Annotated in this window: 60 protein-coding genes, 2 tRNA genes and 1 pseudogene (2 of these 63 only partly in view); 27 read left to right on the top strand and 36 right to left on the bottom strand. The window is 53.8% G+C overall.

Annotated elements, in window-relative coordinates; all coding sequences use genetic code 11:
* From ABVM99_RS07025 to ABVM99_RS07055, 7 genes and pseudogenes are all read left to right on the top strand, one after another.
* A protein-coding gene (locus tag ABVM99_RS07025) for a tagatose bisphosphate family class II aldolase (protein ID WP_023195675.1) crosses the window boundary here: on the top strand, nt 1–178 show its end. The gene continues 677 nt to the left of window position 1, outside the view; 178 of the gene's 855 nt are visible here — the last part of the coding sequence; its start codon lies off the left edge, out of view; its stop codon occupies nt 176–178.
* A gap of 119 nt (nt 179–297) precedes the next feature.
* Nucleotides 298–1,569, top strand: a complete 1,272-nt coding sequence (gatZ, locus tag ABVM99_RS07030; RefSeq protein ID WP_000658737.1) for a tagatose-bisphosphate aldolase subunit GatZ — start codon at nt 298–300, stop codon at nt 1,567–1,569.
* 14 nt (nt 1,570–1,583) lie between these two features.
* Nucleotides 1,584–2,048, top strand: a complete 465-nt coding sequence (gene gatA, locus ABVM99_RS07035) for a PTS galactitol transporter subunit IIA (RefSeq protein ID WP_000080445.1) — start codon at nt 1,584–1,586, stop codon at nt 2,046–2,048.
* A gap of 30 nt (nt 2,049–2,078) precedes the next feature.
* Nucleotides 2,079–2,363, top strand: a complete 285-nt coding sequence (gene gatB / locus ABVM99_RS07040) for a PTS galactitol transporter subunit IIB (RefSeq protein WP_000824293.1) — start codon at nt 2,079–2,081, stop codon at nt 2,361–2,363.
* A 3-nt stretch (nt 2,364–2,366) separates the two neighbouring features.
* Nucleotides 2,367–3,740 (top strand): annotated as a pseudogene (locus ABVM99_RS07045) (galactitol-specific PTS transporter subunit IIC).
* Nucleotides 3,741–3,783: 43 nt separating this feature from the next.
* The gene (gene gatD / locus ABVM99_RS07050; RefSeq protein ID WP_000844174.1) at nt 3,784–4,827 is read left to right on the top strand and encodes a galactitol-1-phosphate 5-dehydrogenase; all 1,044 of its coding nucleotides are present in this window, start codon (nt 3,784–3,786) and stop codon (nt 4,825–4,827) included.
* Nucleotides 4,828–4,937: 110 nt separating this feature from the next.
* A complete protein-coding gene (locus tag ABVM99_RS07055; protein ID WP_001083899.1) occupies nt 4,938–5,711 on the top strand; it encodes a DeoR/GlpR family DNA-binding transcription regulator in 774 nt (257 codons plus the stop codon).
* A gap of 157 nt (nt 5,712–5,868) precedes the next feature.
* Here ABVM99_RS07055 and rsmI read toward each other — a convergent pair whose 3' ends face one another.
* Nucleotides 5,869–6,732, bottom strand: coding sequence for a 16S rRNA (cytidine(1402)-2'-O)-methyltransferase (gene rsmI, locus ABVM99_RS07060; RefSeq protein WP_000812285.1), 864 nt, complete (start codon nt 6,730–6,732; stop codon nt 5,869–5,871).
* Nucleotides 6,733–6,794: 62 nt separating this feature from the next.
* Here rsmI and ABVM99_RS07065 point away from each other — a divergent pair, with 62 nt between their 5' ends.
* From ABVM99_RS07065 to dolP, 4 genes are read left to right on the top strand one after another with little or no spacing between them, the layout of a single operon-like run.
* Complete coding sequence (locus ABVM99_RS07065) at nt 6,795–8,837, top strand: penicillin-binding protein activator (protein ID WP_023195673.1); 2,043 nt, start codon at nt 6,795–6,797, stop codon at nt 8,835–8,837.
* Nucleotides 8,795–9,190, top strand: coding sequence for a YraN family protein (locus ABVM99_RS07070; protein ID WP_000057285.1), 396 nt, complete (start codon nt 8,795–8,797; stop codon nt 9,188–9,190). Before ABVM99_RS07065 ends, ABVM99_RS07070 begins: the two co-directional genes overlap by 43 nt.
* Before the next feature lie 21 nt (nt 9,191–9,211).
* Nucleotides 9,212–9,802: a DnaA initiator-associating protein DiaA gene (gene diaA, locus ABVM99_RS07075; RefSeq protein WP_000893481.1), complete on the top strand. Its 591-nt coding sequence runs from the start codon at nt 9,212–9,214 to the stop codon at nt 9,800–9,802.
* A 9-nt stretch (nt 9,803–9,811) separates the two neighbouring features.
* Nucleotides 9,812–10,387 (top strand): division/outer membrane stress-associated lipid-binding lipoprotein, encoded by a 576-nt coding sequence (gene dolP / locus ABVM99_RS07080; RefSeq protein ID WP_000643280.1) that lies wholly within the window; start codon nt 9,812–9,814, stop codon nt 10,385–10,387.
* Nucleotides 10,388–10,453: 66 nt separating this feature from the next.
* Here the strand turns inward: dolP and ABVM99_RS07085 are convergent, their stop codons facing one another.
* Nucleotides 10,454–11,089: an NAD(P)H-binding protein gene (locus ABVM99_RS07085; RefSeq protein ID WP_001517952.1), complete on the bottom strand. Its 636-nt coding sequence runs from the start codon at nt 11,087–11,089 to the stop codon at nt 10,454–10,456.
* Nucleotides 11,090–11,219: 130 nt separating this feature from the next.
* Between ABVM99_RS07085 and yhbO the strand changes: the two genes are divergently transcribed.
* The gene (yhbO, locus tag ABVM99_RS07090) at nt 11,220–11,738 is read left to right on the top strand and encodes a protein/nucleic acid deglycase (RefSeq protein WP_000037599.1); all 519 of its coding nucleotides are present in this window, start codon (nt 11,220–11,222) and stop codon (nt 11,736–11,738) included.
* Here the strand turns inward: yhbO and ABVM99_RS07095 are convergent.
* Nucleotides 11,718–12,161, bottom strand: coding sequence for a YhbP family protein (locus tag ABVM99_RS07095; protein ID WP_001608176.1), 444 nt, complete (start codon nt 12,159–12,161; stop codon nt 11,718–11,720). The genes yhbO and ABVM99_RS07095 overlap by 21 nt on opposite strands.
* 37 nt (nt 12,162–12,198) lie before the next feature.
* On the opposite strand from ABVM99_RS07095, the gene ABVM99_RS07100 reads away from it, so the two are divergent.
* A complete protein-coding gene (locus tag ABVM99_RS07100) occupies nt 12,199–12,516 on the top strand; it encodes a GIY-YIG nuclease family protein (RefSeq protein ID WP_000928379.1) in 318 nt (105 codons plus the stop codon).
* Here the strand turns inward: ABVM99_RS07100 and ABVM99_RS07105 are convergent.
* On the bottom strand, nt 12,503–13,006 hold the full coding sequence (locus tag ABVM99_RS07105) for a GNAT family N-acetyltransferase (RefSeq protein WP_000908562.1): 504 nt from the start codon (nt 13,004–13,006) through the stop codon (nt 12,503–12,505). The two genes, ABVM99_RS07100 and ABVM99_RS07105, sit on opposite strands and share 14 nt — an antisense overlap.
* Entirely contained in the window at nt 13,000–13,524 is a 525-nt protein-coding gene (locus ABVM99_RS07110; RefSeq protein ID WP_000884721.1) for an SCP2 domain-containing protein, read from the bottom strand. The genes ABVM99_RS07105 and ABVM99_RS07110 overlap by 7 nt, the downstream gene beginning before the upstream one ends.
* A 216-nt stretch (nt 13,525–13,740) precedes the next feature.
* Here ABVM99_RS07110 and ABVM99_RS07115 point away from each other — a divergent pair, with 216 nt between their 5' ends.
* The 3 genes from ABVM99_RS07115 to ABVM99_RS07125 all read left to right on the top strand — a co-directional run bounded on the left by ABVM99_RS07115 (nt 13,741) and on the right by ABVM99_RS07125 (nt 16,808).
* Complete coding sequence (locus tag ABVM99_RS07115) at nt 13,741–14,736, top strand: peptidase U32 family protein (protein WP_000421309.1); 996 nt, start codon at nt 13,741–13,743, stop codon at nt 14,734–14,736.
* A complete protein-coding gene (locus tag ABVM99_RS07120; protein ID WP_077684029.1) occupies nt 14,727–15,623 on the top strand; it encodes a U32 family peptidase in 897 nt (298 codons plus the stop codon). The genes ABVM99_RS07115 and ABVM99_RS07120 overlap by 10 nt, the downstream gene beginning before the upstream one ends.
* A 177-nt stretch (nt 15,624–15,800) precedes the next feature.
* Nucleotides 15,801–16,808, top strand: a complete 1,008-nt coding sequence (locus tag ABVM99_RS07125; protein WP_023195671.1) for an LLM class flavin-dependent oxidoreductase — start codon at nt 15,801–15,803, stop codon at nt 16,806–16,808.
* A 90-nt stretch (nt 16,809–16,898) separates the two neighbouring features.
* On the opposite strand, the gene mtr is transcribed toward ABVM99_RS07125, so the two are convergent.
* The 12 genes from mtr to ABVM99_RS07185 form a co-directional block, all read right to left on the bottom strand.
* Nucleotides 16,899–18,143, bottom strand: a complete 1,245-nt coding sequence (gene mtr / locus ABVM99_RS07130) for a tryptophan permease (protein ID WP_000224373.1) — start codon at nt 18,141–18,143, stop codon at nt 16,899–16,901.
* 153 nt (nt 18,144–18,296) lie between these two features.
* The gene (gene deaD / locus ABVM99_RS07135) at nt 18,297–20,186 is read right to left on the bottom strand and encodes an ATP-dependent RNA helicase DeaD (protein WP_000807248.1); all 1,890 of its coding nucleotides are present in this window, start codon (nt 20,184–20,186) and stop codon (nt 18,297–18,299) included.
* Nucleotides 20,179–20,259 carry a protein YrbN gene (yrbN, locus tag ABVM99_RS07140; protein ID WP_010723222.1) on the bottom strand — a complete coding sequence of 27 codons (81 nt, stop codon included), beginning with the start codon at nt 20,257–20,259 and terminating at the stop codon, nt 20,179–20,181. The genes deaD and yrbN overlap by 8 nt, the downstream gene beginning before the upstream one ends.
* A 105-nt stretch (nt 20,260–20,364) precedes the next feature.
* On the bottom strand, nt 20,365–21,249 hold the full coding sequence (gene nlpI / locus ABVM99_RS07145) for a lipoprotein NlpI (RefSeq protein ID WP_000802069.1): 885 nt from the start codon (nt 21,247–21,249) through the stop codon (nt 20,365–20,367).
* 109 nt (nt 21,250–21,358) lie between these two features.
* On the bottom strand, nt 21,359–23,494 hold the full coding sequence (gene pnp, locus ABVM99_RS07150; protein WP_023195670.1) for a polyribonucleotide nucleotidyltransferase: 2,136 nt from the start codon (nt 23,492–23,494) through the stop codon (nt 21,359–21,361).
* A 241-nt stretch (nt 23,495–23,735) separates the two neighbouring features.
* The gene (gene rpsO, locus ABVM99_RS07155; RefSeq protein WP_000059465.1) at nt 23,736–24,005 is read right to left on the bottom strand and encodes a 30S ribosomal protein S15; all 270 of its coding nucleotides are present in this window, start codon (nt 24,003–24,005) and stop codon (nt 23,736–23,738) included.
* A 150-nt stretch (nt 24,006–24,155) separates the two neighbouring features.
* Nucleotides 24,156–25,100: a tRNA pseudouridine(55) synthase TruB gene (gene truB, locus ABVM99_RS07160; RefSeq protein ID WP_023195669.1), complete on the bottom strand. Its 945-nt coding sequence runs from the start codon at nt 25,098–25,100 to the stop codon at nt 24,156–24,158.
* Nucleotides 25,100–25,501 (bottom strand): 30S ribosome-binding factor RbfA, encoded by a 402-nt coding sequence (rbfA, locus tag ABVM99_RS07165; RefSeq protein WP_001040208.1) that lies wholly within the window; start codon nt 25,499–25,501, stop codon nt 25,100–25,102. Before rbfA ends, truB begins: the two co-directional genes overlap by 1 nt.
* A 220-nt stretch (nt 25,502–25,721) precedes the next feature.
* A complete protein-coding gene (gene infB / locus ABVM99_RS07170; protein WP_000133064.1) occupies nt 25,722–28,400 on the bottom strand; it encodes a translation initiation factor IF-2 in 2,679 nt (892 codons plus the stop codon).
* 24 nt (nt 28,401–28,424) lie between these two features.
* The gene (gene nusA / locus ABVM99_RS07175) at nt 28,425–29,927 is read right to left on the bottom strand and encodes a transcription termination factor NusA (RefSeq protein WP_023195692.1); all 1,503 of its coding nucleotides are present in this window, start codon (nt 29,925–29,927) and stop codon (nt 28,425–28,427) included.
* 27 nt (nt 29,928–29,954) lie between these two features.
* A complete protein-coding gene (rimP, locus tag ABVM99_RS07180) occupies nt 29,955–30,407 on the bottom strand; it encodes a ribosome maturation factor RimP (protein ID WP_000105461.1) in 453 nt (150 codons plus the stop codon).
* Between the two features lie 207 nt (nt 30,408–30,614).
* Nucleotides 30,615–30,691 (bottom strand) — tRNA-Met (locus ABVM99_RS07185).
* 343 nt (nt 30,692–31,034) lie between these two features.
* On the opposite strand from ABVM99_RS07185, the gene argG reads away from it, so the two are divergent.
* Nucleotides 31,035–32,378: an argininosuccinate synthase gene (gene argG / locus ABVM99_RS07190; protein ID WP_000207648.1), complete on the top strand. Its 1,344-nt coding sequence runs from the start codon at nt 31,035–31,037 to the stop codon at nt 32,376–32,378.
* An 86-nt stretch (nt 32,379–32,464) separates the two neighbouring features.
* On the opposite strand, the gene ABVM99_RS07195 is transcribed toward argG, so the two are convergent.
* The 7 genes from ABVM99_RS07195 to rlmE all read right to left on the bottom strand — a co-directional run bounded on the left by ABVM99_RS07195 (nt 32,465) and on the right by rlmE (nt 39,467).
* The gene (locus tag ABVM99_RS07195; protein ID WP_023195693.1) at nt 32,465–33,529 is read right to left on the bottom strand and encodes a YwqG family protein; all 1,065 of its coding nucleotides are present in this window, start codon (nt 33,527–33,529) and stop codon (nt 32,465–32,467) included.
* 335 nt (nt 33,530–33,864) lie between these two features.
* Nucleotides 33,865–33,951 (bottom strand) — tRNA-Leu (locus ABVM99_RS07200).
* 13 nt (nt 33,952–33,964) lie between these two features.
* Nucleotides 33,965–34,297, bottom strand: a complete 333-nt coding sequence (gene secG / locus ABVM99_RS07205) for a preprotein translocase subunit SecG (protein WP_000272680.1) — start codon at nt 34,295–34,297, stop codon at nt 33,965–33,967.
* 222 nt (nt 34,298–34,519) lie between these two features.
* Nucleotides 34,520–35,857, bottom strand: a complete 1,338-nt coding sequence (glmM, locus tag ABVM99_RS07210) for a phosphoglucosamine mutase (RefSeq protein ID WP_000071169.1) — start codon at nt 35,855–35,857, stop codon at nt 34,520–34,522.
* Nucleotides 35,850–36,698, bottom strand: coding sequence for a dihydropteroate synthase (gene folP, locus ABVM99_RS07215; RefSeq protein ID WP_000764711.1), 849 nt, complete (start codon nt 36,696–36,698; stop codon nt 35,850–35,852). Before folP ends, glmM begins: the two co-directional genes overlap by 8 nt.
* 104 nt (nt 36,699–36,802) lie before the next feature.
* Nucleotides 36,803–38,737 (bottom strand): ATP-dependent zinc metalloprotease FtsH, encoded by a 1,935-nt coding sequence (gene ftsH, locus ABVM99_RS07220; protein ID WP_001608208.1) that lies wholly within the window; start codon nt 38,735–38,737, stop codon nt 36,803–36,805.
* Nucleotides 38,738–38,840: 103 nt separating this feature from the next.
* A complete protein-coding gene (rlmE, locus tag ABVM99_RS07225; RefSeq protein WP_000145974.1) occupies nt 38,841–39,467 on the bottom strand; it encodes a 23S rRNA (uridine(2552)-2'-O)-methyltransferase RlmE in 627 nt (208 codons plus the stop codon).
* A gap of 126 nt (nt 39,468–39,593) precedes the next feature.
* Between rlmE and yhbY the strand changes: the two genes are divergently transcribed.
* Entirely contained in the window at nt 39,594–39,887 is a 294-nt protein-coding gene (yhbY, locus tag ABVM99_RS07230; protein ID WP_001592995.1) for a ribosome assembly RNA-binding protein YhbY, read from the top strand.
* A 155-nt stretch (nt 39,888–40,042) separates the two neighbouring features.
* On the opposite strand, the gene greA is transcribed toward yhbY, so the two are convergent.
* Complete coding sequence (gene greA, locus ABVM99_RS07235; RefSeq protein ID WP_001148008.1) at nt 40,043–40,519, bottom strand: transcription elongation factor GreA; 477 nt, start codon at nt 40,517–40,519, stop codon at nt 40,043–40,045.
* 247 nt (nt 40,520–40,766) lie between these two features.
* Between greA and dacB the strand changes: the two genes are divergently transcribed.
* Complete coding sequence (dacB, locus tag ABVM99_RS07240; RefSeq protein WP_023195695.1) at nt 40,767–42,200, top strand: serine-type D-Ala-D-Ala carboxypeptidase; 1,434 nt, start codon at nt 40,767–40,769, stop codon at nt 42,198–42,200.
* 130 nt (nt 42,201–42,330) lie between these two features.
* Here dacB and cgtA read toward each other — a convergent pair whose 3' ends face one another.
* The 4 genes from cgtA to rplU all read right to left on the bottom strand — a co-directional run bounded on the left by cgtA (nt 42,331) and on the right by rplU (nt 45,202).
* Nucleotides 42,331–43,503: an Obg family GTPase CgtA gene (gene cgtA, locus ABVM99_RS07245; protein ID WP_000673556.1), complete on the bottom strand. Its 1,173-nt coding sequence runs from the start codon at nt 43,501–43,503 to the stop codon at nt 42,331–42,333.
* A gap of 15 nt (nt 43,504–43,518) precedes the next feature.
* Nucleotides 43,519–44,484 carry a DMT family transporter gene (locus tag ABVM99_RS07250; RefSeq protein WP_000813052.1) on the bottom strand — a complete coding sequence of 322 codons (966 nt, stop codon included), beginning with the start codon at nt 44,482–44,484 and terminating at the stop codon, nt 43,519–43,521.
* Nucleotides 44,485–44,613: 129 nt separating this feature from the next.
* A complete protein-coding gene (gene rpmA, locus ABVM99_RS07255; protein ID WP_000940593.1) occupies nt 44,614–44,871 on the bottom strand; it encodes a 50S ribosomal protein L27 in 258 nt (85 codons plus the stop codon).
* A 19-nt stretch (nt 44,872–44,890) separates the two neighbouring features.
* Nucleotides 44,891–45,202, bottom strand: coding sequence for a 50S ribosomal protein L21 (gene rplU / locus ABVM99_RS07260; RefSeq protein WP_000271396.1), 312 nt, complete (start codon nt 45,200–45,202; stop codon nt 44,891–44,893).
* 257 nt (nt 45,203–45,459) lie between these two features.
* On the opposite strand from rplU, the gene ispB reads away from it, so the two are divergent.
* A complete protein-coding gene (gene ispB / locus ABVM99_RS07265; RefSeq protein WP_001047354.1) occupies nt 45,460–46,431 on the top strand; it encodes an octaprenyl diphosphate synthase in 972 nt (323 codons plus the stop codon).
* Nucleotides 46,432–46,662: 231 nt separating this feature from the next.
* Entirely contained in the window at nt 46,663–46,950 is a 288-nt protein-coding gene (gene sfsB, locus ABVM99_RS07270) for a DNA-binding transcriptional regulator SfsB (protein ID WP_000444167.1), read from the top strand.
* Between the two features lie 58 nt (nt 46,951–47,008).
* Here the strand turns inward: sfsB and murA are convergent, their stop codons facing one another.
* From murA to mlaF, 7 genes are all read right to left on the bottom strand, one after another.
* Nucleotides 47,009–48,268 (bottom strand): UDP-N-acetylglucosamine 1-carboxyvinyltransferase, encoded by a 1,260-nt coding sequence (gene murA, locus ABVM99_RS07275; protein WP_000357288.1) that lies wholly within the window; start codon nt 48,266–48,268, stop codon nt 47,009–47,011.
* A gap of 53 nt (nt 48,269–48,321) precedes the next feature.
* The gene (gene ibaG / locus ABVM99_RS07280) at nt 48,322–48,576 is read right to left on the bottom strand and encodes a BolA family iron metabolism protein IbaG (RefSeq protein WP_001518349.1); all 255 of its coding nucleotides are present in this window, start codon (nt 48,574–48,576) and stop codon (nt 48,322–48,324) included.
* A 187-nt stretch (nt 48,577–48,763) separates the two neighbouring features.
* Nucleotides 48,764–49,060 carry a lipid asymmetry maintenance protein MlaB gene (gene mlaB / locus ABVM99_RS07285; protein WP_000188844.1) on the bottom strand — a complete coding sequence of 99 codons (297 nt, stop codon included), beginning with the start codon at nt 49,058–49,060 and terminating at the stop codon, nt 48,764–48,766.
* Complete coding sequence (gene mlaC, locus ABVM99_RS07290; protein WP_000476475.1) at nt 49,060–49,695, bottom strand: phospholipid-binding protein MlaC; 636 nt, start codon at nt 49,693–49,695, stop codon at nt 49,060–49,062. The genes mlaB and mlaC overlap by 1 nt, the downstream gene beginning before the upstream one ends.
* An 18-nt stretch (nt 49,696–49,713) precedes the next feature.
* Nucleotides 49,714–50,265, bottom strand: coding sequence for an outer membrane lipid asymmetry maintenance protein MlaD (gene mlaD, locus ABVM99_RS07295; RefSeq protein ID WP_001193591.1), 552 nt, complete (start codon nt 50,263–50,265; stop codon nt 49,714–49,716).
* 4 nt (nt 50,266–50,269) lie between these two features.
* Nucleotides 50,270–51,052, bottom strand: coding sequence for a lipid asymmetry maintenance ABC transporter permease subunit MlaE (gene mlaE, locus ABVM99_RS07300; RefSeq protein WP_000925786.1), 783 nt, complete (start codon nt 51,050–51,052; stop codon nt 50,270–50,272).
* A gap of 7 nt (nt 51,053–51,059) precedes the next feature.
* The gene (mlaF, locus tag ABVM99_RS07305) at nt 51,060–51,872 is read right to left on the bottom strand and encodes a phospholipid ABC transporter ATP-binding protein MlaF (RefSeq protein WP_000531566.1); all 813 of its coding nucleotides are present in this window, start codon (nt 51,870–51,872) and stop codon (nt 51,060–51,062) included.
* Nucleotides 51,873–52,084: 212 nt separating this feature from the next.
* Here mlaF and ABVM99_RS07310 point away from each other — a divergent pair, with 212 nt between their 5' ends.
* The 6 genes in view from ABVM99_RS07310 to lptB are tightly spaced (at most 20 nt apart) and all read left to right on the top strand, a layout consistent with a single transcriptional unit that may run on beyond the window.
* Nucleotides 52,085–53,062 (top strand): calcium/sodium antiporter, encoded by a 978-nt coding sequence (locus tag ABVM99_RS07310; protein WP_000922736.1) that lies wholly within the window; start codon nt 52,085–52,087, stop codon nt 53,060–53,062.
* A 13-nt stretch (nt 53,063–53,075) separates the two neighbouring features.
* Nucleotides 53,076–54,062: an arabinose-5-phosphate isomerase KdsD gene (gene kdsD / locus ABVM99_RS07315; RefSeq protein ID WP_000018617.1), complete on the top strand. Its 987-nt coding sequence runs from the start codon at nt 53,076–53,078 to the stop codon at nt 54,060–54,062.
* A 20-nt stretch (nt 54,063–54,082) separates the two neighbouring features.
* Nucleotides 54,083–54,649, top strand: coding sequence for a 3-deoxy-manno-octulosonate-8-phosphatase KdsC (gene kdsC / locus ABVM99_RS07320; RefSeq protein ID WP_000030029.1), 567 nt, complete (start codon nt 54,083–54,085; stop codon nt 54,647–54,649).
* Nucleotides 54,646–55,221: an LPS export ABC transporter periplasmic protein LptC gene (gene lptC, locus ABVM99_RS07325; RefSeq protein ID WP_000047845.1), complete on the top strand. Its 576-nt coding sequence runs from the start codon at nt 54,646–54,648 to the stop codon at nt 55,219–55,221. The genes kdsC and lptC overlap by 4 nt, the downstream gene beginning before the upstream one ends.
* The gene (gene lptA, locus ABVM99_RS07330) at nt 55,190–55,744 is read left to right on the top strand and encodes a lipopolysaccharide ABC transporter substrate-binding protein LptA (protein WP_000669770.1); all 555 of its coding nucleotides are present in this window, start codon (nt 55,190–55,192) and stop codon (nt 55,742–55,744) included. Before lptC ends, lptA begins: the two co-directional genes overlap by 32 nt.
* Nucleotides 55,745–55,750: 6 nt before the next feature.
* Nucleotides 55,751–56,039: the beginning of an LPS export ABC transporter ATP-binding protein gene (gene lptB / locus ABVM99_RS07335; protein ID WP_000224104.1), read on the top strand. Its footprint extends 437 nt past the window's final position; only the first 289 of its 726 coding nucleotides appear in the window; its start codon is at nt 55,751–55,753; its stop codon lies off the right edge, out of view.

Below are 56,039 nucleotides of genomic sequence, written 5' to 3' on the forward strand. Positions count from 1 at the left end.
CTGCAAAGTTAACGTCGCCACCGAGCTAAAAATCGCCTTTTCCGGCGCGCTTAAAAACTATTTAACGCAACACGCAGAGGCCAGCGATCCCCGCCATTACATGATCCCGGCGAAAGCGGCCATGAAAGAGGTTGTACGTAAAGTGATTGCCGACTGCGGTTGTGAAGGGAAGCTCTAAAGCCCCCGGATTTAGCACGGCAAAGGGCGTTTTCATAGCTGGATCACGAAAGCCATTATTATCCTTTGCCTTCAAACCAAAAATATTATGAAGATAAACAAAAGATATCGGAGCCAGAAGTGAAAGAAATAATTTCTCGTCACAAAGCAGGGGAACAGATAGGGATCTGTTCCGTATGTTCAGCACACCCGCTGGTGATTGAATCCGCATTACGTTTTGATTTGAACAGCGGGAACAAAGTTCTGATTGAAGCGACCTCTAACCAGGTTAATCAGTTTGGCGGTTATACCGGCATGAAACCGGCTGACTTTCGTGATTTTGTCTATGGCATCGCCCAGGAAGTGGGTTTTCCACGTGAGCGGTTGATTCTTGGTGGCGATCATTTAGGGCCTAACTGCTGGCAGAACGAACCGGCAGCGGCGGCAATGGAAAAGTCGGTTGAGTTAATAAAAGCGTATGTCGCCGCTGGTTTTAGCAAAATTCACCTGGACGCGTCGATGTCCTGCGCAGATGACCCGACACCGTTGGATCCGATGGTCGTTGCACGCCGTGCCGCCGTGCTTTGTAAAGCAGCAGAAGAGACCGCAAACGAAGAACAAAAATACCATCTGACTTATGTCATCGGCACGGAAGTGCCCGTTCCTGGCGGTGAAGCCAGTACCATCGGCAGCGTTCATGTCACCCGCGAAGTCGATGCTGCCCGTACGCTGGAAACTCACCAAATCGCGTTTCGTGAATCAGGTCTGGAAGAAGCACTGTCACGCGTGATCGCCATTGTGGTGCAACCGGGCGTTGAATTTGATCATACCCAGATTATTCATTATCAGCCGCAGGCGGCACAGGCGCTCTCCGCATGGATAAAAGAAACGCCGATGGTCTATGAAGCGCATTCGACTGATTATCAGACGCGACAGGCCTACCGCGCCCTCGTTCGCGATCATTACGCCATTCTGAAGGTCGGCCCGGCGCTCACTTTCGCGCTGCGCGAAGCCATTTTCGCACTTGCGCAAATGGAAAATGAGCTGGTATCCCCAGAACAACGTAGCCGCGTGATGGAAGTTATCGATGAAGTGATGCTAAACGAGCCAGGCTACTGGAAAAAATACTACCGTCCAACCTGGAGCCAGGCGATGGTCGACATCCACTTTAGTTTGTCTGACCGTATTCGCTATTACTGGCCGCACCCGCGTATTCGTCAAAGCGTAGAGAAGTTAATCGCCAATCTGAACAACGTCACATTGCCGCTGGGATTAATTAGCCAGTTTATGCCCGTACAGTTTGAACGCCTGTCTGAGGGCGTGCTCACCCCTACGCCGCATAACCTGATTATTGACAAAATTCAGGATGTTCTGCGCGCTTATCGCTTCGGTTGCACGCCGGATGTTGCCTGAATAATGGAGAATTTATGAGCCAACTATTTGTCCGAACCGGAATCACATTCGACTCGAGCCAACAGGCGCTGGCGCACATTGGCAAAGAGATGCTGGCGAAAGGCGTGGTACATGATAGTTATCCGCAGGCGCTGGTGGAACGTGAAGCGTCTTTTCCTACCGGCATTGCGCTGGAGCGTCACGCCGTCGCTATCCCTCATTGCGAGGCGGTTCATGCGAAATCACCCGCTATCTATCTGATTCGTCCAGATAAGCCGGTCATGTTTCAACAGGCGGATGATGACGAAGAGATTGCCGTTTCGTTAATCATCGCCTTAATCGTTGAAAACCCGGCGGCACAGCTAAAACTTCTGCGCCGCCTGTTTAGTGAGCTACAGAACCCGAGCACCCTCGATGCCCTGTTAAGCGCGCCGGATGCCGAACTCGCGATACGCTTTCAGGAAACCATCCTTGAGCCTGAGCAGTGCGTCCAGGTTTGATAATAAATTGATAATAATGAGGAATACCCTATGAAACGTAAAGTAATTGTGGCCTGTGGCGGTGCGGTTGCAACCTCAACGATGGCTGCGGAAGAAATTAAAGAGCTATGTGATGCCAACCATATTGAGCTCGACTTAGTGCAATGCCGGGTCACCGAAATCGAAACCTATATGGACGGCGCCGATCTTATCTGTACCACTGCCAGGGTCGATCGCGCCTTTGGCGATATTCCCGTCGTTCACGGTATGCCTTTTGTTTCCGGCGTGGGTATTGAAGCATTACAGCAAAAAATTCTGTCCATTCTCATGGGGTAACGTATGTTTAGCGAAATAATGCGTTATATCCTCGACTTAGGCCCAACGGTGATGTTGCCTCTGGTGATCATCGTGTTCTCTAAACTGCTGGGAATGAAGCTTGGGGATTGTTTTAAATCGGGTTTGCATATTGGTATCGGCTTCGTGGGTATTGGTCTGGTCATCGGCCTGATGCTGGATTCTATCGGCCCCGCGGCGAAAGCCATGGCGGAACATTTCCAAATCAATCTCCACGTTATTGACGTCGGCTGGCCAGGTTCATCGCCCATGACCTGGGCGTCACAAATCGCGCTGGTCGCGATCCCTGTCGCCATCGGGGTTAACGTCCTGATGCTGGTGACCCGCATGACCCGCGTGGTGAATGTTGATATCTGGAATATCTGGCACATGACCTTCACGGGCGCCATGCTGCATCTGGCGACCGGTTCATACTGGCTGGGGATTCTGGGCGTTGTGGTTCATGCCGCCTTTGTCTACAAACTGGGGGACTGGTTTGCCAAAGATACCCGCGACTATTTTGGCCTCGAGGGGATTGCTATCCCACACGGTTCATCCGCGTACCTGGGCCCCGTGGCGGTACTCGTTGATACCATTATCGAGAAAATTCCGGGTCTCAATCGTATTCACTTTAGCGCAGACGATGTCCAGAAACGCTTCGGACCGTTTGGCGAGCCGGTGACTGTCGGCTTCGTGATGGGGCTGGTGATTGGTGTACTGGCAGGCTACGACGCCAAAGCCGTTCTGCAACTGGCGGTCAAAACCGCAGCGGTGATGCTGCTTATGCCACGCGTCATTAAACCTATTATGGATGGCCTAACGCCTATCGCGAAACATGCGCGTAAACGTCTACAGGCTAAATTTGGCGGGCAGGAGTTCCTGATAGGCCTTGATCCAGCGCTACTGCTCGGTCATACCTCTGTTGTCTCCGCGAGCCTGATATTCATTCCGCTGACCATCCTGATTGCCGTCTTAGTACCGGGGAACCAGGTGCTGCCGTTCGGCGACCTCGCCACCATCGGTTTCTTTATTGCGATGGCGGTCGCGGTACACCAGGGCAACCTGTTCCGCACGCTAATTTCAGGTGTCATTATCATGGGTATCACCCTGTGGATAGCCACGCAGACGATTGGCCTGCATACCCAACTGGCTGCCAATGCCGGAGCGCTAAAAGCTGGCGGACAAGTCGCCTCGCTGGATCAGGGCGGTTCCCCCATCACCTGGCTGCTGATTCAACTTTTTACCTAGCAGAATATCGTCGGCTTCGCCGTCATTGCCATTATCTATCTGGCCGGCGTACTGCTGACCTGGCGTCGCGCCCGACAGTTTGTCGCGGCTGAGAAAGCCACGGCGCTACAGCAAAGTCAAATCGCCTCTTAATTTTAGGGGAGCAATCGCTCCCCTCACCTTCCTGGAGAATGTTATGAAATCAGTGGTTATTCACGCTGAGGGAGACGTGCGCGTTGAAGAACGCCCCTTACCACAACTGCAAGCCGAGGACGATGTGTTGGTCAAGGTCGTTAGCTCAGGGCTTTGCGGATCGGATATCCCGCGCATTTTCGCGCAGGGCGCCCATTATTATCCTATTACGTTAGGCCATGAATTCAGCGGCTACGTTGAATCCTACGGCACAGGCGTAACGGATATGCAGCCTGGCGATGCCGTCGCTTGTGTCCCGCTTCTTCCCTGCTTTCACTGTCCGCAATGCGAACGCGGTTACTTTTCTTTATGCAAACAGTATCAGTTTGTAGGATCGCGCAGCGAAGGCGGTAATGCGGAATATGTGGTGGTCAAACGGGCCAATCTTTTCCGCTTGCCGTCTGATATGCCGATTGAAGATGGCGCGTTTATCGAACCGATTACCGTGGGCTTACACGCCTTTCATCTGGCGCAGGGCTGCGAGGGGAAAAACGTAATTATCGTTGGTGCCGGGACAATTGGCCTGCTGGCCTTACAGTGCGCGCGGGAACTGGGCGCGCGAAGCGTAACGGCGATTGATATCAATCCGCAGAAACTGGAACTTGCGAAAGCGCTCGGCGCAACGCATACCTGTAATAGCCGGGAAATGACCGCCGACGACATCCAGACCGCGTTGTCCGACATTCAGTTTGATCAACTGGTTCTCGAAACGGCAGGAACTCCCCAGACCGTCTCGCTGGCTATCGATATCGCCGGGCCGCGCGCGCAACTGGCGCTGGTGGGGACGTTACATCACGATCTCACCCTGACAACGCGTACATTCGGGCTAATTTTGCGTAAAGAACTCACGCTCCTCGGCAGTTGGATGAACTACTCCGCGCCATGGCCAGGAGAAGAATGGGAAACCGCAGCGCGCCTGTTGGCTGAAAAACGTCTTCAACTGACCCCTCTCATTGCCCATCGCGGCGATGCGGAAAGCTTTGCAGAAGCAGTCAAAGCGCTTAATGGCGCGCCCATGCAGGGCAAAATCCTACTTCAACTTTCCTGATGGTACGAGCCAGCAACCTGCGCTGGCTCACATTTCCTTTCGAAATTTAGCGTTCACCTTTCGCAATCCTTCGATTAAACTAGTTACAGTTAATTATCAGGCAAATCAATATGAACTCATTTGAGCGAAGAAATAAAATTGTCGACCTGATTAATACGCAAGGCAGCGTGCTGGTGATGGACCTTTCAAATACCTTTGGTATTTCTGAAGTGACTATCCGTGCTGACCTGCGTCTGCTGGAAGAGAAAGGCCTTGTCACCCGTTTTCATGGCGGCGCGGCAAAACCGGGAAGTCATCTGGCGGAAGGCGACAATCAGGAAGTCATTCTGGAAGATCGGTATCAACTCGCCAGCGATCCGAAAAAGCGGATTGCCCAGGCGGCTGCGGCAATGGTTGAAGAAGGAATGACCATCATTCTGGATAGCGGGAGCACAACATTACTGATTGCGGAAGCGCTCGCGCGAAAAAGCAATATTACGGTGATAACTAACAGCTTGCCTGCCGCTTTTACGCTATCAGAAAATAAAGATCTCACGCTGGTGGTTTGCGGCGGTACGGTACGGCATAAAACCCACTCAATGCACGGCACGATTGCGGAACGATCGCTACACGGCATCAGCGCCGATGTCATGTTTGTCGGGGCGGATGGCATTGATGCGACAAACGGTATTACCACGTTTAACGAAGGTTATTCCATTAGCGGCGTCATGGCGGCGGCGGCACACAAAGTTATCGCGGTACTAGACGCGACCAAATTTAACCGTCGCGGCTTTAACCAGGTATTGCCGATGGACAAGATCGACTGTGTGATAACCGATGACACTATCAGCAAACAGGATAAAGCGGCATTAGCGAAAACAGGCGTGGAACTAATGATCGTCTAAAAAGGAGTCGGTTATGCGTTGCTGATCGCGAGAGTAAGCCCGAAGGAAAGGCCCGGCCCGCTATCACCGCCCAATGCCCCCATCAATTTACCCACATCAATCACCTGATTGAGTATTAACGCGATGGCGATAAAAGGCGGTTCCCGGGCGCTCGCTTTTACTCTTCCTGCTGCCCCAGCGCATATTTATACAGCGCATTTTTCTTCACGCTGTGAATTTCTGCTGCCAGCGCCGCCGCTTTTTTCAGCGGCAGTTCTGCCTGTAGCAGCGCCAGCGTGCGCAGCGCGTCGGCGGGCAGGTCGTCTTCTTGCGCTTTATGCCCTTCGACAATCAGCACCATTTCGCCTTTGCGACGGTTTTCATCTTCTTTGACCCACGCCAGCAGCTCGCCGACCGGCGCGCCGTGAATGGTTTCCCAGGTTTTGGTCAGCTCACGCGCCAGCACCACATAGCGGGATTCTCCCAATACCGCGACGATATCTTCCAGGCTATCTAACAGGCGGTGGGTTGACTCATAAAAAATCAGCGTTCGCGGCTCCGCTTCAATGGCTTTTAGCGCATCACGGCGGCCTTTGGATTTCGCCGGTAAAAAGCCTTCATAGCAGAAACGGTCGGATGGCAGGCCAGCGGCGCTCAGGGCGGCAATCGCCGCACACGGCCCCGGTAGCGGCACCACGCGAATCCCCGCTTCACGGCAGGTACGTACCAGGTGATAGCCGGGGTCATTAATTAGCGGCGTACCGGCGTCGGAAACCAGCGCAATGTTCTGCCCTTCTTTTAGCTTCGCGACCAGCGTTTCCGCTTTTTGTTGTTCGTTATGGTCGTGCAGCGCAAACAACCGGGCATTAATCCCAAAATGTTGCAGCAATAAACCGGTATGACGAGTGTCTTCAGCGGCAATTAAATCAACGGCTTGTAAAACTTCCAGCGCGCGTTGAGTAATATCAGCCAAATTCCCGATAGGAGTAGGTACAATAAAGAGTTGGCCCTGAGAATTATCCGCCGATTCGTTTTGTTTCATTGTGTCGTCCGTATTGCCGATTTAATATTGAGCATTGCGTAAAAAATATCACTGGATACAGTATGGTACCCTCAACATTTTCTCGTTTGAACGCCGCACGCGCGCTGCCTGTCGTCCTGGCTGCGCTACTTTTCGCCGGGTGCGGCACCCAGGCGCCAGATCAAAGCGCAGCCTATATGCAGGGTTCAGCGCAAGCTGACTCCGCCTTTTACCTGCATCAGATGCAGCAAAGCGCAGATGATAGCAAGACCAACTGGCAATTACTCGCCATTCATGCACTGCTGAAAGAAGGAAAAAGCCAGCAGGCCGTCGACCTGTTCAACCAACTCCCGCAAAATCTGAACGATACCCAGCGTCGCGAACAGTCTTTATTAGCGGTAGAAATCAAACTGGCGCAAAAAGATGTCGCAGGCGCGCAGGCCTTGCTGGATAAACTAAAACCCGCCGACTTTGCGCCAAATCAGCAAGCGCGTTACTGGCAGGCGCAGATCGTTGCCAGCCAGGGACGCCCGTCGCTTACCCTGTTGCGGGCGTTAATCGCCCAGGAACCGCTACTGGCGGCGAAAGATAAACAAAAAAATATCGACGCCACCTGGCAGGCGCTCTCCGCCATGACGCCGGATCAGGCCAGGACGTTAGTTATCAACGCTGATGAAAATGTGCTTCAGGGCTGGCTGGATCTGCAACGCGTCTGGTTTGACAACCGCAACGATCCAGACATGCTGAAAGCCGGGATCGCCGACTGGCAAAAACGCTACCCGCAAAATCCGGGGGCGAAAATGCTGCCGACGCAGCTCGTCAATGTACAACGTTTTAAACCAGCTTCCACCAGCAAAATCGCTCTGCTGCTGCCGCTGAACGGTCAGGCTGCCGTGTTTGGCCGTACCATCCAGCAAGGTTTCGAAGCCGCGAAAAACCTCGGCACCCAGGCGGTAGAGATGCAGCCTGCCGCCGCGCCTGACGCGCCAGTAGAACCTGGCGTGGAGGAGACGCAGCCACAAATGACCAACGGCGTCGCCAGTCCGTCGCAGGCCTCGGTGAGCGATCTGACTGATGACGCTCCATCCCAGTCCGCTACGCCAGTCAGCGCGCCACAAACTCCCCCTGCTACAGCAAGCGCGCCGGCGAATCCCTCCGCTGAATTAAAAATCTACGATACCTCTTCCCAGCCGTTGGATCAGGTGCTTGCTCAGGTTCAGCAAGACGGCGCCAGTATCGTGGTCGGGCCGCTGTTGAAAAACAATGTGGAAGCGCTGATGAAAAGCAACACGCCGCTCAACGTGCTGGCACTCAACCAGCCGGAAACGGTACGTAGCTTCCCTAATATCTGCTATTTCGCGCTCTCTCCAGAAGATGAAGCCCGTGATGCGGCGCATCATATTTATGACCAGGGCAAGCAGTCGCCGCTGCTGTTGATCCCACGCAGCACGCTTGGCGATCGCGTGGCGAACGCCTTCACCCAGGAGTGGCAAAAACTGGGCGGCGGCATCGTGTTACAGCAAAAATTCGGCTCCGTAGCCGAGCTGAAAATGGGCGTGAACGGCGGCGCGGGTATCGCGTTGACGGGCAGTCCGGTCGCCGCCAGCGTGCCTGCGCAGCCTGGCGTCACCATTGGCGGACTGACCATCCCTGCGCCGCCGACCGACGCGCAAATCACCGGCGGCGGACGCGTAGACGCGGTCTATATTCTGGCTACGCCGGAAGAGATTGGCTTTATCAAACCGATGATCGCCATGCGTAACGGCACTCAGAGCGGCGCGACGCTGTATGCCAGCTCCCGCAGCGCGCAAGGCACCTCCGGCCCCGACTTCCGTCTGGAAATGGAGGGTTTACAATACAGTGAAATTCCTATGCTGGCAGGCGGCAATATGCCGTTGATGCAGCAGGCGCTGAGCGCTGTACATAACGACTATTCTCTGGCGCGGATGTACGCCATGGGCGTGGATGCCTGGACGCTGGCGAACCACTTTTCGCAGATGCGTCAGGTGCAGGGGTTTGAGATCAATGGTAATACCGGCGCATTAACCGCCAGCCCGGATTGTGTGATTAACAGGAAGTTATCATGGCTCAAATACCAGCAAGGGGAGATTGTTCCCGCCAGCTAACGCGTAAACAGGCTGGCGACGCGTGGGAAGCTGCCGCGCGTCGCTGGCTGGAAAGCAAAGGACTGCGGTTTATCGCCGCCAACGTGCGCGAGCGCGGCGGCGAAATCGATCTGATCATGCGCGACGGAAAAACGACGGTTTTTGTTGAGGTCCGCTATCGGCGCTCCGGGCTTTATGGCGGCGCGGCGGCTAGTGTGACCCGCAGCAAGCAACACAAATTATTACATACTGCCCGCTTGTGGCTCGCCCGCCAGAATGGGAGTTTTGATACTGTGGATTGTCGGTTCGATGTGTTAGCCTTCACCGGAAATGAGATTGAGTGGTTTCGGGATGCGTTTAACGACCACTCATAATTGAAGATTTTAAGGATTAGCGTGCTCGAAAGAATCAAAGTTTGCTTTACAGAAAGCATTCAAACTCAAATTGCTGCGGCGGAAGCGCTTCCGGATGCCATTTCCCGCGCCGCCATGACGCTGGTTCATTCCCTGCTTAACGGCAACAAAATCCTCTGTTGTGGAAACGGGACGTCCGCGGCCAACGCACAGCATTTTGCTGCCAGCATGATTAACCGCTTTGAAACGGAGCGACCCAGTTTACCCGCCATTGCACTAAATACCGATAATGTGGTCTTAACTGCGATCGCTAACGATCGCCTGCACGATGAAGTTTATGCAAAACAAGTCCGGGCGCTGGGACATGCAGGCGATGTTTTATTGGCGATCTCTACGCGTGGTAATAGTCGCGATATCGTAAAAGCCGTTGAAGCAGCCGTCACACGTGACATGACCATTGTGGCGCTAACCGGGTATGACGGGGGTGAGCTGGCCGGACTATTAGGGCCGCAGGATGTCGAAATTCGTATCCCTTCACACCACAGCGCGCGCATTCAGGAAATGCATATGCTGACGGTAAACTGCCTGTGCGATTTGATCGATAACACGCTTTTTCCTCACCAGGATGATTAAGGAGTACACATGAAGGCATTTTCGCCGCTCGCAGTCCTTATTTCTGCGTTGCTATTGCAAGGTTGCGTCGCCGCCGCGGTAGTGGGTACGGCAGCCGTCGGCACCAAAGCCGCAACCGACCCGCGTAGCGTGGGCACCCAGGTGGATGACGGAACGCTGGAACTGCGTGTCAGCAGCGCGCTGTCGAAAGATGAGCAAATCAAAAAAGAGACGCGCATCAATGTCACGGCTTATCAGGGCAAAGTTTTGTTAGTGGGCCAGTCGCCAAACAGCGAACTCTCCGCACGCGCGAAACAGATAGCTATGGGCGTTGAAGGCACCACCGAGGTCTATAACGAGATTCGCCAGGGTCAGCCTATCGGCCTGGGGACCGCCTCTAACGATACCTGGATCACCACGAAAGTTCGCTCACAGCTACTGACCAGCGATCAGGTAAAATCGTCAAATGTGAAAGTCACCACCGAAAATGGCGAAGTGTTCCTGCTGGGCCTGGTGACTGAACGTGAAGGTAAAGCGGCAGCGGACATCGCCAGCCGGGTGAGCGGCGTGAAACGCGTGACCACCGCCTTTACGTATATTAAGTAACCGGTGTGCCGGGTGGCGATAAGAATGTGTAAACCGCGTCGCCATCCGGTAAATCATCCGGCTTCGCTACCCCGCTTTTTCCCGCAGTTGCGATGAGGTCAGAATCGTCACGCCTTCTTGTGCTGGCGCCAGCGCTTCCGCCAGCATGGCCCGCGCCACATCCCGCGCATCAATCGATTTCCAGTTTCCTGGCAACAGCCGAAATAGCGGAGCGAAAAGCGTTTCATTCACCCGCCGCGTTGTTCTGTCGCCGAGCAGCATAGAAGGCCGGGCAATCGTCAAACGAGGCCAATTTTGCGCGATTAACGCCTCCTCCATTTCTCCTTTCACCCGATTGTAGAAAAACGGAGAGTGCGCGTTTGCTCCCATTGCGCTGACCACCAACATGTGCTGCGCGCCCAGTCGACGCCCGGTCAGCGCGGTATCAACCACCAGCGTATAATCCGCATGAATAAACGCCGCTTTACTTCCCGCTTCACGCCGGGTCGTGCCCAGGCAGCAAAAAACAATATCCACCGGGTCGGTCACCTGAGCTAACGCGTCGGTAAGCTGCGGATCGTGAGGGTTATAAACGCCGACAATATCCGTCAGCGGGCGACGCGTCGGCGCGGCGATAGCGCTCACCTGCGGCGTGTTGATTAACATTCTCAGCAGATGTCCGCCGACCAGTCCGGTCGCGCCGGTAATCAGTACCTGACTCATCCTCGCTCCTTTACAGATTTGTCCACCTTGCACTCTCGGCCCTATCGACCAGGCTTAATAGTCTACGAGGTAAGTATCCATCATTGTGGAAAATTTGCCTTACCCGACGCCACCACTGCGGAGGAAACGCATGAGTAAGAAAATTGCCGTTTTGATTACCGATGAATTTGAAGATTCAGAATTTACCTCGCCGGCAGCAGAATTCCGTCAGGCCGGCCATGAGGTCATCACCATCGAAAAAGAGGCGGGTAAAACGGTGAAAGGAAAAAAAGGCGAGGCCAGCGTCACCATTGATAAGGCTATTGATGACGTTCGTCCCGACGAGTTCGACGCCTTGCTATTGCCGGGAGGTCATTCGCCGGACTACCTGCGCGGCGACAGCCGTTTCGTGGATTTTACCCGCGATTTCGTTAACAGCGGTAAACCGGTTTTTGCCATTTGCCACGGCCCACAGTTGTTGATCAGCGCCGATGTCATTCGTGGCCGCAAACTCACGGCGGTGAAACCGATTATTATCGATGTGAAGAATGCGGGCGCGGAATTTTACGATCAGGAAGTCGTCGTCGATAAAGATCAGCTGGTGACCAGCCGCACGCCTGACGACCTGCCGGCATTTAACCGCGAGGCGCTACGCCTGCTGGGCGCGTGAGTCGCGTAACCAGTGCAGTTTTTTACCAAACCCCAGCGTGTTGTCGGTGAATTTAATTTCATCCAGCCGGATTTCCCATACCGGCGCTGGCAGCACCCTGGCGACCGGGAAGCGACGAAGGTAAGCTTTACGCGCGGCGTCGCTTTCCTCCCCCTCCAGACGGCGAATTTCCCCTTTAAACTGCACGCCGCGAATGCGCGCCACCGTTTTCGGCTGACCATTGACCGTTCCCGCAACTGGCGCGCACGCGCCGGACATTTGCGCATGGCGGGTTTTATCATCCGTTAACAGATATAGCGCGACGTTTTGCGCATCGAACAAATAAAACGCATTGGCGCACCACAGCTCTCCCTCATGGTGTACGCACCAGGTCACCACGTGTTGTTTCGCCAGCCAACGGCCAATAGCGGTAAGTGTGTCCATCTTTATTCTCGCTTATACTGGGAACCTGAAAATTATCATGCTGATGGCGACAATGACACCCTGGTATCTGTATCTGATTCGTACTGCAGACAATGCGCTTTACACCGGAATAACTACCGATGTGGCGCGTCGTTACAGGCAGCATCAAACGGGAAAAGGCGCAAAAGCATTACGGGGAAAAGGCGAGTTAACGCTGGCGTTTGCGGCGCAGGTTGGCGATCGCTCGCTGGCCCTGCGCATAGAGTATCGCATCAAACAGCTCACAAAGCGCCAGAAAGAGCGCCTTGTGACGGAACGCGAAGCGTTTGAGGCGCTGCTGTCCAGCCTGCAAACGCCGGTGCTTAAAAACGATTGAAGTGGTCGTGATACTCCACCAGCCCCGTCACGCCCTCCAGCGCATCCTCAGCCAAACGGTGTACCTGGAAAGCGCTTTCCGTACCGGGCCAACGGCAGTGAAGATCGTAATGTGCGGCCAGTTCAAAACCGAAGCGGCTATATAACGCCGGATCGCCCAGCGTCACGACCGCCGCGTAGCCGAACTCATTGAGCGAATCCAGCCCTTCATACACTAACTGGCGCGCCAGTCCTTGCCCGCGATACTTTTCATCGACCGCCAGCGGCGCCATGCCGACCCACTGTAAATCTTCGCCCTGCACATCAACCGGACTAAAGGCGACATAGCCCACCACCTGGCCTTCATCATCCGTGGCCACCAGTCCGAGCGTCAGAAAACCATCTTCACGCAAATCGTGAACCAGCTTCGCTTCCGCATCGCTTTCGAATGAACGGCGTAACAGCGCATCAATACCAGGCGCATCAATGGGAATTTCTACTCGAATTAGCATGGTTCACCTACCGAGGTCTGTTTGGTTTCCGGCGAGTTTTTCATACCCGCCTCAACAAAATCCGCCAGTTGCAGCAGCATAACGCGTAACGCTTTCGGCATCTGCTCCAGTTCGATGGCGTCCATCAGATTCTTCACATACAACCCTAACTCAGTATCGCCTTCAATGACCAGTCGACGCTGGAAAAAGAGCGTATCCGGGTCCTGTTTACGGGCGGCAATCATTAGCAGATCGCTGGCGTCGGCGCTAAAACTGACGTCAGCATCCGCCTGCTGGCTAACGATCAGCTTTTCATTTTCAACCGTGGTATACCATTTTAAGTCGATGTCACGAACATGAATGCTTAACCAACGACCTTCGAGGAATTCCAGCTCTCCATCGGCCAGCGCCTGACGAAACTGCCAGCTCAGAACCTGTTCCAGAACCTGGCGCTTTAGCGCAAAGGGCGTCAGTTTAACCGGTACACTCATCAGAGACGGGCCAGCATGGACTAAGCGTGAACGCAGTTTATCTAACACGAGCTTTACTCCCTGTTTCAATAGTCCTGTTATTTTGCCATATCCAATAAATCACATGGCGGCGTAAATCAACAATTGGGTCTGATTTTCTACCCCATTATTGGTGTTACCAATACGCCTTTAACTGCCTTAAATCAAAAATTGTCGCAGCAAGGTTAACTAAAATCCCTGTTCGTTAACAATTTTGCGTCTCAGACGTAACCCTCAGGATAAATTATGGAGCTGCTCTGCCCTGCCGGAAATCTCCCGGCGCTGAAGGCGGCCATCGAAAACGGCGCTGACGCCGTTTATATCGGGTTAAAAGACGATACCAATGCCCGTCATTTTGCCGGCCTTAACTTTACCGAAAAAAAATTGCAGGAAGCGGTGAGTTTTGTTCACCAGCATCGCCGCAAATTACACATCGCCATTAATACTTTTGCGCATCCGGACGGCTATGCCCGCTGGCAGCGCGCCGTGGATATGGCGGCGCAGCTTGGCGCCGACGCGTTGATTCTCGCCGACCTCGCTATGCTGGAATATGCCGCAGAGCGTTACCCGCATATTGAGCGCCATGTTTCCGTTCAGGCCTCGGCAACCAACGAAGAGGCGATTCGCTTTTATCACCGCAACTTTGATGTCCACCGTGTAGTACTGCCGCGTGTACTGTCGATTCATCAGGTAAAACAACTGGCCCGCGTCACGCCGGTGCCGCTGGAGGTATTCGCGTTTGGCAGCCTGTGCATTATGGCGGAAGGTCGCTGCTATCTTTCTTCCTACCTGACGGGGGAGTCGCCCAATACCGTCGGCGCCTGCTCTCCCGCCCGCTTTGTCCGTTGGCAGCAAACGCCGCAGGGGCTGGAATCGCGCCTGAATGATGTCCTGATTGACCGTTACCAGGATGGCGAAAACGCAGGCTACCCAACGCTGTGTAAAGGCCGCTATTTAGTGGACGGCGAGCGCTATCACGCGCTGGAGGAGCCAACCAGCCTGAACACGCTGGAACTGCTGCCGGAGCTCATGGCGGCGAACATCGCTTCGGTGAAGATCGAAGGCCGCCAGCGCAGCCCGGCCTACGTCAGCCAGGTGGCGAAAGTGTGGCGCCAGGCGATCGATCGCTGCAAAGCCGCCCCGCAAAACTTCGTTCCACAGCGCGACTGGATGGAGACGCTCGGCGCGATGTCCGAAGGCACCCAAACCACGCTTGGCGCATATCACCGTAAATGGCAGTGAGAGGAGCTATGAAATATTCCTTAGGACCGGTGCTTTATTACTGGCCGAAAGAGACGCTGGAAGATTTTTATCAGCAGGCCGCAAAAAGCAGCGCTGATGTCATTTATCTGGGCGAAGCGGTGTGCAGCAAGCGTCGCGCGACCAAAGTCGGCGACTGGCTGGAAATGGCGAAATCCCTCGCCGCCAGCGGTAAGCAGGTGGCGCTCTCCACCCTGGCGCTGGTACAGGCGTCATCTGAATTAAGCGAGCTGAAACGCTATGTGGACAACGGCGATTTTCTGCTGGAAGCCAGCGATCTTGGCGTGGTGAATCTGTGCGCCGAGCGCAAACTGCCGTTTGTCGCCGGCCATGCGCTGAATTGCTACAACGCGGTCACGCTGCGCCGGTTGCTGAAAGAAGGCATGGTACGCTGGTGTATGCCGGTGGAGCTGTCCCGCGACTGGCTGGTGAATTTGCTTAATCAGTGCGACGAACTGGGCATTCGCAATCAGTTTGAAGTGGAAGTGTTGAGCTACGGCCATCTGCCGCTGGCCTACTCCGCTCGCTGCTTTACCGCCCGTTCGGAAGACCGCCCGAAAGATGAGTGCGAAACCTGCTGTATCAAGTATCCAAACGGTCGTGACGTGTTCTCGCAAGAGAATCAGCAGGTGTTTGTGCTTAACGGTATTCAGACCATGAGCGGCTATGTCTATAGCCTTGGCAACGAACTGACGTCGATGCAGGGATTGGTCGATATCGTGCGGCTGTCGCCGTTGGGGACGGAGACATTTGCCATGCTTGATGCCTTTCGCGCTAACGAAAACGGCGGCGCACCATTACCGCTTGCCGCGCATAGCGACTGTAACGGCTACTGGAAGCGGCTGGCCGGGCTGGAGCTACAGGCCTAGCCGGATGGCGGCATAAAGATCTTATCTGGCCTACAAATAGCGATCCCGTAGGCCTGATAAGCGCAGCGCCATCGGGTATTGTTTTTGCCGTCAGTCTCATAAAGCTCACTTTGTTAACAACATTCGCTAATCTTTAATGCAGTATTAAAAGATTAACCGGTAACAAAGTGAGCCGTTATGACTGACAAAACTATTCCGTTCTCGGTGCTGGATCTGGCGCCGATCCCTGAAGGATCTTCGGCAAAAGAAGCCTTCACGCACTCGCTGGCTCTCGCACGGCTGGCTGAAAAGCGCGGTTATCACCGCTACTGGCTGGCGGAACATCACAACATGACCGGTATCGCCAGCGCGGCGACCTCGGTATTGATTGGTTATCTGGCGGCCAATACCACAACATTACATCTTGGCTCCGGCGGCGTGATGCTGCCTAACCATTCACCGCTGGTGATTGCCGAGCAGTTCGGCACGCTGAATACGCTCTACCCGGGACGTATCGACTTAGGGTTGGGACGCGCGCCGGGTAGCGATCAGCCGACGATGCGCGCACTACGTCGCCATATGAGCGGCGATATTGATAACTTTCCACGCGATGTCGCAGAGCTGGTGGACTGGTTCGACGCTCGCGATCCTAATCCGCATGTGCGCCCGGTGCCCGGCTACGGCGAGCAGATCCCGGTCTGGCTGTTGGGCTCCAGCCTGTATAGTGCGCAACTGGCGGCCCAGCTTGGTCTGCCGTTCGCCTTTGCTTCGCATTTCGCGCCGGATATGTTGTTCCAGGCGCTGCATCTGTACCGTACCCAGTTCAAACCTTCAGCGCGGCTGGAAAAACCGTACGCGATGGTGTGTATCAATATTATCGCCGCCGACAGCAACCGCGACGCCGAATTCCTGTTTACCTCCATGCAGCAGGCTTTCGTGAAGCTACGCCGTGGGGAAACCGGCCAACTGCCGCCGCCGATTGAGAATATGGAGACCTTCTGGTCGCCATCCGAGCAGTATGGCGTGCAGCAGGCGCTGAGTATGTCGCTGGTCGGTGATAAAGCGAAAGTCCGTCACGGGCTGGAATCCATCCTGCGGGAAACCCAGGCGGATGAAATTATGGTAAACGGGCAGATTTTCGATCATCAGGCGCGCCTGCATTCGTTTGATTTAGCGATGGATGTGAAGCAGGAATTGTTGGGGTAGTGCGTTGTTTTGCCCGGTGGCGCTTCGCTTACCGGGCCTACAGCATCAAGTAGGCCGGATAAGGTGCAACCGCCATCCGGCACAATAACGTTACTGGTACACCGGCAGCAAATTAAAGCTCGACAGAATATGGATAACCGCGTTGCCGACACCGAAGACCAGAATCAGGGCAATCATCGGTTTACCGCCCCAGACGCGAAATTTTGGGCTGCCGAAACGTTCGCGAGATTTACGCGCCAACAGCGCAGGCACAATGGCCGCCCAGATAGTTGCAGCTAAACCTGCATAACCAATGGCATACAGAAAACCGTTCGGCCACAGCAGGCCACCGACAATTGGCGGCACAAACGTCAGCAGCGCCGTTTTAAAACGCCCCATTGCCGAGTCATCAAAGCCAAACAGATCCGCCAGATAGTCAAACAGCCCCAGCGTCACGCCAAGGAAGGAACTGGCGACCGCAAAGTTAGAGAACACCACCAGCAGCAGATCCAGGCTGCGGCTGTTCAGCACGCCGCTTAACGCCTGTACCAGCACATCAATATTGCCGCCTTTCTGTGCAATGCCGATAAATTCTGGACGCGGGATGTTGCCCATCGTCCCCAGCAGCCAGACGGAATAGAGCGCCAGCGCCAGTAACGTTCCATAAATCAGGCATTTCACGATGGTGCGCGGATCTTTGCCGTAATATTTCATCAGGCTCGGTACGTTACCGTGATAACCAAAAGAGGCCAGACAAAATGGCAGCGTCATCAGCAGGTACGGCGTATATGACGCGTGGCTTTCAGCCACGTTAAACAACGTGGCAGGCTGAACGTGTCCTAACAGGCTGCCGAAGGTCAGGAAGAAAGTAATCACTTTCGCGCCCAACACAATCGCCGTCATCCGACTGACCGCCTTCGTACTCAGCCACACGACAAACGCCACCAGCAGCGCAAAGGCAAAACCTGCCGCTCGCGCCGGAACGTTCAGCGACATCTCAGCAAAGGTATGATGCAGAATCGAGCCGCTCGCCGAGATATAGGCATAAGTCAGGATGTAGAGCACAAAGGCAATAGAAATGCCGTTGACAATGTTCCAGCCTTTCCCCAACAGATCTTTGGTGATGGTGTCGAAACTCGAACCAATGCGGTAGTTAAGGTTGGCTTCGAGGATCATCAGCCCGGAGTGCAGCATACAAAACCAGGTAAAGACCAGCGCCGCCATCGACCAGAAGAACCACGCCCCGGACATGACCACCGGCAGGGAGAACATCCCCGCGCCAATGATGGTGCCGCCGATAATCACCACGCCGCCAAGCAGCGAAGGTGACGTTTGGGTGGTGGTAAGTGTTGCCATTCAGCTCTCTCTCCAGTCATTTATAATGTGACTATCTCTCAATACGTTGCACTGTACCAGTACACGAGTACAAAAGAAATAAAAAAAGCCCCGATTGTGACGATCGGGGCTGTATATTTTACTTTACGCTGTGAATGCGCAGGTCAGCGCGAGTTACGCATCACCGCCGAAACGACGGCGACCGGTAGAGTCATCACGACGCGGACCACGGCTTTCACGACGTTCGCCGCTGAAGCGACGACCATCACCACGACCACCTTCACGACGTTCGCCGCTGAAATTACGACCGCCTTCACGACGTTCGCCACTGAAGCTACGACCACCGCCGCGACGTTCGCCGCCCGCGTGCGGAACCGCATCACCCAACAGCTGCATATTCATCGGCTTGTTCAGAATGCGGGTACGCGTGAAGTGCTGCAACACTTCGCCCGGCATACCTTTCGGCAGCTCGATGGTGGAGTGAGACGCGAACAGCTTAATGTTACCAATGTAACGGCTGCTGATGTCGCCTTCGTTAGCGATAGCGCCCACGATATGACGAACTTCAACGCCGTCATCACGGCCCACTTCAATGCGGTATAACTGCATATCGCCAACGTCACGACGTTCACGACGCGGACGTTCTTCACGGTCGCCACGCGGGCCACGGTCATTACGATCGCGCGGACCACGGTCGTCACGGTCACGGAATTCACGCTTAGGACGCATCGGCGCATCCGGCGGCAGGATCAGCGGACGCTCGCCCTGCGCCATTTTCAGCAGTGCGGCGGCCAGCGTTTCGAGATCCAGCTCTTCGCCTTCAGCAGACGGCTGGATTTTCGCCAGCAGCGCACGGTACTGATCCAGATCGCTGCTTTCCAGTTGCTGCTGAACTTTCGCGGCGAATTTTTCCAGACGGCGTTTACCCAGCAGTTCTGCGTTCGGCAGTTCCACTTCCGGAATGGTCAGCTTCATGGTGCGTTCGATGTTGCGCAGCAGACGACGCTCGCGGTTCTCAACGAACAGCAGCGCGCGACCGGCGCGACCCGCACGGCCGGTACGACCGATACGGTGAACGTAGGACTCGGAATCCATCGGGATATCGTAGTTCACCACCAGGCTGATACGTTCAACGTCCAGACCACGTGCCGCAACGTCGGTAGCGATCAGGATGTCCAGACGACCATCTTTCAGGCGTTCCAGAGTCTGCTCACGCAGCGCCTGGTTCATATCGCCATTCAACGCGGCGCTGTTGTAGCCGCTACGTTCCAGCGCTTCTGCTACTTCCAGGGTCGCGTTTTTGGTACGCACGAAGATAATCGCCGCATCAAAGTCTTCCGCTTCCAGGAAACGCACCAGCGCTTCGTTTTTACGCATACCCCAGACAGTCCAATAGCTCTGGCTGATGTCAGGACGGGTAGTCACGCTGGACTGAATGCGCACTTCCTGCGGCTCTTTCATAAAGCGGCGGGTAATGCGACGAATCGCTTCCGGCATGGTGGCGGAGAACAGAGCGGTCTGATGACCTTCCGGGATCTGCGCCATAATAGTTTCAACGTCTTCGATGAAGCCCATACGCAGCATTTCGTCGGCTTCATCCAGCACCAGACCACTCAGTTTAGAGAGGTCGAGGGTGCCGCGTTTTAAGTGATCAAGCAGACGTCCCGGCGTACCGACAACGATCTGCGGCCCCTGACGCAGGGCGCGTAACTGCACGTCATAACGCTGACCGCCGTACAGGGCAACCACGTTTACGCCGCGCATGTGTTTAGAGAAATCCGTCATGGCTTCGGCAACCTGTACCGCCAGTTCGCGGGTTGGCGCCAGCACCAGAATCTGAGGTGCCTTCAGCTCAGGATCAAGATTGTTGAGCAGCGGTAAAGAGAACGCTGCGGTTTTGCCGCTACCGGTCTGGGCCATGCCCAGCACGTCGCGACCGCCCAGCAGATGCGGAATGCACTCTGCCTGGATTGGAGATGGTTTTTCGTAACCCAGATCGGTAAGGGCTTCAAGGATAGGAGCCTTCAGCCCCAGATCTGCAAAAGTGGTTTCGAATTCAGCCATGTAGTACGTGTGCCTCAAAATTAATGGCGGCCAGTCTACATAACTCATCATGAAATTGATCTGCAATTTTCATTGAAAAGTGTGAACCGGCTCAAAGTAGGTGTATTAACGAACAACAACGCCCTCACCCGCGAAGGTGATGGCAATCAAAAAGATTACGGGCTGATATGTTCGTCAGCTATTGCTGGTCCGATTCTGCCAGGTCATCTTGGTCCTGGCCCAGGAGCGATAATTCCAACAATGCGTATCGGTGCTCAACAAAGTTATGAACGTTGTTGGCCACCGCCAGTTTGAACAGAGCCGTGGCGCTGTCCAAATCCCCCAGACTTAGGTAATACTTACCTAAATAGAAGTTGGTTTCACTGAGATGCTCAGCGAGCGAGGTGTTATCCGTTGCATCCGCCTTGAGCCTTTCCATCAGCGTTGCTTCGCTAATGTCGCCCAGGTAGAACTCGACAATGTTCCATCCCCATTGCTCTTTATCCGATTTTTCGAAGCGTGCTTTTAACGCTTCTTTCGCCTGCTTCTCATTAAGCTTCTGCTCAACAAGATACAGCCACAGGCTGCGGTAAGGATCATTGGGATCGTCTTGATAAAACGCCAGCAGATCATCTTGCGCTAACTTATCACGGCCGCCGTAATACAATGCGATACCGCGGTTTAAGTGCGCGTAGTTGTAAGTTGGATCAAGCTCTAGTACAGAATCAAACGCTTCATAGGCAGCATCAAAATTGCCTGCCTGCGTTAAATAAATGCCTAAGTAATTGAATACTTCAGGCATATCCGGTCTGATTGCCAGCGCTTGTGAAAAATCATTTCGCGCTAATGCCCTCAAACCAAGACTATCATACAACACTCCGCGCTCATATAAAAGCTGTGCGCGTTCGTCATCGGTTAAAGCCCGACTGGCAAGAATCTGTTCCATACGCGCCAGAATCACTTCCTGCTGTAAAGTCGGTTGCAATGGTACTGCGAGGACTTCACTTTTACGCCAGGCGGAATTACTGCATCCTGCAAGCGTAAGTGCTGTCGCAACGAAACACCAGCGCAAAAAAGGCTTCATTTCCCACTCCCGAAGACAACGATTGAATGAACGTCCTGTTCCCCGGTGGCTCAACAAGGCGTCCAGCCAGGTCTAAAGCCCTCCGCACTGCGGAGGGCAAAAGGCTACCTTACTCGCCCTGTTCGCTCGCCGGAGCTTCCGGCGCAGCCGCAGGTTGAGACTGCTCGGTTGCTTCTTTAATGCTCAGACGTACACGGCCCTGGCGGTCAACTTCCAGAACCTTAACCGGGACTTCCTGACCCATCTGCAGATAATCGGTCACTTTCTCTACACGCTTATCCGCGATTTGAGAGATGTGAACCAGACCTTCTTTACCGCCGCCGATGGCAACAAACGCGCCAAAGTCAACGATACGGGTCACTTTACCATTGTAGATACGGCCGACTTCGATCTCTGCGGTGATCTCTTCGATACGACGGATAGCGTATTTCGCTTTTTCACCGTCGGTCGCCGCGATCTTCACAGTACCGTCATCTTCAATTTCGATGGTGGTGCCGGTCTCTTCAGTCAGCGCGCGGATCACAGAACCGCCTTTACCGATCACGTCTTTGATCTTGTCCGTGCTGATCTTGATGGTATGGATACGCGGCGCAAATTCAGAGATATCGCCGCGCGGCGCGTTGATCGCCTGCTCCATCACGCCCAGGATGTGCAGACGCGCACCTTTAGCCTGGTTCAACGCAACCTGCATGATCTCTTTGGTGATACCTTCAATTTTGATATCCATCTGCAGCGCAGAGATACCGTCGCGGGAACCCGCCACTTTGAAGTCCATATCGCCCAGGTGATCTTCGTCGCCCAGAATGTCAGACAGTACAACGTAGTTGTCGCCTTCTTTCACCAGACCCATAGCGATACCTGCTACGGCGGCTTTAATTGGCACGCCAGCGTCCATCAGCGCCAGAGAAGCGCCGCACACGGAAGCCATAGAGGAAGAACCGTTGGATTCGGTGATTTCAGACACCACGCGAACGGTGTACGGGAATTTATCCATGTCCGGCATCACTGCCAGCACGCCGCGCTTCGCCAGACGACCGTGACCAATTTCACGACGCTTCGGAGAACCGACCATGCCGGTTTCGCCTACGGAGTACGGAGGGAAGTTGTAGTGGAACAGGAAGCTGTCAGTGCGCTCGCCCATCAGTTCATCAAGCACCTGCGCGTCACGGGCAGTACCCAGAGTCGCGGTAACCAGCGCCTGCGTTTCACCACGGGTAAACAGAGCGGAACCGTGAGTACGCGGCAGCACGCCAGTGCGCACGTCCAGACCACGGATCATGTCTTTTTCACGGCCATCAATACGCGGCTCGCCTGCCAGTACGCGGCTACGCACCACGTTTTTCTCAATAGCGTGCAGGATTTCGCCCAGCTCGTTAGCATCCAGAGTTTCATCTTCTGCAATAAGCTGCTCGATGGTTTCGGATTTGATTACGTCAACCTGAGCATAGCGCTCTTGTTTATCGGTAATGCGGTACGCGTCGCTCAGACGAGATTCAGCAAGCGCAGCAACACGCGCGTTCAACGCGTCGTTGACGGCTTCCGGCTGCCAGTCCCAACGCGGTTTACCGGCTTCTTTCACCAGATCGTTGATCGCCTGGATAACAACCTGCTGCTGCTCGTGACCGAATACCACCGCGCCCAGCATAGTGTCTTCGCTCAGCAGTTCAGCTTCGGATTCCACCATCAGCACAGCCGCTTCGGTACCGGCAACCACCAGGTCCAGCTTGCTTTCTTTCAGCTCGTCCTGGGTCGGGTTCAGCACGTACTGGTCATTGATGTAACCTACGCGCGCCGCGCCGATTGGGCCGTTGAACGGAATGCCGGACAGCGACAGCGCAGCGGATGCGCCGATCATGGCAACGATGTCTGGGTTAACCTGCGGGTTAACGGAAACGACGGTCGCGATAACCTGCACTTCGTTAACGAAGCCTTCCGGGAACAGCGGACGAACCGGGCGGTCAATCAGACGCGCAATCAGGGTTTCGCCTTCGCTTGGACGGCCTTCACGACGGAAGAAGCTGCCCGGGATACGACCAGCAGCGTAGGTACGCTCCTGATAGTTAACGGTCAGTGGGAAGAAGTCCTGGCCTGGCTTGGCTTTTTTCTGGCCGACAACGGTAACGAATACGGCGGTGTCATCCATGCTTACCATAACAGCGGCAGTGGCCTGACGCGCCATCATGCCAGTTTCCAGCGTAACGGTATGCTGACCGTACTGGAATTTACGAACGATCGGATTAAGCAAAATAATATCCTTTCCAATTTTTGACGGCATAATACGCGCCGTCGTTAATACCCGATCTTCTGCGCATCCTCGCGACTAATGACAACCCTAACCCTGATATGGGTAAAGCCTCTCATTAGCCGCGCGAACCTCTGCAACGGAAGATCATTCATAGCAACAATACATTAGTTTCCAGCGAATTGCTGCCATCTGCTGGAAAAAAGGGGCCATGAAGGCCCCCTCTTTCTGAAACTCGAAAGAATTAGCGACGCAGACCCAGACGCTCAATCAGCGCGGTGTAGCGTGCAACATCTTTACGTTTCAGGTAGTCGAGCAGTTTACGACGCTGAGAAACCATACGCAGCAGACCACGACGGCTGTGGTGATCTTTTTTATGCTCTGCAAAGTGACCCTGCAGGTGGTTAATCTGTGCAGTCAACAGAGCAACCTGAACATCGGTAGAACCAGTGTCGTTTGCGTCACGACCGAACTCAGAAACGATTTTAGCTGTAGCTTCAGTACTTAGAGACATTTTAAAACTCCAAAGTATTTAAGAATGAGAGGACGCCGATCTCTAATTCAGCGATCCCAGTGTACGCCGCGTAAACTGTTAAATAATTTACGCGACGTTAAGCGGCGGTATTCTACTCGCAGCGCTCTCTTATCGCAAGACGAAGCGACATTACGCTGGGTACTCTACTACCAGCCGACGAGGCGCGACACGGCCTTCGTCGTCAATTTCGCCCATACCGATAAATTTATCGTCTTCACCTTCCGTCACACGGACCAGTCCCTCCAACGGCGAGCCCGTGGTACGAACCGGGTTGCCATTTTTGAAGTATACCGAAGATGTTAACGGCAGATTAACAACAGGATAGTCCGAAGCTGGACTGTCCATTGGCATCAATAATGGATCGAGCAACTGCGCCGCCGGAACGCCCTGCTGTTCCGCCTGTGCTACCAGCGTCTGCAAATGCTCCAGCGTCACCATACGATCCACCGGATACTTGCTGACCGTCAGACGACGCAGGTACGTTACGTGCGCGCCACAGCCCAGTTTCTCACCTAAATCATCAATAATGGTACGAATATAGGTGCCTTTGGAGCAGTGAACTTCCAGCTCCAGCTCGTTACCTTCATGGCGAATAAACAGCAGCTCATAGACAGTAATCGGGCGGGCTTCGCGCGGCACTTCGATACCCTGGCGGGCATATTCGTACAGCTTCTTGCCCTGATACTTCAGCGCCGAATACATCGAGGGAATCTGTTCGATATCCCCACGAAAGGTCTCCAGCGCGCTCGCAAGCTGCTCAGCGCTGAAAGTCACCGGACGCTCCTGCACGATTTGACCATCGGCGTCAGAGGTATCCGTGCGCTGCCCCAGACGGGCAATAACACGATAGCGTTTGTCAGAATCCAGCAGGTACTGCGAAAATTTTGTCGCTTCGCCGAGGCAAATCGGCAACATGCCGGTCGCCAGCGGGTCCAGCGCGCCGGTATGCCCGGCGCGGTTAGCATTGTAGATGCGCTTAACTTTCTGCAGCACGTCATTGCTGGACATACCCTGCGGCTTATCCAGCAGCAGAACGCCGTGAATGTCGCGGCCACGACGACGAGGACGACTCATCAGTCCTCCTTGCTGTCGTCCGGGTTCACACGACGTTCTTCGTCATGTTTCACCACGTTAGTCACCAGGTTGGACATACGCATCCCTTCCACCAGCGAGTTGTCGTAGAAGAAGGTCAGTTCCGGTACGATGCGCAGACGCATCGCTTTACCCAGCAAGCTGCGGATGAAACCAGACGCTTCCTGCAGGGCCTTAATGCCGTTTTTCACAGCCGCTTCGTCCTGATCGTTGAGGAACGTCACGAATACTTTGGCGTATGCCAGATCGCGGGACATTTCAACACCCGATACGGTGGTCATCATACCTACACGTGGATCTTTGATTTCGCGTTGCAGGATGAGCGCGATCTCTTTCTGCATCTCTTGCGCTACGCGCTGAGGGCGACCAAATTCTTTCGCCATAATAAATTCTCCAGAATAAAGACAAAAAAGGGGCCATAAGCCCCTTTTTAAATTTCTTGCCGGGTGGCGCTTCGCTTACCCGGCCTACGCCTAATCATCTTCTAAGGATTTTGGATTGCAACAAGGCGGCAAGCTCGTAAATCCCCGGGAGCATAGATAACTATGTGACCGGGGTGAGCGAGCGCAGCCAACGCCGTTGCGGCCCAAAAGACGACGAAGATTAAGCGATGGTACGTTGGATCTCGATAATCTCGAATACTTCGATCATATCGCCAACGCGAACGTCGTTGTAGTTCTTCACGCCGATACCACATTCCATGCCGTTACGGACTTCGTTAACGTCATCTTTGAAGCGGCGCAGGGATTCCAGCTCGCCTTCATAGATAACCACGTTGTCACGCAGAACGCGGATTGGGTTATGGCGTTTAATCGTACCTTCGGTAACCATACAGCCCGCGATCGCGCCGAATTTCGGCGATTTGAACACATCGCGCACTTCAGCCAGACCGATGATCTGCTGTTTCAGTTCCGGAGACAGCATACCGCTCATCGCCGCTTTCACTTCGTCGATCAGGTTATAGATGACGGAGTAGTAACGCAGATCCAGGCTTTCAGATTCGATCACTTTACGCGCAGAGGCATCGGCACGAACGTTGAAGCCCACCAGAATGGCGTTGGACGCCGCAGCCAGGGTCGCGTCGGTTTCGGTGATACCACCTACGCCAGAACCGATGATCTTCACTTTCACTTCGTCGGTAGACAGTTTCAGCAAGGAGTCGGAGATCGCTTCCACAGAACCCTGTACGTCGGCCTTCAGCACGATGTTCACTTCGTGAACTTCGCCTTCGGTCATGTTGGCGAACATGTTCTCGAGTTTAGATTTCTGCTGACGAGCCAGTTTAACTTCACGGAATTTACCCTGACGATACAGAGCAACTTCACGCGCTTTCTTCTCGTCGCGAACCACGGTCACTTCGTCACCCGCAGCCGGAACGCCGGACAGGCCGAGGATTTCCACCGGAATGGACGGACCCGCTTCCAGCACTTCCTGACCCAGTTCGTTACGCATCGCACGCACGCGGCCGTATTCGAAGCCACACAGCACGATATCGCCCTTATGCAGCGTACCTTCACGAACCAGCACGGTAGCCACCGGACCACGACCTTTATCCAGGAAGGATTCGATCACCGCACCGCTCGCCATACCTTTACGTACCGCTTTCAGTTCCAGAACTTCGGCCTGCAGCAGGATAGCGTCCAGCAGTTCATCGATACCGGTGCCCGCTTTCGCAGACACGTGAACGAACTGGCTCTCGCCGCCCCACTCTTCCGGCAGAATGCCGTACTGGGACAGTTCGTTCTTAACGCGATCCGGATCGGCTTCCGGCTTATCGATTTTGTTCACCGCAACCACGACCGGCACACCTGCCGCTTTCGCGTGCTGGATAGCTTCGATAGTCTGCGGCATCACGCCATCGTCTGCCGCTACCACCAGAACCACAATATCCGTTGCCTGCGCACCACGAGCACGCATCGAGGTAAACGCGGCGTGACCCGGGGTGTCCAGGAAGGTGATCATCCCGTTGTCAGTTTCAACGTGGTAAGCACCGATGTGCTGGGTAATGCCGCCCGCTTCGCCAGAGGCCACTTTCGTGGAACGAATGTAGTCCAGCAGAGAGGTTTTACCGTGGTCAACGTGACCCATGATGGTCACAACCGGGGCGCGCGGTTCAGCCGCAGCGCCGGTATCACGGTCGCTCATTACCGCTTCTTCCAGTTCGTTTTCACGACGCAGGATAACTTTGTGGCCCATCTCTTCGGCAACCAGCTGTGCGGTTTCCTGGTCGATGACCTGGTTGATGGTGGCCATGGCGCCCAGCTTCATCATCGCTTTGATGACCTGAGAACCTTTCACCGCCATCTTGTTCGCCAGTTCGCCAACGGTGATGGTTTCACCGATCACCACGTCGCGGTTAACGGCCTGAGCGGGCTTCTGGAAGCCTTGCTGTAAAGAAGATCCTTTACGCTTGCCGCCTTTACCGCCGCGAACCGCAGCACGCGCTTCTTCGCGATCGGCTTTGGATTCGGCATGTTTGCCTTTTTTCGCCGGACGCGCCGCTTTTGCATTACGGCCACGACCACGACCGCCTTCTACTTCACGATCGTTTTCGTCTTCGGCCTGGCGCGCGTGCTGAGAAGTGGTGACATGATAGTCACTGGTGTCTTCTACTGGCTCAGGCGTTGCGGTCCATTTGTTTTCTTCCGCCATGCGGCGAGCTTCTTCTGCTACACGACGCGCTTCTTCTTCGAGTTTGCGACGTGCTTCTTCTTCCGCTTTACGCTTCAGCTCAGCAGCTTCATTCTCACGGCGGGCTTTTTCGGCCTGGGCGGTTTTGGTCATATCGTCAGTCTGTTGATTGCTCACTTTGTCTTTTTCCGCAGCTTCACGTTTCGCTTTTTCAGCGGCTTCACGCTTAGCTTGTTCTGCGGCCTCGCGTTCAGCTTTTTGTTGCGCCTCGCGTTTGGCCTGTTCTTCTGCCTCACGACGGGCTTGCTCTTCCGCTTCACGCTGCGCCTGCTCTTCCGCGGCCAGGCGTTCAGCCTCTTGCGGATCGCGTTTCACAAAGGTGCGCTTCTTGCGGACTTCGATTTGTACCGATTTACTTTTTCCACCGGTACCAGGAATATTCAGGGTGCTGCGCGTTTTACGCTGCAGCGTCAGTTTATCGGGACCAGAAACCGCTTCGCGGTTCAGGTGCGCCAGTAAAGTCTGTTTTTCTTGTGCGGACACAGAGTCGTCAGCAGATTTCCGGATACCTGCATCAGCAAACTGCTGTACCAGGCGATCCACGGAAACCTGTCTCTCTGCGGCCAGCGCTTTTAGGGTTACATCTGTCATGCTGTTCCTTCCTGCTACAGTTTATTACGCTTCGTCGCCGAACCAGCAAATATTACGGGCAGCCATAATCAGCTCACCGGCTTTTTCGTCGGTCAACCCTTCGATATCAGCCAGATCATCAATGCCCTGGTCGGCGAGATCTTCCAGCGTACAAACACCACGAGCCGCCAGTTTGAAAGCCATATCGCGATCTAATCCTTCCAGATTCAGCAGATCGTCAGCCGGTTTGTTATCACCGAGGCTTGCTTCCTGGTCCTGCGCCAGAGTGGCCAGTGCGTTTTTAGCACGCTCGCGCAGTGCTTCAACGGTCGGCTCATCAAGGCCGTCAATTTCCAGCAGTTCTTTCATTGGCACATAGGCCAGTTCTTCGAGCGTGGAGAAACCTTCTTCTACCAGAACGGTCGCGAACTCTTCATCAATATCAAGATATTTAGTAAAGATCTCGATAGCGGCATGTGCTTCAGCCTGATGTTTAGCCTGCAAGTCATCAACGGTCATTACGTTGAGTTCCCAGCCGCTCAATTGCGAAGCCAGGCGGACGTTCTGACCATTACGTCCGATCGCCTGCGCCAGATTACCGGCTTCAACGGCGATATCCATGGTATGTTTATCTTCGTCCACCACGATAGACGCGACGTCTGCCGGTGCCATCGCATTAATGACGAACTGCGCCGGGTTATCATCCCACAGCACGATATCGATACGCTCACCGCCCAGTTCGGTAGAAACCGCCTGAACGCGCGCGCCGCGCATCCCCACGCAAGCGCCGACCGGATCGATACGTTTATCGTTGGTTTTCACTGCGATTTTCGCACGAGAACCCGGATCGCGAGCCGCCGCTTTAATTTCAATCACTTCTTCGCCGATTTCCGGCACTTCGATGCGGAACAGTTCGATCAGCATTTCCGGCTTGGAACGGGTGACGAACAGCTGCGCGCCACGCGCTTCCGGGCGAACAGCATACAGCACGCCGCGAATACGGTCGCCAGGGCGGAAGTTTTCGCGCGGCAGCATATCTTCACGCAGAATCACCGCTTCAGCGTTACCGGCCATCCCTTCGGATTTAATTTCCAGAGAGATATTGTCGCGGTTCACTTTCTTCACCACGCCAGTGACGATTTCGCCTTCCTGGTCGCGGAACTGATCGACAACCATCGCCCGTTCAGCTTCACGGACCTTCTGTACGATAACCTGTTTCGCAGTCTGCGTGGTGATACGGTCAAAGGTGACAGATTCAATCTGATCTTCAACATAGTCGCCGACACTCAGGCTTTCGTCTTCAAAACGCGCCGCTTCCAGCGTAATTTCCTTCGTCGGCATGGTCACTTCTTCAACGATCAACCAACGGCGGAAAGTATCAAAATCACCGCTTTTACGATCGATTTCTACACGAACATCGATCTCCTGCTCATATTTTTTCTTTGTTGCTGTCGCCAGCGCACTTTCCAGCGCTTCAAAAATTTTTTCGCGTGGCAGCGCTTTTTCGTTGGAGACGGCTTCAACAACAGCCAAAATTTCTTTGTTCATCGCGGGCTTTTCACCTCATCCAGACTGTTAAAAGTGGGGAACCAGGTTCGCCTTCTGGATATTACTCAGCGCGAACACTTCATCTTTGCCTTCGACTGTGACGGTAATCATTTCACCGTCCACCGCTTTGATAATGCCCTGCCACTTGCGACGGTTCTGTACCGCCATGCGAAGAACCAGCGCAACTTCTTCACCCTGGAAACGCGCATAATGATCGGCAGTGAACATAGGACGGTCGAGACCCGGTGACGAGACTTCAAGGTTGTAAGCCACGGAGATAGGATCTTCAACGTCCAGCACCGCGCTTACCTGGTGGCTCACATCAGCACAATCATCAACATTGATGCCATCTTCACTATCAATATAGATGCGCAGTGTGGATGTGCGACCGCGAATAAATTCGATGCCGACCAGCTCGTAGCCTAAGGCTTCAACTGGCGCTGTAATCATCTCTGTTAATTTTTGCTCTAATGTGGACAAGCCCACCCCCAAGACATAAAAAAAGGGCCTAAAGCCCAGTTATTCTGTAGTCAGATAACAAAAAACCCCGATAAATCGGGGCTTTAGATAACTGAACCCTATAACCGCAACGGCGGTCTGGTGTACCTTCCGAAAGAATTTTTTTCAAATCCAGCTACGAAGGACATAATCTTCACAGTATATTTGAAAAAGAACTCTAAGGGAAAGTGGTTGCGGGGGCCGGATTTGAACCGACGACCTTCGGGTTATGAGCCCGACGAGCTACCAGGCTGCTCCACCCCGCGCCTGAAACGTGGCAAATTCTACTCGTTTTGGGTAAAAAATGCAAATACTGCTGGGATTTGGTACCGAGGACGGGACGTAAAATCTGCGCACAGTATAGTGACCAGGCATGAGTTATGTCAACCCTATTCCCAATATGCAGATGAATGAATACCACTCTTCGTTATACTCATCCCACCTCTCCGGCTTATACATGCATTTCACAACGTTATTTCAGTAAACCTTCACTAAACGCTTCCTGTCTCTGCTAAAAGATGATTAAATGAAAACTCATTTATTTTGCATAAAAATGCACTAAAGCAGAAACCGATCTCATTATCAGTCAATCAAGCAGGGTTCTATTCTATGACGACGATTCTTAAGCATCTTCCAGCAGGTCAACGTATTGGTATCGCTTTTTCCGGCGGTCTGGACACCAGCGCCGCGCTGCTGTGGATGCGACAAAAAGGAGCTGTCCCATATGCTTATACTGCGAATCTGGGACAACCGGATGAGGATGACTATGACGCCATTCCTCGTCGCGCAATGGAGTATGGCGCAGAGAATGCTCGCCTGATTGATTGCCGCAAGCAGTTGGTTGCAGAAGGGATCGCAGCGATTCAGTGCGGCGCTTTCCATAATACGACTGGCGGACTGACCTATTTCAATACCACGCCGCTGGGCCGTGCCGTGACCGGCACGATGCTGGTCGCCGCGATGAAAGAAGACGGCGTGAATATCTGGGGCGACGGCAGCACCTATAAAGGCAACGATATTGAACGTTTCTATCGTTACGGCCTGCTGACGAATGCTGAATTACAGATTTACAAACCGTGGCTGGATACCGACTTTATCGATGAGCTGGGTGGTCGCCATGAGATGTCTGAATTTATGATTGCCTGCGGTTTCGACTATAAGATGTCAGTCGAAAAAGCCTACTCCACCGACTCCAACATGTTGGGCGCCACGCATGAAGCGAAAGATCTGGAGTTTCTTAACTCCAGCGTCAAGATCGTCAACCCGATTATGGGCGTGAAGTTCTGGGACGAGAGCGTGAAGATCCCGGCAGAAGAGGTGACCGTCCGCTTCGAGCAGGGTCACCCTGTTGCCCTGAACGGTAAAACCTTCAGCGATGATGTTGAGATGATGCTGGAAGCAAACCGCATCGGCGGCCGTCACGGCCTGGGTATGAGCGACCAAATTGAAAACCGCATCATTGAAGCAAAAAGCCGCGGTATTTATGAAGCCCCCGGAATGGCGCTGCTGCACATCGCTTACGAGCGTCTGTTGACCGGTATTCACAACGAAGACACCATTGAGCAATATCACTCTCATGGTCGTCAGTTGGGCAAACTGCTGTATCAGGGCCGCTGGTTCGACTCGCAGGCGCTGATGCTGCGTGACGGCCTGCAACGTTGGGTCGCCAGCCAGATTACCGGTGAAGTGACGCTGGAACTGCGTCGCGGCAACGACTACTCCATCCTGAACACCGTGTCAGACAACCTGACCTATAAGCCAGAACGTTTGACCATGGAAAAAGGCGATTCCGTGTTCTCACCGGACGATCGTATCGGTCAGCTGACCATGCGTAATCTGGACATTACCGATACCCGCGAGAAACTGTTCGGCTACGCGAAAGCCGGTCTGTTAACCGCCTCTTCCGCGACCGGTCTGCCGCAGGTTGAGAATCTGGAAAACAAAGGCAAATAAGCCCGCGTCGTTGATGCAACAGGCCGCGAAAGCGGCCTTTTTTGTGGAACATCACCCCAGGTTGATGCAAATGGCTGATTTGCCGGTTAATCTAACTGGACAACGTTTCGCACCCTGTCAAAGCATTGTGCAGCCATGTCTTTTTCAGTCATCATTATATAGTCAATGCCCCCGCCAAAATCCGGCCCAGCGACAGCCAGTAATGCTGTTGTAGAATGAATTTCTTCATCCCAGCTAAAAAGCTGTCGCCACCTTGTATCATTTTGATTCAGTTCATCTTCCACACTACGTTGGAGAGGAATTGTCCACCCTCCCAGAAGATCGCCGGAATAGCAGGCATCAACTCGATACGGGTTGTCCTGTTCGTAATCACTTAACGCGTCATACCATGATTCATACGCTTTCTGCTGCGTAACGCTTAACCCCTCGCAGACTGACGGAACACTGATAACGGAAAGAGGTTCCAGGCACTCAACCTGTGTACACAATTGCCATGGTTCACGAAATTCAATCTTATTGTAAAAAGCCAGCAAGTCATCTGGCACAGCTAGCGTGCTTAATGTATCTACCTCAACATCGTGCCAGAAAACAAAGGGCTGCCGATCTTCCCAGGTAACATCGACAAAGAAGCTCAATAACCCCCGCCTGGGAAGCAGTGGATCAAACCCCGGGAGTAACGCCAGGTCACTCAAATTTAGTTGGGCAACAAAAGCAAGCGGAAAATCAACCAACTGATTCTCTATGCGGATGTCAATTTCGGTTAATAACCGTTGCTGCACCAACCGACACCTCTCCTCGTCAAAATCTTCCGCTGGCTGCCCAAGCAGCTTACGCCCTTCATTAAGCAGTTCATAACTCATTTTCATTTCATGAACAAACATGGCATTTCGCGTTTTTTCAGCTTTCAGCTTTAGCACGCGAGATGTGGCATTAACCGATTTTTTTCGTATAGGCCAGTTTTGTCCTAATGGCCAGTCGGGTAGACCGCCCAACCGCGATGCCCCCACCTTTACTGTTTCCATATCCCGCAGACAACGTTTAAATGCAATAGCAGCACGTGCCTGTTGCACGACTTTCTCCTGAATAGCAGAGCTCAAATTGGATGTGCGCAATTCGGCAATCAATCCAGCACGATCGAAAAATAAACTCATTAATCTCTTCCTTAGATATTCGGCTCAGTGCAAAGGAAGATTAGATAAAACTACTTGAGCAAAAGATATGGAGGGGGATAACAGATACAAGCATTTCAGATTATAGCTGAGCAACTACCGTCTTCAATGAACGGAGATGATCTCGTAATCGGTGGAGTGAACCTGACGCAGGGAGATCACCAGAGAGGACATACATGAGTATGTATGGAGGGCTATCTCAACGTATTGACGGGGCCATGCCAGGGACGCGTGTAAGCGTGCTTCAACCTCCTCTCTGAGAGCAGTTTCAACAGACGAAAAAAAAGACGCTTTTCAGCGTCTTTCTTTCGGAATATTGGTACCGAGGACGGGACTTGAACCCGTAAGCCCTATTGGGCACTACCACCTCAAGGTAGCGTGTCTACCAATTCCACCACCTCGGCACGGATACTGCTATTAGCGCGGGATATCGCTGGTCGGCTGGGCCGGTGCAGCAGGTTGAGTCTGCTCGGTCTTCGCCGGCGCGCTCAGATTTTCCCACTCGCTTCCTTTATTGGTTTTGTTGCTATTGATATTACCCAACACCAGACTGATGATGAAGAACAGCGTCGCCAATACCGCCGTCATTCGGGTCATGAAGTTACCAGAACCACTTGAACCAAATAGCGTAGCGGAAGCGCCTGCTCCGAAGGAGGCTCCCATATCAGCGCCTTTACCTTGCTGCAGCATGATCAGACCTACAAGGCCAATTGCCACAATAAGGAAAACAACTAAAAGAGCTTCGTACATAATCAACCTGTTCCTTGCGGAGTTGCCGCGTACCAATGCTTCTACCAATAAAGCGGGATTTTTACTGTTTCCCACTGAAGCGGGTGTGAATACTAACCAAAGCGAATGACCTTCGCAAGGGCAATTTAAGCGCATTGTATCAACTGCGGAAAAAAACAGCAAAAGCGTTGTTTTTTGCGGGCCGTAAGGCGGCAACCGCCGCCTTTTTAGTCACTTAAACGCTTAAACGGCTTTTACCGCATCCGCGATACGATGGGCGAATGCCGTAACCTGCGCTTCATCCTCGCCTTCAACCATCACGCGAATCAGCGGTTCGGTACCGGATTTACGTAGCAGTACCCGCCCACGATTGCCGAGCGTGGCTTCTACGTCCGCCGTTACCGCTTTCACCGCTTCATTTTCCAGCGGATCGCCGCTACCGGCGGTGTAACGCACGTTAACCAGAATCTGCGGGAACATTTTCATACCGCTGCACAGATCGTGCAGACTCATATGATTACGCACCATCGCCGCCAGAACTTGTAGCCCCGCTACAATACCGTCGCCAGTGGTCGTTTTATCCAGCAGAATAACGTGACCAGAGTTTTCCGCGCCGATGCGCCAGCCTTTTTCCTGCAATTTTTCCAGCACGTAGCGGTCGCCCACTTTCGCCCGGGCAAACGGAATGCCAAGCTGCTTGAGCGCCAGCTCCAGCCCCATATTGCTCATCAGCGTCCCCACCGCGCCGCCGCGCAGTTGCCCCTGGCGCAGCCCTTCGCGCGCGATGATATACATGATCTGATCGCCATCGACTTTATTGCCTTCATGGTCAACCATGATGACCCGGTCGCCGTCGCCGTCAAGCGCGATGCCGAGGTCCGCCTTCTCCGCCAACACGCGCGCCTGCAACGCGCGCACGTCGGTCGCGCCCACTTCTTCGTTAATGTTGACGCCGTTTGGCTCACAGCCGATGGCGATAACGGTCGCGCCCAGCTCGCGCAGCACATTCGGCGCGATATGGTAGGTAGCGCCGTTGGCGCAATCCACAACCACTTTCAGGCCGTTGAGGCTCAGTTCGTTCGGGAAGGTGCCTTTACAGAACTCAATATAGCGTCCGGCGGCATCGACGATGCGGCTCGCTTTCCCCAGCTCGGCGGAGTCTACGCAGGTGATCTCTTTTTCCATTTCGGCTTCGATGGCTTCTTCCACATCGTCAGGCAGTTTCGTACCGTCGATAGAGAAGAATTTAATGCCGTTATCATAGAACGGGTTATGCGAAGCCGAGATAACGATACCCGCCTCCGCGCGGAAAGTCCGCGTCAGATAGGCGACGGCTGGCGTTGGCATAGGTCCGGTAAACGAGGCCGACAGTCCCGCAGCGGCAAGGCCCGCCTCCAGCGCGGACTCCAGCATATAGCCGGAAATACGCGTATCTTTACCGATAATGATTTTACGCGAGCCATGACGCGCCAGCACTTTTCCGGCAGCCCAACCCAGTTTAAGCACGAAATCAGGTGTAATGGGGGCATTGCCTACACGTCCGCGAATCCCATCGGTACCGAAATATTTACGATTACTCATAGCGTTTGTTTCCCTTTGCAGACAGAGTGGCTTCCACCACCCGCATTGCCTCTACGGTTTCTTTGACGTCATGGACGCGAATGATCTGCGCGCCCTGCATCGCGGCAATTACCGCGCACGCAAGGCTACCGTTCAGACGGTCTGATGGTCCCACGTTAAGTAACTGACCAACCATCGTTTTACGTGACATGCCCACCAGCAGCGGCAGGTTAAAATGATGAAACTCACCCAGTCGCGCCAGTAAGGTATAATTGTGAGAGAGATTTTTACCGAAACCGAATCCTGGGTCGAGCAACAATTTCTCTTTTGCGATGCCGGCCTTCTCACAACGTGCTATTTGCTCAATAAAGTAGCGATTCACCTCGGCAAAGACATCGTCATATTTCGGCGCCTCCTGCATGGTTTTGGGGTTGCCCTGCATGTGCATAAGACTGACCGGCAAGCCGGTTTCCGCTGCCGCTTCCAACGCGCCGGGTTCGGAGAGCGAACGGACATCATTGATAATATGCGCGCCCGCCCTTGCCGCTTCACGGATCACCTCGGGTTTAGAGGTATCCACAGAAATCCACACTTCAAAGCGTTGCGCGATTGCTTCCAGTACCGGAATAACGCGATCCAGCTCTTCTTCCACGCTCACTTCCGCCGCGCCTGGTCGCGTTGATTCCCCCCCCACATCAATAATTGTTGCCCCGGCATTCACCATTAAATTCGCATGTTTCACCGCCTCAATCAGCGTGTTATGCGCGCCGCCGTCGGAGAACGAATCCGGCGTTACGTTCAGGATCCCCATAACATGCGGATGAGTGAGATCGAGCGTGGCGCCCTGAGCGAAGAGTTTCATGGTCAAAATCCCTGTTTTATTTGTGGTGAGTTAAAAAAAGAAAAACCCCGGGGCAAGCCCCAGGGTTTCGGTGAGCGCTAAACATAATGTTGTACAACAAACGCTTATTTGTCGCCCAGCTGCTCTGACATCGTGTTGCCCGGGTTCGGCGTGCGTGGTTCATCAACCGGACGCGGCGCCTGAGGCGTACCATTGCTGTCAGAGTTATTGGTGCCGTTTGGATCTTCCCAGCCCGCAGGCGGACGCACTTCACGACGCGCCATCAGGTCATCAATCTGCGGCGCATCGATGGTTTCATATTTCATCAGCGCATCTTTCATCGCGTGCAGAATATCCATATTGTCAGTCAGGATCTGACGAGCGCGATTGTAGTTACGTTCAATCAGCGCTTTCACTTCCTGGTCGATGATACGCGCAGTTTCATCAGACATATGTTTCGCTTTTGCGACGCTACGGCCGAGGAACACTTCGCCCTCTTCTTCCGCGTACAGCAACGGACCGAGTTTCTCCGAGAAGCCCCACTGGGTGACCATGTTACGCGCCAGGTTAGTCGCGACTTTAATATCGTTCGACGCCCCGGTAGAAACATGTTCGGCACCGTAGATGATCTCTTCCGCCAGACGACCGCCGTACAGGGTGGAGATCTGGCTTTCCAGCTTCTGACGGCTGGCGCTGATTGCGTCGCCTTCAGGCAGGAAGAAGGTCACGCCCAGCGCACGACCGCGCGGGATAATCGTCACTTTGTGCACCGGATCGTGTTCCGGCACCAGGCGACCGATAATCGCGTGGCCCGCTTCGTGGTACGCGGTCGACTCTTTCTGCGCTTCCGTCATCACCATGGAGCGACGTTCCGCGCCCATCATGATTTTGTCTTTCGCTTTTTCGAACTCAACCATCGACACTACGCGTTTGTTGCCGCGTGCGGCAAACAGCGCCGCTTCGTTGACCAGGTTCGCCAGGTCCGCACCGGAGAAGCCCGGCGTACCGCGCGCAATGATCGCCGCATCAATGTCCGTCGCTAACGGTACGCGACGCATATGCACCTTCAGAATCTGCTCACGACCGCGAACATCCGGCAGGCCTACCACCACCTGACGGTCAAAACGGCCTGGACGCAGCAGCGCCGGGTCCAGAACGTCCGGACGGTTAGTTGCGGCGATAACGATGATACCTTCGTTACCTTCGAAGCCGTCCATCTCAACCAGCATCTGGTTCAACGTCTGCTCACGTTCATCGTGACCGCCGCCCAGACCTGCGCCACGCTGGCGACCTACGGCGTCGATTTCATCGATGAAGATAATGCACGGCGCCGCTTTCTTGGCCTGTTCGAACATGTCACGCACACGAGACGCGCCGACACCGACGAACATTTCCACAAAGTCAGAACCGGAAATCGTAAAGAATGGCACCTTCGCTTCACCCGCAATGGCTTTTGCCAGCAGGGTTTTACCGGTACCCGGCGGGCCGACCATCAGGACACCTTTCGGAATTTTACCGCCCAGCTTCTGGAAACGGCTCGGTTCACGCAGGTATTCGACCAGTTCCGCCACTTCTTCTTTCGCTTCGTCACAACCTGCGACGTCAGCAAACGTGGTTTTGATCTGATCTTCCGTCAGCATACGCGCCTTGCTCTTACCGAACGACATGGCGCCTTTGCCACCGCCGCCCTGCATCTGACGCATGAAGAAGATCCAGACGCCGATCAGCAACAGCATCGGGAACCAGGAAATGAAGATAGAAGCCAGCAGGCTTGGCTCTTCAGGTGGTTCGCCAACAACCTTGACGTTTTTAGTCAGCAGGTTATCAAGCAGCTTCGGATCATTAATCGGAATGTAAGTCGTGTAACGGTTACTATCTTTCTTGGTAACGTTGATCTCACGTCCGTTGATACGCGCTTCGCGAACCTGGTCCTGATTGACCTCTTGCAGGAAGGTAGAGTAATCCACCTTACGGCCATTAGACTCGCTGGGCCCAAAGCTCTGGAATACTGACATCAGCACAACGGCAATGACCAGCCAGAGTATTAGGTTTTTCGCCATGTCACTCAAGGGATTAACCTCTTATTACAACTGTGTTAAAAACAGCGTCAGGATACTCTATATCCAGTTTCTTTCAAACCTTACGTCTGAAATCTGCCGGTTATCACTTTCGCCCGGTCGCTACAATGTACACTTCACGCGAACGCGCACGCGAAGAGTCCGGCTTACGAACTTTAACCTTCGTAAACAGGGAGCGAATTTCCCTTAGATACTCATCGAAACCTTCGCCCTGGAACACCTTCACTACAAAACTTCCGCCTGGCGCCAGCACATCGCGGCACATCTCTAACGCCAGCTCCACCAGATACATGGCGCGGGGGATATCCACCGCCGGTGTTCCGCTCATGTTTGGTGCCATATCCGACATGACAACTTGTACTTTACTGTCACCCACGCGTTCCAGTAACGCTTTCATGACAAGTTCATCACGAAAATCGCCCTGAAGAAAGTCCACACCAACGATAGGATCCATAGGTAAAAGATCACAAGCGATGATGCGGCCTTTGCCGCCAATCTGCGTGACCACATACTGTGACCAGCCTCCTGGCGCAGCGCCGAGATCGACTACCGTCATTCCCGGCTTAAAAAGTTTGTCACTTTGCTGTATTTCATCAAGTTTAAACCAGGCACGGGAGCGTAGCCCCTTTTTCTGCGCCTGTTGAACATATTTATCGCTAAAGTGTTCCTGAAGCCAGCGGCTTGAGCTGGCAGAACGCTTTTTACCTGTCATTTAACTTTCCCGTCGGGGCAGTTCATCGTAGCCAATGGCGTAAATTTCTACACGCCTATTTGGCGATATAAGGGAGATGGCGGTAGAATGACCCGTTTTCAATCCCAACGTAAGCAAAAATATACGATGAATCTGAGTACTAAACAAAAACAGCACCTAAAAGGTCTGGCACATCCGCTCAAGCCTGTTGTTATGCTTGGCAATAATGGTTTGACCGAAGGGGTACTGGCCGAGATTGAACAAGCGTTAGAGCACCATGAACTTATCAAGGTGAAAATCGCCTCGGAAGATCGCGAAACAAAAACCTTGATCGTGGACGCTATCGTGCGCGAAACCGGCGCCTGTAACGTACAGGTCATCGGTAAAACGCTGGTGCTGTATCGCCCAACTAAAGAGCGTAAAATCTCGCTGCCGCGTTAAGGATATCCTAAAGTCGAACACAAAATCTGTGTAAAACGAGGGGTTTTCCACGAGCAGGAGAGCAAAATGCCACGCTCTCTCCGTTGATAAAAGGCCGCTATGCGGCCTTTTTCCTTTCTTTACAATACACCAACAATTTGCGTATTGAGTACTGCTTAAAGGTATTCCACTTTAAGCACTTCGTATTCCACATCGCCGCCAGGCGTTTTGATCACCACGACGTCATCCTGCTCTTTGCCGATCAGACCGCGAGCGATTGGCGAGTTTACCGAAATGAGATTTTGCTTAAAATCCGCCTCATCATCGCCAACAATGCGGTAGGTCTGCTCTTCGTCGGTGTCCAGGTTCAGCACCGTGACGGTAGCGCCGAAAATCACGCGACCATTGTTCGGCATTTTAGTGACATCAATCACCTGCGCATTCGACAGTTTTGCTTCGATATCTTTAATGCGCCCTTCGCAGAAACCCTGCTGTTCGCGTGCAGCATGATACTCCGCGTTTTCTTTTAAATCGCCATGTTCGCGCGCTTCGGCGATAGCGGCGATGATTTCAGGACGGCGCACAGATTTCAGAAAATCCAGCTCTTCGCGCAGTTTTTCGGCTCCGCGTAAGGTCATCGGAATAGCTTGCATTTGTTATACCTCTTGAACATTCCTGTAGGGGGCAATGAACTCTACCCCGGCTGCTAAGCCAGCCCCGGCATATGCCATACCAGGGTCAGAAGCAAAAAAACACCAACCCGGGCGCGCAGTCCCAGGTCAGCTACAATTTCCTCTTTGATAATCATTTTACCCTGGAGTTCCCTATGGGTCATCGTTTACTTTTTAGGGCGTTGCGCCGTAGTATGACGGCTTGTTTCCAGGGTGTTAGCGCGAGATTATGCGATTTTCCAGATTTATCATCGGATTGACCACCAGTATAGCGTTCAGCGTTCAGGCCGCGAATATTGACGAATACATCAAACAGCTTCCGGCCGGCGCCAACCTCGCGCTGATGGTGCAAAAGATTGGCGCGCCCGCGCCGGCTATTGATTATCATAGTCAGCAGATGGCGCTTCCCGCCAGTACCCAAAAGGTGATTACCGCGCTGGCGGCGCTGATTCAACTCGGCCCGGATTTCCGTTTTACGACCACGCTGGAGACTAAAGGCAACGTCGATAACGGCATCCTGAAAGGTGACTTAATTGCGCGCTTCGGTGGCGATCCAACGCTAAGACGTCAGGATATTCGCAATATGGTCGCGACGCTGAAAAAGTCCGGCGTCACGCAAATCGACGGTAATGTGCTTATCGACACGTCGATTTTCGCCAGCCACGATAAAGCGCCAGGCTGGCCGTGGAACGACCTGACGCAGTGTTTCAGCGCGCCTCCCGCCGCCGCCATTGTTGACCGCAACTGTTTTTCTGTGTCGCTTTATAGCGCGCAAAAACCAAACGATTTAGCCTTTATTCGCGTGGCCTCTTATTATCCGGTAACGATGTTCAGCCAGGTACGGACTCTGCCGCGCGGTTCGGCAGACGCGCAGTATTGCGAGCTGGATGTTGTGCCTGGCGATTTGAACCGTTATACGCTTACCGGCTGTTTACCACAGCGCGCCGATCCGCTGCCGCTGGCCTTTGCTATTCAGGACGGCGCCAGCTACGCGGGCGCGATCCTCAAGCAGGAACTGAAAGAGGCCGGGATAACTTACCGCGGCACGCTGCTGCGCCAGACGCAGGTTAACGAGCCCGGAACGATCGTCGCCAGTAAACAGTCGGCGCCACTGCACGATCTGCTTAAGATTATGCTGAAAAAGTCAGACAACATGATCGCCGATACTGTTTTTCGGATGATTGGTCATGTCAGGTTTAACGTGCCTGGCACCTGGCGGGCGGGATCGGATGCCGTTCGCCAGATCCTGCGCCAACAGGCGGGAATTGATATCGGCAATACCATTATTGCCGACGGTTCCGGTCTTTCTCGCCATAACCTGATCGCTCCCGCCACGATGATGCAGGTGCTGCAATATATCGCCCAACACGATAACGAGCTGAACTTTATCTCTATGCTGCCGCTGGCGGGCTATGATGGTTCATTGCAATACCGCGCCGGACTGCATCAGGCGGGCGTAGACGGTAAGGTTTCGGCGAAAACCGGGTCACTGCAGGGCGTGTATAATCTGGCGGGCTTTATTACCACCGCAAGCGGGCAACGGATGGCATTTGTACAGTATTTGTCCGGCTACGCGGTTCCACCTGCCGATCAGCGTAATCGCCGAATCCCGCTGGTACGCTTCGAGAGTCGGTTGTATAAGGATATTTATCAGACTAACTGAGTGCATTATTGCCGGATGGCGGCGCTAACGCGTCTTATCCGGCCTACAACGAACATAATAAAACGGGCCGCAAATGCGGCCCGTTGGCTTTTATAGGCCGGATAAGCGTAAGCGCCATCCGGCTACGAGATTAACGTTTGTAGATGAACTCGACGCCTTCTTCGTCGTCTTCATCCCAGTCGTCATCCCAGTCATCGTCTGCGTCTTCTTCCACTTCAGCCAACTGCTGGCGATGATAATCGTCCCACATGAACTCGACTTTTTCCGGCTGTTTTGCTTCTTCAGCCTGCGCGATCGGATTCTCGATGATAAAGGTCATCACATCCCAGCAGAGATCTTTCACCCCTAGCTGACTGGCAGCGGAAATCAGATAGTATTTCCCTTCCCAGCCCAACGCTTCGGCGATCGCTTTCGCTTTCTCTTCCGCTTCGGTTTTATCCATCAGATCGATCTTGTTGAACACTAACCAGCGCGGTTTAGCCGCCAGATCCTGGCTGTATTTTTCCAGTTCGCCAATAATGATACGGGCGTTTTCCACCGGATCGGAACCGTCGATCGGATCGATATCAATGAGGTGCAGCAGTACGCGGCAACGTTCGAGGTGCTTCAGGAAGCGAATCCCCAGGCCCGCGCCTTCCGCCGCGCCTTCGATCAACCCCGGAATGTCGGCCACCACAAAACTCTTTTCGCTGTCCATACGTACCACGCCCAGGCTCGGCACCAGCGTGGTAAACGGATAGTCCGCGACTTTCGGTTTTGCTGCCGATACCGCACGAATAAACGTTGATTTACCGGCATTTGGCATCCCCAGCATCCCGACATCCGCCAGCAGCATCAGTTCCAGCAGCAGGTCGCGCTTATCGCCCGGCGTACCATTGGTTTTCTGGCGCGGCGTACGGTTAACCGAGGATTTAAAACGGGTATTGCCTAGCCCATGCCAGCCGCCCTTCGCGACCAACAGACGCTGACCGTGTTTGGTCATGTCGCCCATCGTTTCACCGGTTCCCTGGTCGATAACGCGCGTACCGACCGGCACTTTGATGGTCACGTCTTTACCGCGTTTACCGGTACAGTCGCGGCTCGCGCCATTCTGACCACGTTCAGCGCGGAACGATTTTTCAAAGCGGTAATCGATCAGCGTATTCAGGTTTTCATCGGCTTCCATCCAGACGTCGCCGCCGTCGCCGCCATCACCGCCGTCCGGGCCGCCTTTCGGGATATATTTTTCGCGGCGGAAGCTCACACAGCCATTACCGCCATCGCCTGCAACGACCAGAATCGATGCTTCATCAACAAACTTCATTTTATTCTCCGTAAATCATTCGCCTGAGCGGGGTTGCGAAACCACCGTTTCATGCTTGCGTAAACCGCCCCAAATACGATGACCAATGGCGGAATACATCGCGCCCGCAACCACGACAAACGCACCGAGATAACCTAAAAGGTTTAACATCGGTCTGGCGAAGAAATCGGGCCAGGCCATAGATAAAAGATCTGAAAACAGCAGGGTAAATAGCGGTGTAAGCGTGATTATCGCGCTCACCTGCGCCGCCTGCCAACGCGCCATCGCTTCCGCCAGGGCGCCATATCCTACCAGCGTATTTAGCCCGCAGAAAATCAAACAGGCGAGCTGCCAGTCGCTCAGTTGCGCTATCACCATCGGTTTTGCCAGCGGCAAGAGCGCTATCGTACATAAAGTGTACAGTAAAAACAGGATCTGCTGCGAGGCCAGACGTCGCAATAATACTTTTTGCGCCACGCCATAGCTCACCCACACCATCGCCGCGCCTACGCCAAAAATAACGCCCCAGGTGTAGTCGGTCAGTCGGGTAAAAATCTCGATCAGACTGGTGTTAAAAAACATCACCAGCCCGCTCAATAACATCAGCGCGCCAATCACCTGCGTACCGCGCATCTTTTCTTTCAGAATAAAGACGCTGGCGACCATCATGCCAACCGGCGAAAGCTGGCCGATAACCTGCGACGCGGTTGGGCTTAAATATTGCAGGGAAGAACTGAACAAAATGAAATTACCGAACAGTCCGCAGGTCGCTATCGCCAATAACACCAACCAGCGCGGCTTACGAAAAATACGCAGCGGCGGCAGCTTTCTTTTTACTGCCAGTATCGCCCCGAGGCCAATACTGGCCATTAAGAAGCGGTAGAAGACAATGGTTGAAGGCTCCATCACCTCCAGCACTTGCTTCATTGCTATTGGCAACGCTCCCCAGCACATCGCGGTAGTGAGCGCTAAAAGAATGCCAATGCCTGCCTGCTGCTTCATGCCGTGTTCCCTGCAAAGACCCGTTAACGGCATTCGCACAGCCACACGGGTATATTTTAGTCGGCCATCGAATGTAAAAAGCCCCGCAACAGGTGCGGGGCTTTCATCCGTTACCGGACCACAAAAAACTTACTCAGCAACGATGCTGATGTATTTACGGTTTTTCGGGCCTTTAACTTCGAATTTCACTTTACCGTCTGCTTTAGCAAACAGAGTGTGGTCACGACCGCAACCAACGTTGGTGCCAGCGTGGAATTTAGTACCACGTTGACGAACGATGATGCTGCCTGCCAGAACTGCTTCACCGCCAAAGCGTTTTACGCCCAGACGTTTAGCTTCAGAATCGCGACCGTTACGAGTCGAGCCGCCAGCCTTTTTATGTGCCATTTAATCTGCTCCCCTAATCTTAAGCGCTGATGCCGGTAATTTTCACATCAGTGAACCACTGACGATGGCCCTGCTGCTTACGGTAGTGTTTACGACGACGAAACTTAACGATTTTAACTTTCTCGCCACGACCGTGGGCAACAACTTCAGCTTTGATTACGCCGCCATCAACGAAAGGAACGCCGATTTTGACTTCTTCACCGTTTGCGATCATCAGAACTTCAGCGAACTCGATAGTTTCGCCAGTTGCGATGTCCAGCTTTTCCAGGCGAACGGTCTGACCTTCGCTTACTCGGTGTTGTTTACCACCACTTTGGAAAACCGCGTACATAAAAAACTCCGCTTCCGCGCACACCTTTCAATGATTCAGAGCGCGCTATAAATATTCACAATAGGGCGCGAATATTACGCAAATTGCACGGCTTTGACAAGTGCTACCATCAATACATGAAGAAAAAAAACACAACGCATACGGTAACGTTTATCTGCGGCGTTTTTTCAGTACAATCAGGGTATATTTCTAACCATAAACCCTACGTTACCTCATTCAGACATGGGATAATCGGGGCGATAAGCCCGGCTTTTGCGATGAATTTAGAAAAAATCAACGAGTTAACCGCGCAAGATATGGCGGGTGTCAATGCGACAATCCTTGAACAGCTTAATTCCGACGTTCAACTGATTAATCAGCTAGGATATTACATTATTAGCGGCGGCGGAAAACGCATTCGTCCGATGATTGCCGTTCTTGCCGCGCGCGCGGTGGGTTATCAGGGTAACGCGCACGTGACTATCGCCGCTCTGATCGAGTTTATCCACACGGCGACGCTGCTACATGATGATGTGGTGGATGAATCTGATATGCGTCGCGGCAAAGCGACGGCAAATGCCGCTTTCGGTAATGCCGCCAGCGTGTTGGTCGGCGACTTTATCTATACCCGCGCCTTCCAGATGATGACCAGCCTCGGCTCGTTAAAAGTGCTGGAAGTGATGTCGGAAGCGGTCAACGTGATTGCAGAAGGCGAAGTGCTGCAATTGATGAACGTGAATGACCCGGACATTACCGAAGAAAATTACATGCGGGTGATTTACAGTAAAACGGCCCGTCTGTTCGAAGCCGCCGCCCAGTGCTCCGGTATTCTTGCCGGTTGTACGCCTGAGCAAGAGAAAGGGTTGCAGGACTATGGCCGCTACCTTGGTACGGCTTTCCAGCTCATTGACGATCTGCTGGATTACAGCGCCGACGGCGAGCATCTCGGTAAAAATGTGGGTGATGACCTCAATGAGGGCAAACCCACCTTACCGTTGCTTCACGCCATGCGCCACGGTACGCCAGAACAGTCAGCGATGATCCGTACCGCTATTGAACAAGGTAATGGCCGTCATCTTCTGGAACCGGTTCTGGAAGCGATGACCACCTGCGGCTCGCTGGAATGGACGCGTCAGCGAGCGGAAGAAGAAGCCGACAAAGCGATATCCGCGTTGCAGATATTGCCGGATACTCCATGGCGTGAGGCGCTAATCGGTCTCGCACACATCGCGGTGCAGCGCGATCGTTAATGCCGTTCTCTTATCCCGCGTACTGCGCGGGATATCCCATTAAGTTCTAATAAACTCCAGATACCCTATCGCCTGTCTTTCACATACTCATCCAGGACTTCCCCTGGCATATTCTGAATATTGCCGCCACTTACATGAACTTTTTAGAACATTCCTTCACGAAGCGTTATAGTATCGAACGTCGTCGGGTTGTTAAAACCGTAAGTGATTAACCTAAGGAGTGATGGATGTATGGAAAGCAAGCTTATTGACTGGCATCCGGCCGATATCATTGCCGGACTACGTAAAAAAGGGACTTCAATGGCCGCTGAGTCACGCCGGAATGGATTGAGTTCATCCACGCTGGCCAATGCATTAACGCGCCCGTGGCCGAAAGGAGAGTTGATTATCGCGAAAGCATTAGGAACGGAACCCTGGGTTATTTGGCCATCGCGTTATCACGATCCGCGCACGCATGAGTTTATCGACAGAACGCGGCTTATGAGAGCGCGTAATAAAGACAAACAGAATGTAGAGTAAGTGCCTGTAAAACAACCCCCGCAATCGCGTTCGCGGGGGTTATTCAGCGTACAGAAGGTTATTCGCCTTTCACGCGTTCAATATTCGCGCCTAGCGCGCGCAGTTTGTCTTCGATGCGCTCATAACCGCGATCGATGTGATAAATACGATCCACAATCGTCGTGCCTTCCGCAATACAGCCCGCCAGCACCAGGCTCGCAGATGCTCGCAGATCTGTCGCCATGACCTGGGCGCCAGAGAGCGTTTCTACGCCATGGCATATGACGGTATTGCTTTCAATTTCCGCACGCGCGCCCATGCGGCTGAGTTCAGGCACGTGCATAAAACGGTTTTCAAAGACGGTTTCAGTGATAAAGCCCGTCCCTTCCGCCACCAGGTTCAGCAACGTGAACTGCGCCTGCATATCGGTCGGGAATGCCGGGTGCGGCGCGGTACGGACATTGACCGCCTTCGGTCGTTTGCCGTGCATGTCCAGACTAATCCAGTCCTCGCCCACTTCGATATCCGCGCCAGCATCGCGCAGTTTCGCCAGTACCGCGTCCAGAGTGTCCGGTTGCGCGTTACGGCAGAGGATTTTGCCGCGAGAGATCGCTGCCGCCACCAGGAAAGTCCCCGTTTCGATACGATCCGGCAGCACACGATAAACGCCGCCGCCCAGACGCTCTACGCCCTCGATCGTAATACGATCGGTGCCCTGCCCGGCGATCTTCGCCCCCAGCGTAACCAGGAAGTTAGCGGTGTCGACAATTTCCGGCTCGCGCGCGGCGTTTTCAATGATGGTCGTCCCTTCCGCCAGCGTAGCGGCGCACATAATGGTGACGGTCGCGCCGACGCTGACCTTATCCATCACGATATGCGCCCCTTTAAGACGTCCTTCGACGGAGGCCTTTACGTAGCCCTCTTCCAGCTTGATGGTCGCACCCAGTTGTTCCAGACCGGTAATATGCAGATCAACCGGACGCGCGCCGATAGTACAGCCCCCCGGCAGAGAGACTTGTCCCTGACCAAAACGGGCAACCAGCGGCCCCAGCGCCCATATCGAGGCGCGCATGGTCTTAACCAGATCATAAGGCGCGCAGAACACGTTCACCTGGCTGGCATCAATATGTACCGATCCATTGCGTTCCACTTTCGCGCCTAATTGGCTCAGGAGCTTCATCGACGTATCCACGTCTTTCAGTTTTGGAACGTTTTGGATCTCTACCGGTTCTTCTGCCAGCAGAGCGGCGAACAGGATCGGCAGCGCGGCGTTTTTGGCGCCGGAAATTGTGACTTCGCCCTGGAGCGTCGTTGGCCCCTGTACACGAAATTTATCCATTATTGTATTCTCAGTTAAGCATTCATCTCCGCTACCGGCAGGTTACCCGTAGCTTAAAATCCGTTAAGTTTACGATCGCGCGCCCATTCCGCCGGGGTATATGCTTTGATCGATACGGCATGGATACGGTTGTCCGCAATGTACTCCATTAGCGGCCCATAGACCGTTTGCTGTTTCTTGACCCGGCTCATGCCGTCAAACATCTCGCCCACGGCAATAACCTGAAAGTGACTGCCATCGCCGGAGACGTGGACTTCCTGGAGGGAGAGGGCATTCATCAGCACACTCTGAATTTCATGATTTTCCATGGGTTCTTTATTCGTCAAATAGTGAAAACAGCCCAACATCTTAGAGCAAAGTCGCACCGTCTTAAATAAGCAAAAGATTACGCTGATAAATCAGCGCGGTAAAAGTGCCGGATGGTGCTGCTAACGCAACTTATCCGGCCTACGGGGATCATGCGAAGTGTAGGCCGGATAAACCATCCGGCATTCATTACATACGGGGAAGTACGTCTTCGGGCAAGTTATATAATTGCGCCAGCGCGTAAACCTTGTCGTTAACGCCAGACAGCGATACGGCATTGCCCTGCTTTTTTGCCTGGTTCACAAGGTGCGCCAGCAGCGCCAGTCCCCCCGTATCCACCCTGGAGATCTGGCTCAGGTCGATACGGGTAACGCCAGTCATCGCTTCTACGCGCGCGTCCCATAGCGGCGCCAACACGTCCTGATCCAGCTCTCCCGCCAGCACCAGAGTGTCCGCCTCACGCGTCCAGGTGAGTTGCGGCGTCATTACTGTTTCTCGTCCAAAGTAATTTTCTGCTGAGAGATAGATTTCAGTTGTGCGGTCAGGCCGTCGATGCCTTTAGTACGCAGCAGATCGCTCCACTCATTTTGCTTGGTGGTGATCATGCTGACGCCTTCCGCAATCATGTCATACGCCTGCCAGTTGCCGGTCTGGGTATTTTTGCGCCACTGGAAATCCAGGCGTACCGGCGGACGACCGTTGGGATCGATAATCGTTACACGGATAGGCACAATGGTCGCATCGCCCAGCGGTTGCTCAGGCGCTATCTGGTAAGTCTGGCCGTGGTACATCGCCAGCGCCTGACCGTATGCCTGTTTCAGGTATTCGCGAAACGCTGCAAAATAGGCTTCACGCTGCGCCGGGGTCGCCTCTTTGTAGTAGCGGCCCAACACCAGCGCGCCGGCATATTTTACCTGCACGTACGGCAGAAGTTCCTGATCAACAACGTCTCGCAGGTAATCCGGATTGGCACGAATTTTCGGCTGTTCGTTTTTCAGGCGATCAAAAGTTTTCTGCGCCGCCTCGTTCATCAGTTTATAAGGATTGCTCTGATCCGCTGCCGTTGCTGCGCTTAATGGCGCAATGACCAGCAGGGCCACCATCATCAGTCGTTTAAACATGCCTCAATTCTCCTGAGATTATTTCGTTTCGCCCGCGGGCGTTGTGGCTTCAGTATGGCCTTCCGTTGCGGCTGGCGCATCGCCAGAATTCTTATTGTCGTCGCCTTTGCTGTTATAGAGGAACTGGCCAATCATATCTTCCAGCACCATTGCAGACTTGGTGTCCTGAATCGTACTCCCATCTTTGAGGATAGACGTTCCCAGCTCAGGATCTTCAAAACCGACGTTTAATGCCAGATATTGCTCCCCCAGCAGCCCGGAAGTACGAATACTCAACGAGCTGGTATCGGGAATATGGTTATAACGCTCTTCGATGTCGAGCGTTACGCGCGGTAGGTATGTTTTCGGATCAAGCGAGATATCTTCAACCCGCCCGACAACCACCCCGCCGATGCGTACCGGGGAACGCACTTTCAGACCGCCGATGTTATCGAAGGTCGCATAAACCTTATAGGTCGGCTCCGTGCGCATAGAGGTCACATTTGCCGCCTTCAGGCAAACAAACAGCGCCGCCAGCAACGCTACCAACAAAAAAACGCCTACCCAAATTTCATTTTTTTTCGTTTGCATGAACTCAATTCCCAAACATCAGTGCGGTCAGCACAAAATCCAGCCCCAGAACGGCCAACGATGCGTGAACCACGGTACGCGTCGTTGCCCGGCTAATCCCGGCAGAAGTCGGTATTGCGTCATAACCGTTGAATAACGCAATCCATGTTACCGTAATGGCGAACACCACGCTCTTTATCAGACAGTTCACCAGATCCATACGCCAGTCGACGGCATTCTGCATCGCGGACCAGAAGAACCCGGCGTCGATTCCCTTCCAGCTTACGCCGACCAGCGAGCCGCCCCAGATACCGACCGCCACAAAGATAATGGTCAGTAGCGGCAACGAAATCACGCCCGCCCAGAAGCGCGGCGAAATCACCCGGCGCAATGGATCGACCGCCATCATCTCCATACTGGAGAGCTGCTCCGTCGCCCGCATCAGGCCGATTTCCGCCGTCAACGCCGACCCGGCCCGCCCGGCAAACAGCAACGCCGCGACCACCGGCCCCAGCTCGCGCAGCAGAGAAAGCGCCACTAACATGCCAAGACTGGTCTCCGCGCTGTAAGTGGTCAGAACCAGATAGCCTTGCAGCCCCAGCACCATACCGATGAATACGCCGGAGACAATAATGATAAGCATCGACAAGACGCCCACATTATAAAGCTGGCGCACCAGCAGCGGCGCATGTTTGCGAAACTCCGGCTTACCGATAATCGCATTGAATAACATTAACCCGGCGCGCCCGAACGTCCTGACGGTTTTGATCCCGCTGTGTCCGAGTGCTGCCAGCGCATTTAACAGCATGAGTGGCTTAACTCCCTGTTTCGAGTAAATCAAGGTGATAGTCGCCCGCCGGATAGCGGAACGGAACCGGCCCGTCGGCAATACCGTCAAGGAACTGACGCACGCGCGGGTCCGTATTCTCCTGCAACGCCTGAGCGCTACCGTGAGCGACGATTTTTTTGTCCGCCATGATCCAGGCGTGATCCGCAATACTGAGCACCTCTGGCACATCATGCGAGACCACCACGCAGGTCACGCCCAGCGCGCTGTTCAATTCTGAAATCAGCTTCACCAGAACGCCCATGGTAATCGGGTCCTGGCCGACAAACGGCTCATCGAACATGATGAGATCCGGTTCCAGAGCGATGGCGCGCGCCAACGCGGCGCGGCGCGCCATCCCACCGGAGAGCTCGGAAGGCATCAGTTTTGCCGCGCCGCGCAGCCCGACAGCTTCCAGTTTCATCATCACGACGCTTTTTAGCAGCGGCGCGGGTAAATTGGTGTGCTCCCGTAGCGGATAGGCCACATTGTCAAACACGTTCATGTCGGTAAACAGCGCTCCCGACTGAAACAGCATACTCATACGTTTACGGACGGTGTAGAGCCGCGAACGGGACATGGCCGGCACATTCTCGCCATCAAATAAGATCTCGCCCTTATCCGGCGGGATCTGTCCGCCAATCAGGCGCAACAGCGTGGTTTTACCGATGCCCGACGGCCCCATGATCGCCGTGATCTTCCCGCGCGGCACCGTCAGGGAAATATTATCGAAAATGCAGCGTTCGCCACGGGAAAAGCTGACGTCGCGCATATCGACTAAATTGGCCGCAGACTGACCCATTGATTCATCCTTCGTATTGCCTTGTTGAGGTAACCATGGCGCTGAATTTAACCATGGGTTCGACATAATTACAGAATATTAACTGACAGGGTTAGCGAAAGCTGGCATTCGTTTTACTTTTTAGCCGCATAAAGTCAAAATTAGGACTTCGTTACGGCTTCCAGATATCCCTTCCAGGGGACCGGCGAGTATACCTGAAGAAAGGACTTTAGATGCTTTTAGCGATGGCGCTACTCATAATTGGTTTGCTTCTGGTGGCCTACGGCGCCGATCGTCTGGTGTTTGCGGCCTCTATTTTATGCCGTACATTCGGTATTCCCCCGCTGATCATCGGGATGACGGTCGTGAGTATCGGCACCTCGCTGCCGGAAATTATTGTGTCGGCCGCCGCATCGCTACACGGTCAGCTCGATTTGGCCGTCGGCGCGGCGCTCGGTTCTAACATCACCAATATTTTGCTGATCTTAGGGCTGGCGGCGCTGGTTCGTCCATTTACCGTGCATTCCGATGTTCTACGTCGCGAATTGCCATTAATGTTATTTGTTAGCGTGGTAGCCGGTTCCGTACTGCATGACGGACAGTTAAGTCGCAGTGATGGTATCTTTCTCCTGCTTCTGGCTGTGCTATGGCTGTTATTCATTGTTAAAATCGCGCGTCTGGCCGAACGCCAGGGGAATGACAGCCTCACCCGCGAACAACTGGCGGAGCTGCCGCGCGAAGGCGGGCTCCCCGTCGCGTTCTTATGGCTGGGCATTGCGCTGGTCATCATGCCGATGGCGACGCGCATGGTAATCGATAACGCTACGGTGCTGGCGAACTATTTCGCCATGAGTGAATTAACGCTCGGTCTGACAGTCATCGCCGTCGGCACCAGTCTGCCAGAACTGGCGACGGCGATTGCCGGCGTGCGAAAAGGCGAAAATGATATTGCCGTTGGTAATCTCATTGGCGCCAATATTTTTAATCTCGCCATCGTGCTGGGACTGCCTGCGCTGATCGCGCCGGGGGAGATCAACCCGCTGGCATTTGGGCGTGATTATAGCGTGATGTTGCTGGTTAGCGTGGTTTTCGCTTTACTTTGCTGGCGGCATCCGCGTCAGATTGGTCGGGGCGCAGGTATACTGCTGACCGGCGGGTTTATCGTATGGCTGGCGATGCTCTATTGGCTATCGCCACTTCTTGTTGGATAACTGGAAACGGATTATGTCGCATTTAGCGTTGCAACCGGGGTTTGACTTTCAGCAGGCAGGCAAAGAGGTCCTGGAAATTGAACGTGAAGGCCTGGCGGAGCTTGATCAATATATCAACCAGCATTTCACGCTGGCCTGTGAAAAAATGTTCAACTGCACCGGAAAAGTGGTGGTCATGGGGATGGGGAAATCCGGCCATATCGGACGGAAAATGGCCGCCACGTTCGCCAGTACCGGCACCTCTTCCTTTTTTGTACATCCAGGCGAAGCCGCGCACGGCGATTTGGGGATGGTTACGCCGCAGGATGTGGTTATCGCTATCTCCAACTCCGGCGAATCCAGCGAGATCGCGGCGCTAATACCGGTGCTTAAACGGCTGCACGTGCCGTTAATTTGCATTACCGGGCGACCGGAAAGCAGCATGGCGCGTGCGGCAGATGTGCATCTGTGTGTTAAAGTGCCCAAAGAAGCGTGTCCGTTAGGCCTGGCGCCTACCAGTAGTACCACCGCAACGCTGGTGATGGGCGACGCGCTCGCCGTGGCATTGTTAAAAGCGCGCGGCTTTACCGCCGAGGATTTCGCTCTGTCGCATCCTGGCGGCGCGCTGGGACGTAAGCTACTGCTGCGCGTAAGCGATATTATGCATACTGGCGATGAGATCCCGCATGTTAATAAACATGCCACCCTGCGTGATGCGCTGTTAGAAATTACGCGTAAAAATCTCGGTATGACCGTCATTTGCGATGAATCCATGAAGATCGACGGTATCTTCACCGACGGCGATTTACGTCGCGTGTTCGATATGGGCGGCGATATGCGCCAGTTGGGGATCGCCGAGGTGATGACGCCAGGGGGCATTCGCGTGCGTCCCGGTATTCTCGCTGTCGATGCGCTGAATTTAATGCAGTCCCGCCATATCACCTCCGTACTGGTTGCTGATGGCGACCAGTTACTCGGTGTGTTACATATGCATGATCTCCTGCGTGCAGGCGTCGTGTAGAAACTCAAGGATAATTAACGATGAGTAAAGCAGGTGCGTCGCTTGCGACCTGTTATGGCCCCGTCAGCACCCATGTCATGACCAAAGCGGAGAATATCCGCCTGCTCATCCTGGACGTGGATGGCGTATTGTCTGACGGCCTGATTTATATGGGCAATAACGGCGAAGAGCTGAAGGCTTTCAACGTTCGTGACGGCTATGGTATTCGCTGTGCTTTGACCTCCAATATCGAGGTTGCCATTATTACCGGACGAAAGGCTAAACTTGTAGAAGATCGCTGCGCCACGCTGGGGATTGTCCATCTTTATCAGGGACAGTCGAATAAGCTGATCGCCTTTAGCGATCTGCTGGAAAAACTGGCCATTGCGCCGGAAAATGTTGCCTATGTCGGCGATGATCTGATTGACTGGCCAGTGATGGAAAAAGTGGGGTTAAGCGTTGCCGTTGCGGATGCGCATCCGCTGCTGATCCCCCGCGCTGACTATGTGACGCACATTGCCGGCGGGCGCGGCGCGGTACGTGAGGTGTGCGATTTGCTGCTGCTGGCGCAGGGCAAGCTGGATGAGGCCAAAGGGCAATCGATATGAGTAAAACCAGACGTTGGGTTATCATTCTACTGTCGCTGGCCATTCTGGTACTGATTGGTATCAATCTGGCGGATAAAGACGATCCTGCTGCCGTGATGGTCAACAGCAACGATCCCACGTATAAAAGCGAGCATACGGATACCGTCGTGTACAGTCCGGAAGGCGCGTTGAGCTATCGTCTGATCGCGCAGCACGTTGAATATTTTTCCGATCAGGCGGTCTCATGGTTTACGCAACCGGTATTAACCACCTTTGATAAGGATAAAGTGCCGACATGGTCGATCAAGGCCGATAAAGCCAAATTGACTAACGATCGGATGCTCTATCTGTATGGCCATGTTGAAGTCAACGCCCTGGTGCCTGACGCTCAATTACGCAGAATTACCACCGATAACGCGCAGATTAATCTGGTGACGCAGGATGTTACCTCGAACGATCTGGTGACGTTATACGGCACAACATTTAACTCCAGCGGACTGAAAATGCGCGGTAACTTACGCAGCAAGAACGCCGAGCTGATTGAAAAGGTTAGAACCTCTTATGAAATTCAAAACAAACAAACTCAGCCTTAATCTTATGCTTGCCGGCTCGCTGCTGGCCGCCAGCATTCCGGCTTTCGCCGTCACGGGCGATACCGAACAGCCTATTCATATTGACTCGGATCAACAGTCGCTGGATATGCAAGGCAACGTCGTGACCTTTACGGGCAACGTGGTGATGACCCAGGGCACGATTAAGATCAACGCCGATAAAGTCGTGGTTACCCGCCCTGGCGGCGAACAGGGGAAAGAGGTGATCGACGGTTACGGCAATCCGGCCACCTTCTACCAGATGCAGGACAACGGTAAGCCGGTGAAAGGCCACGCTTCCCATATGCACTACGAGCTGGCGAAAGATTTTGTGGTGCTAACCGGCAACGCTTATCTGGAGCAGCTTGACAGCAACATTACCGGCGACAAAATCACCTACCTGGTGAAAGAGCAGAAAATGCAGGCCTTCAGCGAGAAAGGCAAACGCGTCACCACCGTTCTGGTGCCGTCGCAGTTGCAAGACAAAAACAAAGGCCAGACTCCGGCGCAAAAGAAGAGTAACTAATTCGTTATGGCAACATTAACTGCAAAGAATCTGGCGAAGGCCTATAAAGGCCGTCGCGTAGTGGAAGATGTCAGTCTGACCGTTAACTCCGGGGAGATTGTCGGGCTGCTCGGTCCAAACGGCGCGGGTAAAACCACCACCTTTTATATGGTCGTCGGTATCGTGCCGCGTGACGCGGGCAATATCATCATCGATGATGAAGATATCAGTCTGCTGCCGCTGCACGCGCGCGCGCGCCGCGGTATCGGCTATTTGCCGCAGGAAGCCTCTATTTTCCGCCGTCTCAGCGTATTTG

Source organism: Salmonella sp. SJTUF15591, assembly GCF_043356435.1.
Classification (GTDB): domain Bacteria; phylum Pseudomonadota; class Gammaproteobacteria; order Enterobacterales; family Enterobacteriaceae; genus Salmonella; species Salmonella enterica.

Bases quoted from the DNA above. Each gene is read 5' to 3' on its own strand.
- gatA (WP_000080445.1), top strand. From the start codon at position 1,584: ATGAGCCAACTATTTGTCCGAACCGGAATCACATTCGACTCGAGCCAA.
- gatB (WP_000824293.1), top strand. From the start codon at position 2,079: ATGAAACGTAAAGTAATTGTGGCCTGTGGCGGTGCGGTTGCAACCTCA.
- gatD (WP_000844174.1), top strand. From the start codon at position 3,784: ATGAAATCAGTGGTTATTCACGCTGAGGGAGACGTGCGCGTTGAAGAA.
- ABVM99_RS07055 (WP_001083899.1), top strand. From the start codon at position 4,938: ATGAACTCATTTGAGCGAAGAAATAAAATTGTCGACCTGATTAATACG.
- rsmI (WP_000812285.1), bottom strand. From the start codon at position 6,732: ATGAAACAAAACGAATCGGCGGATAATTCTCAGGGCCAACTCTTTATT.
- ABVM99_RS07065 (WP_023195673.1), top strand. From the start codon at position 6,795: ATGGTACCCTCAACATTTTCTCGTTTGAACGCCGCACGCGCGCTGCCT.
- ABVM99_RS07070 (WP_000057285.1), top strand. From the start codon at position 8,795: ATGGCTCAAATACCAGCAAGGGGAGATTGTTCCCGCCAGCTAACGCGT.
- dolP (WP_000643280.1), top strand. From the start codon at position 9,812: ATGAAGGCATTTTCGCCGCTCGCAGTCCTTATTTCTGCGTTGCTATTG.
- ABVM99_RS07085 (WP_001517952.1), bottom strand. From the start codon at position 11,089: ATGAGTCAGGTACTGATTACCGGCGCGACCGGACTGGTCGGCGGACAT.
- yhbO (WP_000037599.1), top strand. From the start codon at position 11,220: ATGAGTAAGAAAATTGCCGTTTTGATTACCGATGAATTTGAAGATTCA.
- ABVM99_RS07095 (WP_001608176.1), bottom strand. From the start codon at position 12,161: ATGGACACACTTACCGCTATTGGCCGTTGGCTGGCGAAACAACACGTG.
- ABVM99_RS07100 (WP_000928379.1), top strand. From the start codon at position 12,199: ATGCTGATGGCGACAATGACACCCTGGTATCTGTATCTGATTCGTACT.
- ABVM99_RS07105 (WP_000908562.1), bottom strand. From the start codon at position 13,006: ATGCTAATTCGAGTAGAAATTCCCATTGATGCGCCTGGTATTGATGCG.
- ABVM99_RS07115 (WP_000421309.1), top strand. From the start codon at position 13,741: ATGGAGCTGCTCTGCCCTGCCGGAAATCTCCCGGCGCTGAAGGCGGCC.
- ABVM99_RS07120 (WP_077684029.1), top strand. From the start codon at position 14,727: ATGGCAGTGAGAGGAGCTATGAAATATTCCTTAGGACCGGTGCTTTAT.
- ABVM99_RS07125 (WP_023195671.1), top strand. From the start codon at position 15,801: ATGACTGACAAAACTATTCCGTTCTCGGTGCTGGATCTGGCGCCGATC.
- mtr (WP_000224373.1), bottom strand. From the start codon at position 18,143: ATGGCAACACTTACCACCACCCAAACGTCACCTTCGCTGCTTGGCGGC.
- deaD (WP_000807248.1), bottom strand. From the start codon at position 20,186: ATGGCTGAATTCGAAACCACTTTTGCAGATCTGGGGCTGAAGGCTCCT.
- yrbN (WP_010723222.1), bottom strand. From the start codon at position 20,259: ATGAAAATTGCAGATCAATTTCATGATGAGTTATGTAGACTGGCCGCC.
- nlpI (WP_000802069.1), bottom strand. From the start codon at position 21,249: ATGAAGCCTTTTTTGCGCTGGTGTTTCGTTGCGACAGCACTTACGCTT.
- rpsO (WP_000059465.1), bottom strand. From the start codon at position 24,005: ATGTCTCTAAGTACTGAAGCTACAGCTAAAATCGTTTCTGAGTTCGGT.
- truB (WP_023195669.1), bottom strand. From the start codon at position 25,100: ATGAGTCGTCCTCGTCGTCGTGGCCGCGACATTCACGGCGTTCTGCTG.
- rbfA (WP_001040208.1), bottom strand. From the start codon at position 25,501: ATGGCGAAAGAATTTGGTCGCCCTCAGCGCGTAGCGCAAGAGATGCAG.
- infB (WP_000133064.1), bottom strand. From the start codon at position 28,400: ATGACAGATGTAACCCTAAAAGCGCTGGCCGCAGAGAGACAGGTTTCC.
- nusA (WP_023195692.1), bottom strand. From the start codon at position 29,927: ATGAACAAAGAAATTTTGGCTGTTGTTGAAGCCGTCTCCAACGAAAAA.
- argG (WP_000207648.1), top strand. From the start codon at position 31,035: ATGACGACGATTCTTAAGCATCTTCCAGCAGGTCAACGTATTGGTATC.
- ABVM99_RS07195 (WP_023195693.1), bottom strand. From the start codon at position 33,529: ATGAGTTTATTTTTCGATCGTGCTGGATTGATTGCCGAATTGCGCACA.
- secG (WP_000272680.1), bottom strand. From the start codon at position 34,297: ATGTACGAAGCTCTTTTAGTTGTTTTCCTTATTGTGGCAATTGGCCTT.
- glmM (WP_000071169.1), bottom strand. From the start codon at position 35,857: ATGAGTAATCGTAAATATTTCGGTACCGATGGGATTCGCGGACGTGTA.
- folP (WP_000764711.1), bottom strand. From the start codon at position 36,698: ATGAAACTCTTCGCTCAGGGCGCCACGCTCGATCTCACTCATCCGCAT.
- ftsH (WP_001608208.1), bottom strand. From the start codon at position 38,737: ATGGCGAAAAACCTAATACTCTGGCTGGTCATTGCCGTTGTGCTGATG.
- rlmE (WP_000145974.1), bottom strand. From the start codon at position 39,467: ATGACAGGTAAAAAGCGTTCTGCCAGCTCAAGCCGCTGGCTTCAGGAA.
- yhbY (WP_001592995.1), top strand. From the start codon at position 39,594: ATGAATCTGAGTACTAAACAAAAACAGCACCTAAAAGGTCTGGCACAT.
- greA (WP_001148008.1), bottom strand. From the start codon at position 40,519: ATGCAAGCTATTCCGATGACCTTACGCGGAGCCGAAAAACTGCGCGAA.
- dacB (WP_023195695.1), top strand. From the start codon at position 40,767: ATGCGATTTTCCAGATTTATCATCGGATTGACCACCAGTATAGCGTTC.
- cgtA (WP_000673556.1), bottom strand. From the start codon at position 43,503: ATGAAGTTTGTTGATGAAGCATCGATTCTGGTCGTTGCAGGCGATGGC.
- ABVM99_RS07250 (WP_000813052.1), bottom strand. From the start codon at position 44,484: ATGAAGCAGCAGGCAGGCATTGGCATTCTTTTAGCGCTCACTACCGCG.
- rpmA (WP_000940593.1), bottom strand. From the start codon at position 44,871: ATGGCACATAAAAAGGCTGGCGGCTCGACTCGTAACGGTCGCGATTCT.
- rplU (WP_000271396.1), bottom strand. From the start codon at position 45,202: ATGTACGCGGTTTTCCAAAGTGGTGGTAAACAACACCGAGTAAGCGAA.
- ispB (WP_001047354.1), top strand. From the start codon at position 45,460: ATGAATTTAGAAAAAATCAACGAGTTAACCGCGCAAGATATGGCGGGT.
- sfsB (WP_000444167.1), top strand. From the start codon at position 46,663: ATGGAAAGCAAGCTTATTGACTGGCATCCGGCCGATATCATTGCCGGA.
- murA (WP_000357288.1), bottom strand. From the start codon at position 48,268: ATGGATAAATTTCGTGTACAGGGGCCAACGACGCTCCAGGGCGAAGTC.
- ibaG (WP_001518349.1), bottom strand. From the start codon at position 48,576: ATGGAAAATCATGAAATTCAGAGTGTGCTGATGAATGCCCTCTCCCTC.
- mlaB (WP_000188844.1), bottom strand. From the start codon at position 49,060: ATGACGCCGCAACTCACCTGGACGCGTGAGGCGGACACTCTGGTGCTG.
- mlaC (WP_000476475.1), bottom strand. From the start codon at position 49,695: ATGTTTAAACGACTGATGATGGTGGCCCTGCTGGTCATTGCGCCATTA.
- mlaD (WP_001193591.1), bottom strand. From the start codon at position 50,265: ATGCAAACGAAAAAAAATGAAATTTGGGTAGGCGTTTTTTTGTTGGTA.
- mlaE (WP_000925786.1), bottom strand. From the start codon at position 51,052: ATGCTGTTAAATGCGCTGGCAGCACTCGGACACAGCGGGATCAAAACC.
- mlaF (WP_000531566.1), bottom strand. From the start codon at position 51,872: ATGGGTCAGTCTGCGGCCAATTTAGTCGATATGCGCGACGTCAGCTTT.
- ABVM99_RS07310 (WP_000922736.1), top strand. From the start codon at position 52,085: ATGCTTTTAGCGATGGCGCTACTCATAATTGGTTTGCTTCTGGTGGCC.
- kdsD (WP_000018617.1), top strand. From the start codon at position 53,076: ATGTCGCATTTAGCGTTGCAACCGGGGTTTGACTTTCAGCAGGCAGGC.
- kdsC (WP_000030029.1), top strand. From the start codon at position 54,083: ATGAGTAAAGCAGGTGCGTCGCTTGCGACCTGTTATGGCCCCGTCAGC.
- lptC (WP_000047845.1), top strand. From the start codon at position 54,646: ATGAGTAAAACCAGACGTTGGGTTATCATTCTACTGTCGCTGGCCATT.
- lptA (WP_000669770.1), top strand. From the start codon at position 55,190: ATGAAATTCAAAACAAACAAACTCAGCCTTAATCTTATGCTTGCCGGC.